Source organism: Amycolatopsis samaneae (genome assembly GCF_039541975.1).
In the GTDB taxonomy this organism is placed as follows: Bacteria; Actinomycetota; Actinomycetes; order Mycobacteriales; family Pseudonocardiaceae; genus Amycolatopsis; species Amycolatopsis samaneae.
The window spans coordinates 1-56,051 of record NZ_BAABHG010000030.1; the positions used below are offsets into that span (position 1 = coordinate 1).

Consider the following 56,051-nt stretch of genomic DNA (forward strand, 5'->3'; position numbering starts at 1 on the left):
CGGACTGCCCTGGCCGCGCCGAGGGGCCCGCGGGCCCGGTGGCCCCCGGCGCGCCCGCGGTGCCGGGTGGCCCGGCCGGGCCCCGGCGGTCGACGGCCGGGTCGTGCAGCCCGCGCTGGTAGCCGATGGTGCCGCCGAGCACGCCCCCGACGGCGCCGCCGCCGACCGCGATCACCGCGGCGGCGACCACGGACAGCGGAGCGCCCGCGAAACCGCGCGCCAACGTACCGCCGCTCGAACGGGTCCCCGGGAGTCGCGCGGGATACGGCGGGTCCAGGACGTCCGCGCCGCCGCCGTCGTCTCGTCCCTCTCGCGGCGGGAGCGAGGGGTGATACGTGGCGTCGAACTCGGTTTCCCCGACCTGCCCGAGCAGATCGATGACCTTGAGCTTGACCGTGGCGAGCTTCAGCGGTTCGCCCGCCTCGGCACCATCGGCGCGCAACGCCTTCTCGGTGGTCACGACCGCCACCGGTTTGTGGCGGTGGACGAGCTTCGCGTCCTTGCCCGCCTGCCAGACGTAGTCGCAGGGCGGTTCGGCCGGTTTGGCGAGCACCGCGTCGAGATGGGCGAAGACGGGCGCGCCCGGGGCCGCCTGCCGGGGCACGACCGGCTGGACGATCCGGGGTTCCGGTTTCGCGTCGTCGATGGTGAGCAGGGAGCGCCGCGCGTCGAGCGGAACCTCGTAGAGGGCGACGAGATACCCGTCCCGCACCGCGAGGTCGACGACGGGCGCTTCGACGAGGATGTCGGTGCCCGGCACCCGGAAGCGTTGCCGGAGTTCCTGACCGGGTGCGGGTCCTTTCCCTTTGTGCCCACCCGGTTCGAGCGGGAAGGTCACGCCGGCGAAGACACGGCCGAGCAGTGCGGCCGTGGCCGCCGCGACGAGATCCTTCTCCGTCGAGGGCGCGGCGCGGGCGGGCAGCCGGACGGCGAGCTGCCCGGCGGGAGTCAGCGAACACCGCGCGGAGGCGTCGACCGGGACCGCCCGCCCGTCGCACCACAACTCCCCGGTGAGACGGAGGTGCTGGGGCGCGGACAGTCCGGCGCGGATCCGGGACCAGCGCCAGGCGACCGGCGTCTCGCCGACGGTGGTGGTGCCCGCGGCATGGCCACGGTCGCACAGCAGGCCGAGGACCTGGTTCAGGCCCGTCTCGGTGACCGCCACCGCCAGGTTCGCCTCCGGTTTGGCCAGGAAACTCCCCGGCGGCGCCGCACCGGGAGGACGTCCGGAGCGGCCCAGTTCGAGCGAGAGCGTTTCCCCGTGCGGATCGACGGAGACGTTCGCGGCCCGGTACCCGAGCGCGGCGGTGTCCCGCTCGGTTCCGATCCGGAGCGGGACCGGCTCGGGCAGATAGCTCAGGGGCAGGCCAGCCAGCCGTTTCAGCAGTTTCTTGCCGAGCACCGGACGGAGGAGCACCCGTTCCAGCCGGGTGTCGATCCACGACAGCGAATCCTCGCCCCCCGCGTAGCTGAGCTTCAGGTCGGCCACCCGCAGCGCGGACAGCGACGGCGCGGACAGGATCACCACCGGCTGCCCGTCCCCGGTGACGGCCACCTCGGGGCGGCAGTCGGCGTGGACCGCGCCCTCCATCGTCAGGTTGATGCCTTTCGGGGAATACCGGGCGCCGCCCCGGAGCCGCGCGGACAGCCGCAGGCACTCCCCCGCGACCGCGAGTTCCGGACTGTCCCAGTGCGCTTTCACCTGAAACGGCGGAATTCTCTCCGCGAGGACCCGGCTCACCGGAGTGGCGATCGCGAGGTTGTCCCGCAGCGACTCGTCGACGGCGCGTTTCTGCACGTCACGAACGAGGTTGTGGCGAAACTGGATCACCATGTCGTGACTGTCCCGCACCGACTTCTCCGATCATCGTGGAGTCCCGCATCCGCCGTGCCCCAACGCTTTCGCCGGTGACCCCCTCGGCGGAGCACCGCCGACTATGCCCGTACCCGGAGCACCGGAAAACGTTCGGAAGCCGTTTTCACCCGGTCGGATCAATAATCCGAGCACATCTCGGAAACCGTGCTGATCATTAGCAGTTTATCGCCCGCAAACAGTGAGATATTCACCTTTCCGGAGATCACGTAATTCACCACGCGATCCACTATTTCGGCAAATCACGTCGACCGGCCGCGACGCCGTCCCGGCCGGGACACGCCCACCGGCGCGCACCGGATCGTGTCGGTGCCGGACGGTAGTCTGCCCGCCTGCCGATCCGGGCCGCCTCCCCACGAAAGGACTCGTCATGGACTGGACGCTCGAAGTGGTCATCCTGCCGGTCGGTGACATCGACCGCGCGGTCGCCTTCTACCGCGACCAGGTCGGTTTCGCGCTCGACCACGACGTGACCAACGAGCACATGCACATCGTGCAGCTGACGCCGAAGGGCTCGGGCTGTTCGATCGTGCTCGGCGATCTCCCGGCACACCGGGAAATGAAACCGGGATCGATGCGCGGCCTCCAGCTGTGCGTCGCCGACGCCGAAGCCGCGCGGAGCGAGCTGGTCGCCCGTGGTGTGGCGGCCGGGGAGATCACGCGGCTCGACGAGCGGGACGGCAGCACCTTCTTCAGCTTCAGCGATCCGGACGGCAACACCTGGACCGTGCAGGAGCTGAAGGTACGCGGGGAAAAGCCGCTCATCCCGCACGAGGCGCGGATCGGCTCCGGCACCTGAATGGACACGGCGACGTTCCGGCGGTGGCGCGAGGACGTCCGCGAGCCCGCGTTTCCCGGGCGGATCGCGGGCATATCTACCGTGTGTCACCGGTGCGCGGAGTGCGAAGATGATGCGCGATGACGGACACCGGGGGTTCGAAGAAGCGCGTCGCCGGACTGGCGGTGCTCGGCGGCCTGCCCGTCGTGGGGTTCGGGGTGTGGGCCAGCGCGGGGGCGGCGCATCCGGTGGTCGCCGGGATACTGGCGGTCGGCTATCTCGCGGTCCTCGCGATCGGCGGGTTCTTCCGTGATGTCGGGCGCGAACTGCGGCAGCGCTGGACGGTCCGGGTGGCCGACCGGACCGACCAGGCCGTCCGGATCCGTCTTTCGCGGTTCGCCCGGCGCTACCGGCGGGTGCTGGCGGCGTCGCTGCGGTACGTCGACCTGCGCGGCCTGGCGGTCGTCGGCTTCTACACCCCGGAACTGGACGAGGTCTACGTCGACGTCAGCCTGATGTACCAGGCGCCCGACCGGGTCGCCGCCGGGCTGCTGGCCGACCGCGCCGGGACGGGACGGCTCAAGCTGGGCACGCTCATCGGGCGGTCCCGGCCGGTGGTGCTCGCGGTGCTCGGCGCGCCCGGCAGCGGGAAGACCACTCTGCTCCGGCACACCGCCCGGCACCTGTGCGGTTCCCGGCGCGGCAGGCGGCCGGTGCCGGTTCTGCTCTTCCTCCGTGACCACGCCGCCACGATCATCGAGAACCCGCGGGTGGCGCTGTCCGAACTGGTCGGGCGGCAGGTGAAGCAGTACGGCATCGACGACGCGGGCTGGTTCGAGCGGCAGCTGTCCGAGGGCCGGTGCGTCGTGCTGCTGGACGGGTTCGACGAGGTCCCCGACCAGCGGGACCGCACCGCGGTGGCGAGGTGGGTCGAGCAGCAGTGCGCCCGCTACTCGCGCAACGACTTCGTACTCACCTCCCGGCCACAGGGCTACCGGTCCGCGCGGATCGAAGGCGCCGTCGTGCTCCAGGTCCGCCCGTTCACCGACGAGCAGGTCGACGCGTTCGTCCGGGCCTGGTACCAGGCCGTCGAGGGACGGGCCGCCTCGGGCGACGGGCGCGCGGCCGCGAAGGCCCGCTCGGCGGATCTGCTGGACCGGCTCAAACGGTCGCCCCAGCTGTACGAGCTCACGGCCAATCCGCTGCTGCTGACCATGATCGCCAATGTGCACCGGGAATCCGGCGCGCTGCCCGGCAGCCGGGCCGAGCTGTACGGCGAGATCTGCCGGGTCGTGCTGGGCAGGCGGCAGGAGGCCAAGGACCTGCCGGTGATCGGCGCGAAGGTCAAGGAGCCCCTGCTGCGGCGGCTCGCGTTCGACATGATGCGGGAGCGCACCCGGGACGCCTCCCGCGAGGAGGTGCTCGCGGCGCTCCGGCGCCGAGGAAGGCTGCGCGCCGAAGCGCCCGCCGCCGAGGACCTGCTCACCGATCTGACGTCCAACGGCCTGCTGATCGAGCGCGAGGCGGGCACCTACGCCTTCGCCCACCAGACCCTGCAGGAGTACCTGGCATCCGAGCACATCCGCGTCGAGCGGCTGGAACACGTGCTGGTGGACAACATCACCGAGCCGTGGTGGCGCGAGACGACGCTGTTGTACGCGGCGAGCACGCCCGCCGACGCCATCGTCGAAGCCTGCCTGGATTCGGACGACAGCACGGCCCTCCTCCTCGCGTTCGACTGCGCCGAACAGGACGACGGCCTCTCGGACGACACCCGCGCGCGGGTCAGCGAGCGGCTCAGCCGCGCCCTTTCGTCCACAACGGACTCCGAACTCAAAGTGCAGTTCCTCGGCGCGCTCGTCGTCCGGCAGTTCCGCGGCCGGATCAGGATCGGGGACACCGCGCAGGTGTGCCGGTCGCCGGTGTTCGCGGGCACGTTCGCGATGTACCGCGGCCGGCTCGGCAGCACCTCCGACACCACACCGGCTTCGGGGCTGGGCACGAAGGACGCGGCCGGGTTCGTCGACTGGGTCAACGAGGTGACCAGCGACGGTCCCTCCTACCGGCTTCCCTCGTTCGAGGAAGTGGAGACGCCGTCGGTGCGGACGATGATCCAGGAGGCCGGGATCGGCAGCCTCTGGCTGGCCGGCGAGGACGGCCAGCCAGAGCTGTGGACCTCGCGGCGCCGCGGCGATCCGTACGAGATCGACGCGGAAACCGTGCGGCGGCAGGTGGAAAGCGATCTTCGCCGCGAGGAACTGCCGAAGGTCCGGCTCGCGCTGCTCTGGCTGGCCTTCGCGATCAGCAGGGCGGACGGCGGGTACGCCCGGAACCTCGTCGCGACGATCTACGCCGGGCACGGCTTCGCCTCCCCCGCGACCCGGGTGGACGAGGTGCTCGGGCTCGGCCTCGACGTCCGGGATCGGCTGTACGAAGGGAAAAGCGGCCTCGGCGAGTACGACTGGATCACCGACGGCAGCCAGGCGGCGCGCCGGAACGGGGAGCCGATCGGCTACGACGAGGCCGTCAGCGTCATGAACACCGTGGAATCGCTGCTGCTCAGCGGAGGCGACACGGCACCGTCCTGGGAGGACCTGGCGCTGCGCCCGGATCCGCTGGACATCCTGGACCGGTTCCGCGAAACGGCCGGAACCGTGCTGGCGCAGGCCGTGGAGCAGGTGCGGCGCGAAGCACGGCAGACGGTCGAAGCCGCGCCCGCCTTCCCCGCCGCGTTCCTGGCCCAGGTCCCGGACCAGACGGAGTTCCAGTACCTGATCCCGCCCGCCGTCGTCCGCGAGAAGATCGAGGACACCTGTGCCGCGATCCTGGACGAGCGGCCCGGTCCCTGGCTGCGCGCGGCGGCCCACGCGGTCCGGGAGTTCGGCGGGACCCTGGCGGCGGGCACCCCCGGGATTTCCCGGGAGGAGTTCGTCGCCATCCGGATCGCCGTGCTGTGCCTGGCCGGGGAACCCTCGCTGGGCGACCACCACCGGGCGACGTGCTGGGAGATCGTGGCCGGGCTGGCCGCCTTCGAACAGAACCAGGAGAACGGGCTGCTCAGCGGGGCGCTCGTGCTCGCCGTCGGGTGAGGCTCAGCCGCCGGCGGATTCCAGGTCGATCGCCCTGCGCATGGTGGCGCGGGCGCGGCGGCGATCGCCCGCGATGTCGTAGGCGTAGGCGAGCCGGTACCAGGCACGCCAGTCCTCCTGGTTCGCCTCGACCTCGGCGCGCCGCTCGTCGAACCACGCGTCGGCGGCGTCCCGGTCGACGCGGCCGGACGGGCGGCGCGGAAGGTCCGAGACGTCCGGCAGGGCGCCCTCGGACTCCAGGCGGCGCGCGAGGCGCTGGATCCGCACGCCGGAGCGCCAGGTCACCACCGCGACCCAGATCCCGAGCAGCGGCAGCAACAGCACCCCGACGCCGAGCGCGATCCCGGCCGGCTCCCCGGTCTCGAACAACGCGAACGCGCGCCCGGCCAGCAGCACCAGGTACACCACCAGCGCGGCGGTCATCACCAGCGCGAAGTTGCGGGCTTTCACAGGTCGAGCACGTTCTCCAGGCCGACCGTCAGGCCGGGTTTGGCGAGCACCGAGCGCACGCCGAGCAGCACGCCCGGCATGAACGAGCTCCGGTCCATCGAGTCGTGCCGGATGGTCAGGGTCTCGCCCTGGCCGCCGAACAGGATCTCCTCGTGCGCGACCAGGCCCGGCAGCCGTACCGAGTGCACCCGGACGTCGAAGATCACCGCGCCGCGCGCACCGTCCACTTCGGACGTCGTGGCGTCCTCGCCCGGCGTGATCCCGGCCTGGACGCGGGCCTTGCCGATCAGCTGCGCGGTGTGCGCGGCGGTGCCCGAGGGCGCGTCCGCCTTGCGGTTGTGGTGCAGCTCGATGATCTCGGCGGAGTCGTAGAACTTCGCGGCCTGCTCGGCGAACCGCATCGCCAGCACCGCGCCGAGCGCGAAGTTCGGCGCGATCAGCACACCCAGCTCGGGCTTGTCCTTCAGCCAGCCGCGTACCTGTGCGAGCCGCCCGGAGGAGAACCCGGTGGTGCCGACGACGGCGTGGATGTCGTGCTCGACAAGGAAACGGAGGTTGTCCATGACCGCGTCGGGGTGGGTGAAGTCGACGACGACCTGCGCCCCGGTGAGCGCCGCCAGGTCCTCCCCGGCGTCGACCGCCGCGACGACCGCCATGTCCGGCGCGGCCTCGGCGGCGCGGACCGCCTCGGCACCCATCCGGCCACGGGCGCCGAGCACGCCCACGCGAATCGGAGTTCCGGTCATGATGCGATCACCTCGTGCAGATCGTCGGGCAGGTCGTCGGCGTGAGCGTACGGCCCCACGACCGCCGCCGCCGACACCCCGCCGGGGCGGCGGAGCAGAGTGCGAGCGAGCGCACACACGTCCTCGGTGGTGACGGCGTCGATGCGGGCGACCGTGTCGTCCACGCCGAGATACCGGCCGTAGTTCAGTTCGTTCTTGCCGATACGCGACATCCGCGAGCTGGTGTCCTCCAGGCCGAGGACGATCCCGCCGCGCAGCTGTCCCTTGGCGCGCTTGACCTCGGCGTCGGACAGGCCGTCGGACGCCACCCGATCGAGTACCTCGCGGATCACCCCGGCGACCTCGCCGAGCTTCTCCGGCTGGCAGCCGGCGTACACGGCCATGTGCCCGGTGTCGGCGTAGCTCGCGACCGACGAATACACCTGGTATGCCAGGCCACGCTTCTCGCGGACCTCCTGGAACAGCCGCGAACTCATGCCGCCGCCGAGCGCGGCGTTGAGCACCGACAGCGCGAAGCGGCGTTCGTCGTGCCTCGACAGCGAGTTCAGGCCGAGCATCACGTGCGCCTGCTCGGTGTCGTCGGTGTGCAGCGCGAGCTTGCGGGTGGTCCGGACGCGGGCCCGCCCGGAACGCGGCGCGACCGGCGTCCCGGCGCCGGCCAGCCGGTCTCGCAAAGCCTTGCGTACCAAGCGAAGCACCTGTGTGTGCTCGACGTTCCCGGCGACCGCGAGCACCATCCGCGGCAGCGTGTAGCGGCGCTTGTAGAACCCGCGCAGCGCCGACGCGGACATCTCGATGATGGACTTCTCGGTGCCGAGCACCGGGCGCCCCAGCGGGTGATCGCCGAGGATCGCGCCGACGAAGGTCTCGTGCAGCAGGTCCTCGGGGTCGTCGTCGCGCATGGAGATCTCCTCCAGCACGACGCTGCGCTCGGTCTCGACATCGGCCTCCGCGCACAGCGCCTCGAACACGACGTCAGTCACCAGATCCATGGCGACCGGCAGGTCGGCGTCGAGCACCTGCGCGTAGTAGCAGGTGTGCTCCTTCGCGGTGAAGGCGTTGAACTCGCCGCCGACGGCGTCGATCTCCTCCGCGATCGCGGTGGCGTCCCGGTTCGCGGTCCCCTTGAACAGCAGGTGTTCCAGGTAGTGCGCGGCGCCCGCGACCGCGACCGGCTCGTCGCGGGAGCCGATGCCGACCCACAGCCCGACGGTGGCCGAGCGCGACGCCGGGACGTGCTCGGTGATGACCCGCAGGCCACCGGGAAGCACACTCCGCTTGACCACCGCACCGTCCGAAGTGGACTCCAGGGTGCGGGTACTGCCGACGGGCTGCTCGTGCCCGGAAACCTGCCGTGCCATCGGATCCTTACTCACATACCAACAAGTCCGTGAATGCCACATTGAGGGACTCTGAGTCCCTCAATGTGGCATTCACGGACCACTATTGCCGACGAGCCGGGACTACTACGCGTCGGCCTTCTCGGCGTCGGCGGCGGGGGCGTCACCCTCGGCGGGTTTGGCGGCGTCCTCGTCCTTGACGACGATCAGGCTGATCTTGCCGCGGTTGTCGATGTCGGCGATCTCGACGCGGAGCTTGTCGCCCACGTTGACCACGTCCTCGACCTTGGCGATCCGCTTGCCGTTGCCCAGCTTCGAGATGTGCACCAGGCCGTCCTTGCCCGGCAGCAGCGAGACGAACGCGCCGAACGCGGCCGTCTTCACCACGGTGCCGAGGAAGCGCTCCCCGACCTTGGGCAGCTGCGGGTTGGCGATGGCGTTGATCTTGTCGATCGCCGCCTCCGCCGACGGGCCGTCGGCCGCGCCCACGTAGATCGTGCCGTCGTCCTCGATGGAGATGTCGGCGCCGGTCTCCTCGGTGATCGAGTTGATCATCTTGCCCTTCGGCCCGATGACCTCGCCGATCTTGTCGACCGGGATCTTCACGGAGGTGACGCGCGGGGCGTACGGGCTCATCTCGTCCGGGCCGTCGATCGCCTCGGCGATGACCTCCAGGATGGTGAGGCGAGCGTCCTTCGCCTGCTTCAGCGCGGCCGCGAGGACCTCCGACGGGATGCCGTCGAGCTTCGTGTCCAGCTGGAGCGCGGTGATGATGTCCTTGGTGCCGGCGACCTTGAAGTCCATGTCGCCCAGCGCGTCCTCGGCGCCGAGGATGTCGGTCAGCGCGACGTAGCGGGTCTCGCCGTCGACCTCGTCGGACACCAGGCCCATCGCGATGCCCGCGACCGGCGCCTTCAGCGGCACACCGGCGTTGTACAGGCCCATGGTGGACGCGCAGACCGAGCCCATCGAGGTCGAGCCGTTGGAGCCCAGCGCCTCGGAGACCTGGCGGATCGCGTACGGGAACTCGTCCCGCTTCGGCAGCACCGGGACCAGGGCGCGCTCGGCGAGCATGCCGTGGCCGATCTCGCGCCGCTTCGGCGAACCGACGCGGCCGGTCTCGCCGGTGGAGAAGGGCGGGAAGTTGTAGTGGTGCAGGTAGCGCTTCGTCGTCTCCGGGGAGAGCGAGTCGATCTGCTGCTCCATGCGCAGCATGTTCAGCGTGGTGACGCCCAGGATCTGGGTCTCGCCGCGCTCGAACAGCGCCGAGCCGTGCGCCCGCGGGATCACCGCGACCTCGGCGCCGAGGGAGCGGATGTCGGTGAGGCCACGGCCGTCCATGCGGATCTTCTCGGTGAGGACCCGCTGGCGCATGATCTTCTTGGTCAGCGCCTTGAACGCGCCGCCGATCTCCTTGTCGCGGCCCTCGAAGGCTTCGCCCTCGCCGAGGCCGACCTTCTCCAGCACCGCGGCCTTGACCTCGTCGGTCGCGTGGTCGCGGTCCTGCTTGCCGGCGATCTGCAGCGCCTTCGCGAGGTCGTCGGTGGCGATCGCCGCGACGGCCTCGTAGACGTCCTGCTGGTAGGCCGGGTAGACCGGGAACTCGCCGGTCGGCTTCGCGGCCTCGGCGGCCAGGCGCTGCTGCGCCTCGCACAGGGCCTTGATGAACGGCTTCGCGGCCTCGAGGCCCTCGGCGACCGAGGCCTCGTCGGGCGCCTTGCCGCCGGCGGCGATCAGGTCGAGCGTGTGCTCGGTGCCCTCGGCCTCGACCATCATGATCGCTACGTCGTTCTTGGCACCGTCACCGACGATGCGGCCCGCGACGACCATGTTGAAGGTGGCCTTCTCCAGCTGCGACCAGGTCGGGAACGCGACCCACTGGTCCTCGATCAGCGCGACGCGGACGCCGCCGACCGGGCCGGAGAACGGGAGCCCGGCGATCTGGGTGGAGGCCGACGCGGCGTTGATCGCCAGCACGTCGTACGGGTCGTCCGGGTTGAGGCTCTGGACGGTGATGACGACCTGGATCTCGTTGCGCAGGCCGTCGGTGAACGACGGGCGCAGCGGGCGGTCGATCAGGCGGGCGGTGAGGATCGCGTCGGTCGACGGGCGGCCCTCGCGGCGGAAGAACGCGCCGGGGATGCGGCCCGCGGCGTACATGCGCTCTTCGACGTCCACGGTCAGCGGGAAGAAGTCGAAGTGCTCCTTCGGGTGCTTCGACGCGGTGGTCGCCGACAGCAGCATGGTCTCTTCGTCGAGGTAGGCGACGACGGCGCCGGCGGCCTGCTTGGCGAGGCGGCCGGTCTCGAAACGCACGGTGCGGGTGCCGAACCGGCCGTTGTCCAGAACGGCTTCGGTTTCGTGCACGGTGACTCCGGTGGAGTCGGTCATAGGGTGTATCTCCTCTTTAGTTCCTCTGCAACGGCGCGAGTCTCCCATCCTGGGACCCGTTTCGCCTGAGGACGCTCGAGGAATGAGGCCGGTCTTCGATCGAAGCCCCCGGGCCGTGTGCCCGGGAACCACTACCGAGGACCGGCGGACGGATCCTCGTGCGCGCTCGCGCCGGTTCTCTTCTTACTTATGCGACCGGGGGGAGCGGCCGTGGCCACTCCCCCCGGTTTCACGCTATCGGCGCAGGCCGAGACGCTGGATCAGCGCACGGTAACGCTCGACGTCCACCTTGTTGACGTAGTTCAGCAGCCGGCGACGGCGGCCGACGAGCAGCAGGAGGCCACGACGCGAGTGGTGGTCGTGCTTGTGCTCCTTGAGGTGCTCGGTGAGGCCGATGATGCGCTTGGTCAGCAGCGCGACCTGGGCCTCGGGGGATCCGGTGTCCGAGTCGTGCACGCCGTACTCGGCCAGGATCGACTTCTTCTCTTCGGTGGACAGTGCCACTGGTGGTGCTCCTTGTTCGTATCAGTGCCGTGCGGCCCGGACGTACTCAACGCCGGGTGAGACGGTCACGGCCGCCACGGACTGCAGCCGGACCCAGTGGTCGAGGCTACCAGCAGCGGTTTCGCGGCCTTCAGGCGCGCTCCAGCGGGAACCGGTCCGCCACTCGATAGCGTGACCCGTCCGGGGCCCGCTCGCCGCACATCAGTACCACCTCGGTGGCCTTCCAGACGCGGCTCGAGAAGCGGGCCAGCCGTTGTTCCCACGGCCGGGCGAGTTCCGGTTCCTCCCGGGGGAAGCGGGCCAGCGTCAGGTGGGCCCGGTACGGCCGCGCCTCGGCGTCCGCCCCGGCCGCCAGCGCGAGCGCCGTCAGCCCCTCTCCGGCGACAGTCAACCACAGCACCCCGGGGAACGTCCCCGCATTTTCCAGCCGGAGGTCGATCGCGGGCCGTCCGGCGAGTCGTTCCCGGAGTCGTCCGGCACGCTCGGTGAGGTCGGCGTGCCCGTAGAAGCCCAGCGTGACGTGCCAGTCCCGCGGCGGGGACCAGCGCAGCCGGTCGCCGGCGGGCTCCCCCAGTTCCGCGGCGAGCGTGGCGGTGACGTCGGCGGGCGGGACCAGCGCGCTGAAGACGTGCACCGGTCAGGTGACCGCCCCGGCGCGGCGGAGCAGGTCGGCCAGCGCGGGGAAGTCGTCGCCGAGGCGTTTGGCGGCCTCGCCGAGGTCCTCGTCCTCGGCGATGTCACGCAGGGCGGCGAGCACGGCGCGGTCGTCGGCGGTGCCGACCGGCAGGTTGTCGCGACCGACCGTCGGGCGCGCGTCGCGGACGTCCTCCAGCGCGGCGAGGATCGCCTCGCGGTTGCCCGCGGCGACGTCGGGCACGAGGGTCTTGCGCTCCAGCATGATCATGCGCGCGAGCACGACCGGGTTCCCGATCTTGGCGCGGCGGCCGCTCATCACCTGGCTGAGCATCGGGGCGCTGATGCCGAGCACCTCGGCGAGGAACGCCTGGGAGACGTCGAAGGCGACCACCAGGCGGCGCACCCGATCGCCGAGTGGTTCCCCGTACCACTCGCGCTGCAGCGCGATGTTCCGCTGGACGATCTTGTGGTCCTCCACCAGTTCCGCTCCCTGTACCCGCGTTATCGCCGCTGTCGCACCGCCGTCAGCATCTTGCCACCCCGGGGCCGCCGGCGAGGCCGAAACAGACGTTTCGGCTCCTCCGTCCGGCCCAACCGGGGGACGGTTCAGCCCTCGGGCCGCAGGGCCGCTCTGGTGCGGGCCACGTCGTCGTCGATGCGCTCGACCAGATCCTCGGAGCGGGTGAAGCGGACCTGGTCCCGCAGCCGGGTGACGAAGTCGAGTGCCACGTGCTGGCCGTAGAAGTCCTCGTCGAGGTCAAGCACGAACGCCTCGACCGTGCGCTCGCGGCCGGAGAACGTCGGGTTGGTGCCGACCGACACCGCCGCCGCGAGCCTGCGGTCCGGTTCGGACGACCGGGTGAACCAGGCACTGTAGACACCGTCGGCGGGAACGGCCGCGAAGCGCGGGGTGGACAGGTTCGCGGTCGGGTAACCGAGATCGTGGCCGCGCCCGTCGCCGCGGACCACTATCCCTTCGAGACGGTGCGGCCTGCCCAGTGCCTCGGCGGCGGCGACCACGTCCCCGGCGTCGATGCAGGACCGGACGTAGGTCGAGGAGAAGGTGATCTGGCTCGCCGCTTTGTCCTTCTCGGACAGTGAGCGGCCCTGCAGCTCGGCGCCGTAGGCCACGAAACCGAACCGCTTGCCGAGCGCGCGCAGCAGCGTGATGTCCCCGGCGGCCTTGGCGCCGAAGGTGAAGTTCTCCCCCACGAACACCTCGGCCACGTGCAGCCGGTCGACCAGGATCTCGTGCACGAACTCGTGCGGCGGGAGGCGGGACAGTTCGAGGGTGAACGGCAGCACCGCGAACACGTCGACGCCGAGCCCCTCGATGAGTTCCGCCTTGCGGCGCAGGGAAGTCAGCTGGGCGGGGTGGCTCCCGGGGCGCAGCACCTCGGAGGGATGCGGGTCGAAGGTCAGTACCACGCTCGGCACGCCCTGCTCGGCGGCGGCGCGGACGGTCCGCTTGATCAGCTCCTGGTGCCCCCGGTGCACCCCGTCGAAGATGCCGATGGTGATCACGCACCGGCCCCAGCTGCCGGGAAGATCCCCCAGACCACGCCAACGCTGCATTGTCGTCAACTCTCCCCGAGGCCGTCGTTCCTGCCGCGTCCCACCCTATGCGGGCAGCAGCACGACCACCGACCGGGCCACGCCGTGCTCGTCGGCGGCGAGCGCGAGCACCCGGCCGTCCGGGGCGAACAGTCCGTAGGTGCCCTCGATGCCCGCGGCGGGGATGCGCTGCCCGTGCCGGACCGCACGGGCGGTGGCGGCGTCGAGGTCGCGGCGCGGGAAGGCCGCGGCCACCGCGGCGTCGAGGTCGAGGGAGAGCTCGGGCTTGTCCTCCAGCTGGTCGAGCGTGCGCGCCCGCGCGAGGGTGAACGGGCCGACCGTGGTGCGCCGCAGTGCCTGGAGGTGACCGCCGGTGCCGAGGTCCGCGCCCAGGTCGCGGGCGAGCGCGCGGACGTAGGTGCCGGACGAGCACTCGACGACCGCGTCGAGCTCGATCCGGTCCTCCTCGCGGCGGGTGGCCAGCAGGTCGAAGCGGTAGACGGTGACCGGCCGCGGCGGCAGCACGACCTCCTCGCCCGCGCGGACCCTGGCGTAGGCGCGTTTGCCGTCGATCTTGACCGCGGAGACCGCGCTCGGGACCTGCTGGATCTCGCCGGTGAGCTTCGCGATCCCGGCGGCGATGTCCGCGTCGGTGATCTTCGCGAGCGTGGCGGGATCGGCGTCGGCGAGGGCCTCGCCCTCGGCGTCGTCGGTGGTGGTGGACCGGCCCAGCGCGAGCGTCGCGAGGTAGGTCTTGCGGTCGAGGGCGAGGTGGCCCAGCAGTTTGGTCGCCCGTTCGATGCCGAGCACGAGCACGCCGGTGGCCATCGGGTCGAGCGTGCCGGCGTGGCCGACCTTGCGGGTGCCCATGATGCGGCGGGCGCGCGCGACGACGTCGTGCGAGGTCATCCCGGCAGGCTTGTCGACGATGAGCAGACCGGGCGGCGGGGCGGGACGGCGGGGTTCTTTCGGGCGTGACACGCGCCGAACCCTACCGAGCGTGATCCGGGCGCCCGGAGGCGCCGGTGATCAACTTGCCGCCGCCACAGGGCTTTCGGCGAGCCGGGTGTCCCAGCGGCGCCTGCGGATGCGCACCGGGAGTGTCTCGCCGCGGGCTTCGGCGGCGAACAGGTGCGCGCGGGTGCGGCGCCACCACACCAGCATCCGGCTCGCGCCGAACACCAGGAACGCCACGATCGCCAGCAGCGCGAGGCGGAAGTTCCCGCCGGTCCACTGGAGCAGCACGCCGACGGCGAGTGCCGCGAAGGTCGCGGCGATGAAGCCGCCGACGTTGACGACGCCGGTCGCGGTGCCGACGCGTTCGAGCGGGTTGTAGTCGCGGGCGAGGGCGAAGCCGATCATCGAGGCCGGGCCGCCGAGCGCGAGGAAGGCGAACGCGGGCACCAGCACGGCCACCGGGATCGGGCCGCTCCAGCCGAGCAGGACGGCCCACACCAGCAGGGCACCGCCGAGATAGCCGCCCGCGAGCGGCATCCGCAGCGACGGGTGCCGTCCGATGACGCCGCCGAGCAGGGGCCCGCCGAGCATCGAGCCGAAGACGAACACCGTCAGCAGCGCGCTCGCCGACGCCTTCGTCATGCCCTGTCCCTGCACCAGGAACGGCATGCCCCACAACAACGTCAGCACGTTCGGGGCGAACATCGTGGTGAAGTGCACCCAGAAACCCAGCCGGGTCCCCGGCACCCGCCAGGCCACGAGCACCTGACGGCCCAGTGCCTTCGGCCGCACGGGTTCGCGGACGGGTTCGGGCGCGCCGTGCGGGACGTCGCGCACACGCAGCAGGACCACCGCGACGTAGCCGAGCGTGACGAGCCCGACGGTGAGGAAGGTCGGCACCCAGCCCGCTCCGTCGAGCAGCAGGGTGAGCGGGACGGTCGCGGCCAGGTTCCCGAGGTAACCGATCGCGCCGGTGAGCGAGGTCACCACGACGTACTGGCGGCCGGGGAAGTGCGCCGCGATCAGCCGGACCACGCTGACGAAGGTGAGCGCGTCGCCGAGGCCGAGGACGCCGCGGGCGAGGAGGCCGAGGCCGTAGGAGTGGGCCAGGCCGAGCAGGACCTGGCCGAGGCCGAGGAAGAGCAGGGCGGCGACGAGGATCCGGCGCGGGCCGTAGCGGTCGACGAGCACGCCGGTGGGGATCTGCATGCTCGCGTAGACGCCGACCTGGAGGACGGTGAACGTGCCCAGCGCGGCCGCGCCGACGCCGAAGCGTTCGGCGGCCTGCAGCCCGGCCACGCCGAAGGAGGTGCGGTGGAACACCGCGAGAAGGTAGACGGTGACGGCGGCCGCCCAGATGAACCAGGCCCGGCTCGTGGTGGTCGTTCGGCCGGTGGCGGGCGACACGGGTCCCTCCCCAGAGGTTCGGTACGGACAGGGGCGTCCACGCTGCCGCCACATAAGTTGTAACGCCTAAGCAATGCCGAAACCAAGCCGTTACCGGGTGTCCTTGCCCACAGCCCGGGTGCTGGGTGGCGACGAGTGCTCCGCCTGATCACGCGAGTGCGCCCTTCGATCACGCGAGTGCTCCGTCCGATCACGTGAGTTCGTCCTTCGCGCACACCGGCGCGGCCGTCTCAGCCGGGGCGGACGGCGCCGGTGACGGCCCAGTTCCCGCGACGCCAGCGGTAGAGCAGGGACGCGAGCCGCAGCAGCATGAACGCCGAGAGGCCGGACCAGATCCCGATCAGCCCCCAGCCGAACGCGAGGGACGCCCACACCAGCGGAAGGAACCCGATCGCGGCGCTGAGCAGGGTCGCGGTACGCAGGTAGGCGGCGTCCCCGGCGCCGAGCAGGACCCCGTCAAGCGCGAACACCACCCCGGCGATCGGTTGCAGCGCCACGAAGAACCACCACGCGTGCGGGATCTCGCCCAGCACGCCGGGGTCGGTGGTGAAGGCGTGCGGCAGCGGGCCCGCCAGCCCGGCGAACACGACGCCGAGCAGGCAGCCGAACACCAGCCCGTATCCGGTGATCTGCCCGGCGACGCCCTTGGCCCGCCGGGCCGCGCCCGCGCCGAGCGCGGCACCGACCAGCGACTGCGCGGCGATGGCGAGCGAGTCGAGCACGAGCGAGAGGAAGGTCCACAGCTGGAGGACGACCTGGTGCGCGCCGACGGCCTCCGCCGAGGTCCGCGCCGCGACGGCGGCCGCGGAGACGAAGCACGCCTGGAACGCGAGGCTGCGCAGCACCAGGTCCCGGCCGAGGCCGAGCTGGGCCTTCATCACCCCGAAGTCCGGGCGCAGCGAGACGCGCTCCCGCACCAGCGCGGCGACGAACATCCCGGCGGAGATCACCTGCGCGACGACGTTCGCGATCGCGGAGCCCTCCAGGCCCCAGTCCGCGACGTACACCAGCACCGGGCACAGGACCGCGGAGATCCCGTTGCCCGCCAGTACGTAGCGCAGCGGCCGGGTGGCCTCCTGCACGCCACGCATCCAGCCGTTGCCCGCCATGGTGATGAGGATCAGCGGCGCGCCGAACAACGCGATACGCAGCCAGGACACCGCGGCCGCGGCGATCTCGTCGCTGCCGGTGAGCACCCGCGCGATCGGCCCGGCCAGCAGCTGGCCCACGACCAGCAGGACCAGCCCGACCAGCACCGCGAGCCAGGTGGCCTGCACGCCCTCGCGGACCGCTTCCGCGCGCCTGCCCGCGCCGTGCAGCCGCGCGGTGCGGGAGGTGGTGCCGTAGGACAGGAAGGTCAGCTGCGTGGACACCTGCGCGAGGACGACCCCGGCGACGGCCAGCCCGGCCAGTGGCAGCGCGCCGAGGTGGCCGACGACCGCGGTGTCGACCAGGACGTAGAGCGGCTCGGCGGCGAGCACGCCCAGCGCAGGCACGGCGAGGCCCAGCACCCGCTTCGCGGGGATCCGCTCGGCGGACTTGGTGTCCAGTTCGGAATCGTTCGGCACGGTCCGGAGCGTAACCGCCGCCCCCGACAGTTCCGCCCGGCGGGAAGTGGCGCTTTCGCCGCGCCGGGTCCGGCGCGGTTCCGGGGACGCCCGAGTTCCGGGGACGCCCGCGGTTCCGAGGGACGCCCCCGGTGCGCCGGACGCACCCAGGGACGCCCTTGTCGCACTCGACGCACCCAGGGCGTCCCTCGGTGGCGGCGCCCCCGCTTTCCGTCACCCCCGCCCCGTAGGCTGTTTGGTAGGGGCGCTCAGGGTGTCCTGAATCTTCCGTTCATTCCTTCAGTGGTCCGTGAATGCCACATTGAGGGACTCAGAGTCCCTCAATGTGGCATTCACGGACCGTCCGTCCACAGTGGAAGCAAGCGGGTCGGGTCAGGGCAGCAGCGGGGCCTGGGAGAGCGCTGTCCGGAGGCCCTCGACGACCTCTTCCGCCGTGCCCTCCACGGTGCAGCCCGCGGCCATGCGGTGCCCGCCGCCGCCGAACTCGGCGGCCGCCGCGGCGACGTCCATGCCGCCCGTCGAGCGCAGCGAGACCTGCCAGCGCGAGCCGTGTTCCAGCGGCGCGGCCTCCTTGAGCACCGCGGCGACCCCGGCCTCGCTGGTGGCGCGGACGACGTCGATCACGGACTCGACCTCCTCGGGCCGCACGGTTTCCGCGTCCGCGAGGCGGACCACCGCGTGCACGAGCCCGAGTCCCCGCGCGGCCTGCGGTTCGAGCCGCGCGCCGGCGAGCACCGAGGAGAGCATCGGGAGCCAGGCGAACGGGTGATCGTCGACGATGCGCCGCGCCACCTGCTCCGGGTTCACCCCGGCTTCGAGCAGCCGCGCGGCCATGCGGTGGGTCTCCGGGCGCGCGCGGCGGAATCCGCTCGTGTCGGTGACCAGCCCGGCGTAGAGGGCGCGGGCGGTCGGCTCGTCGGGTTCGGCCCCCATCTCCTCCAGGATCCGGAAGACGAGCACGGCGGTGGCTTCGGCGGTGTCGTCGACGACGTGCCGGGTGCCGTAGTAGGCGTTGGTCGCGTGGTGGTCGATCACCAGCACGTCGCCGCCGATCTGGCGGGTGGTCGCCACGCGCGCGGCGAGCGAGCCGAGCCGGCCCGGCGTCGGGGTGTCCAACGCCACCAGGAGGCGCTCGGACACGGGCAGCTCGCCGGGCGGGGTGAGCAGGCCGTCCTCGTCCAGCCACCGCAGGGTTTCCGGTGGTTCCGCGGGCTCGGCGAACGAGACCCGCACGCTCGCGCCGCGCCGGCGCAGCACGCGGCCGAGGGCCAGCGCGCTGCCGAGCGCGTCGGCGTCGGGACGGACGTGTCCGAGCAGGGTCACGTCGGTGGCGGTGGCCAGCAGCGCGGCCGCTTCCTTGATGTCGTGCGCCAAAGTAGCTGTCACAGTGCGTCACGCTACGCTCTGCGGGATGTCCGAGTACGCGATTCTGGTCCACCCGTCGGCCAACCGGGTCTACGCCGCCTCCTCCCCCGCGCTGTTGCGCGCCGAGCTGGCGGTCTTCGGCGACGCCATGGACGCCGAGCTGTCCGGGATCGAGGAGGTCGAGCTCGGCGGCGTCGGCTATGTGCGCTTCGCCACCTCCGCCGCGCTGGGCGAGCGGGATCTCGCGCTGGTGTCGAACCTGTCCTCGCTCTACGCGCTGTTCGAGCTCGGGGACGGCGTCCTGCGCCCGGTCACCGTGCGCCCGCTCGCGAAGACGGACTCGGACCTGCTGACCATCCAGAAGTACGCGGGCAAGACGAACGAGCAGTTCACCAAGCTGCTGCTCAACGCCACCCTGCTGGCGACCTCGGCACCGACGGCCTGGCTCGGCGGGCCGGTGCGCCTGCTCGATCCGCTGTGCGGGCGCGGGACGACGCTCAACCAGGCGATGATGTACGGCTTCGACGCGACCGGGCTGGACGTCGACGGCAAGGACTTCGAGGCCTACGAACAGTTCGTCAAGACCTGGCTGCGCACCAAGCGGGTCAAGCACAGTGCCGACACCGGCCCGCTGCGGCGCAACAAGACGCGGCTGGGCCGCAGGCTCGACATCGAGTACGCCTTCAGCAAGGAGCAGTACAAGGCGGGCGAGATCCGGCGGGTCACCTACTACAACGCCGACACGCTCACCACCGACGAGCTGCTGAAGCCGGACTCGGTGGACGTGATCGTCACCGACGCGCCCTACGGCGTCCAGCACGGCAGCCACCGCACCCAGGACGCCTCGCTCGCGCGCAGCCCGCGTGATCTGCTCGCCGCCGCGGTTCCGGTGTGGACCCGCGTGCTGCGCCCCGGCGGCGCGATCGGGATCTCCTGGAACACCACGGTCCTGCCCCGGGAAGAACTCGTCGCGGTGCTTTCCCGCGCCGGGCTGGACGTGCGCGAGGGCGGGCCGTACGAGGAGTTCTCGCACCGGGTGGACCAGGCGATCGTGCGCGACCTCGTGGTCGCGGCCAAGCCCCGGTAACCGTTCTCCGGCGGGAAAACGACGGCACCCTCGCGCGCCACCGAGGTGTCGCGAATTCGCCAGACCGCACCGCGCGCCCGGTGCTGGACTGGCCGCCATGTCCGTAAGCACCACGCCTTCCGCCGTCCCTACCCGCCCGCCGTGGACCGCCTGGCTCGCCGTGGTTTCGGTGACGTTGGGGATCTTTTCGATCGTCACCACCGAGATCATGCCGATCGGCCTGCTCACCCCGATCGGATCCACCTTCGGGATCTCCGACGGCACCGCGGGCCTGATGATGACCACACCCGGCGTGCTCGCCGCGATCGCCGCCCCGGTCGTCACCGGCGCGGCCGGGCGGCTGGACCGGCGGCTGCTGCTGGGCGCGCTCATGCTCGTGCTCGCCTGCGCCGACGTCCTCGCCGCCGTCGCGCCGAGTTATCCGGTGCTGATGGTTTCCCGGGTGCTGGTCGGGGTCGTCATCGGCGCGTTCTGGTCGATCGCCGCGGGACTCGCCGCACGGCTCGTGCCGCCGCACCGGGTGGCGCGGGCGACCGCGGTGATCTTCTCGGCCGTTCCGCTCGGCTCGGTGCTCGGTGTCCCCGCGGGCACCTACGTCGGCGCGCAGCTGGGCTGGCGGGCGACGTTCGCCGTGCTGGGCGTGCTGACCGCCGGTGTGCTCGCCGCGCTCATCGCGTTCGTCCCGCCCCTGCCCGTTGCCGGGGCGACGCGGCTCGGCGCGCTGGGCGGCTTGCTGCGCACCCGCGCGGTCCGCCGGGCGCTGCTGGTGACGTTCCTGATCGTGCTGGCCCACTTCGGCACCTACACCTACGTGACGCCGTTGCTCGAACAGGTCACGCACGCCGGTCCGGCGCTGATCACCGTCCTGTTGTTCGGTTACGGGGTCGCCGGGATCACCGGCAACTTCGTCGCGGGCGCGTGGGCGGCCCGCCGTCCCCGGGCCACGTTCGCGGCCGGCGCGCTGCTGCTCGCCGTCGCGACGACCGCGCTCCCGTTCGCCGGCGGGACGACCTCCGGCGCCGCGGTGCTGCTCGTGGTCTGGGGACTCGCGTACGGCGTCGTGCCGGTGTGTTCCCAGACCTGGTTCGCGCTCGCCGCGCCCCGGGCGCCCGAGGCGGCTTCGGTGCTGTTCACCTCGTCGTTCCAGGCGACCTTCTCCCTCGGCGCGTTCGCCGGGGGCGTGCTCGTCGACATGAGTTCGGTGCGCGCCACGATGGTCGCGGGCGGGGTCGCGGCGTTCGCGACGGCCGCTCTCGTGCTGACGTCGAGTAAGCGCTGACGTACTTCCACCATCTGGAACCCCGGGCGGGTGCGTTGACCACGGTCCACGCACCTTCCTAGAGTCGACGGTGTCGGTGGAAAAGTGTTGCCCCGCCGCGCTTTTCGTGTCGCTCTCCCTTTCCAGACAGGTGCCGTCATGCCCTTTTCCGGTCCCTCGCCCGAATCCGTGTGGGTACGGCAGACCGACCCCCGGGTCAAACCGCTGCTCGCCGATCTGGCCCGCGAGTATTCGAGCCGGTACCACCGCGTGCTCGCGGACGTCCACCACCAGCTGCGGGAATATCCCGTCGAACGGTTTTCCCCGCCGGACGGCGGTTTACTGCTGCTCGTGGTGGGCGGGCACGCGGTCGCGGGCGGCGCGTTCCAGCGCTACGACGAGGAAACCGCCGAACTGAAGCGCATCTGGACGCACCGGGCGCACCGGCGGTCCGGGCTGGCCCGGCGCGTCGTGGCGGAACTGGAGGCCGAGGCGGAACGCCGGGGATACCGGCGGATCCACCTGACCACCGGGCCCAACCAGCCGGAGGCCAGGGAGCTCTACCTCGCCGCCGGCTACACCCCGCTATTCGACGTCACCGACCCGCCGACGGCGAACCCCTTGCCGTTCAGCAGGATTCTGCCCTCGGCGGTCCCGGCGAGAGCGGCCGGGGCATGACCAGCGAGACCGCCGAACTCACCCGCCCCGCGCCGGAGGAGTCGCTGAAGATCGTGCCCGCGCGGCATCCGTGGACCTGGGCCGCGGCGCTCGTCGTGGCGGTGCTGGTGGCGATGGCCGGGCACGCGCTCGTCACGAACAAGGCGTGGGACTGGCCCACCTTCGCCTCCTACGTCTTCCAGAAGTCCGTGCTCTCGGCCGTGCTGCTCACCCTGGAGCTGACGTTCTTCGGGGTGCTCGCCGGGTTCCTGCTGGGCACCGTGCTGGCGCTCATGCGGATCTCGCGGAACCCGTTGCTGCGCGCGGTCAGCTGGACCTACACCTGGGTGTTTCGTTCGGTGCCGCTGATCCTGCAGCTGCTTTTCTGGTACAACCTGGCGATCCTGTACAACAAGCTGTCCTTCGGTGTCCCTTTCGGACCGTCGTTCGTCTCCTTCGACACGATGAGCCTCGTCCCACCGTTTTTCGCCGCCGGGCTCGGCCTCGCGCTGCACCAGGCCGCCTACGCCGGGGAAATCGTGCGCGCCGGGTTCCTCGCCGTCGACACCGGACAGCGGGAGGCCGCCGCGGCGCTGGGCATCCCGGCAGGGCGCCAGTTCCGCCGGATCGTGCTGCCGCAGGCGATGCGCTCGATCGTGCCGACCGCGGCGAACGAGATCCTCAGTATGGTCAAGGGCACGTCGATGGTGTACGTGATGGCACTGCCCGAGCTGTTCTACCAGGTCCAGGTGATCTACACGCGCAACGGCCGGGTCATCCCGCTGCTGCTCGTCGCGACCGCGTGGTATCTCGCGCTCACCACCGTCCTTTCGGTCGCGCAGTACTACGTCGAGCGCTACTACTCCCGGGGTACCCAGCGATGACGGAATACATGGTGGACGTGCGCGGGGTGCACAAAAGCTATGGCACGCACGAAGTCCTGACCGGCGTCGACCTGCGGGTCCGGCCCGGTGAGGTCACCGTCCTGCTCGGCCCGTCCGGCTCCGGGAAGTCGACGCTGCTGCGGCTGATCAACCACCTCGAACGCGCCGACCGCGGGTTCATCAGTGTGGGCGGCGAGCTGATGGGCTACCGCCGCGCCGGCGACCGGCTGTATGAGCTGCGGGAACGCGAGATCCTCCGGCAGCGCACCCGGATCGGGTTCGTGTTCCAGGACTTCAACCTGTTCGGGCACCTCACCGTGCTGGAAAACCTTGTCGAGGCGCCGGTTTCCGCACAACGGCGGCCCCGGGCCGAGGCCGAAGCACACGCGCGGGAACTGCTCGCCAGGGTCGGGCTCGCGGAAAAGGCGGACGAGTACCCCCGGCGGCTGTCCGGCGGTCAGCAGCAACGGGTCGCGATCGCCAGGGCGCTGGCGCTGCGACCGGACGTGCTGCTGTTCGACGAGCCGACGTCCGCGCTCGACCCCGAACTCGTCGGCGAGGTCCTGGAGGTGATCAGGGACCTCGCCCGCGCGGGCACCACGATGGTGGTCGTCACCCATGAACTCGGTTTCGCCCGCGAGGTCGCCGACACCGTCGTGTTCCTCGACGGCGGGCGGATCCTCGAACAGGGCCCGCCCGCCGCGGTGCTCGACCGGCCGAGCCATGACCGCACCCGCGCCTTCGTCGACAAAGTCCTTTGAGGACACTGAGCGAGGAGTCCCTGTGAGAACCACTTTCCTTCGTCCCGTCCTGCTCGTCACGTTGCTGGGTCTGACGGCCTGTGCCCCCGGCGAGGCCACCCCCGAGGCCGGGCCGGGCCCCGCCGCGAACGGGATCAACATCACCGCGCAGCAGAACCGCCTCCGCGCGCAGAAGGTCGCGGAGATCGCCGACCTCGTTCCCGCCGACATCCGCGCGCGGGGCACCTTCGTCGTCGGCACCACCGGCAACGGCACGCCCCCGCTGTCCTTCCGCGCCGACGACGACAGGACCATCATCGGTGTCGAGCCCGACCTCGCCCAGCTCGTCGCCGACGTGCTCGGGCTGAAGCTCGACCTCCAGGCGACCTCGTGGGAGAACCTGTTCCTCTCGGTGGAGAACGGCCAGTACGCAGCCGGGTTCTCGAACGTGACGGTGACCGAGGAACGCAAGGACAAGTACGACTTCGCGACGTACCGGCAGGACACGCTCGCCTTCGAAACCCGCGCGGACAAGGGCCTGACCGTGCGCGAGCCGAAGGACGTCGCCGGGCTGACCGTCGGGGTCGGCGCCGGGACGAACCAGGAGCAGATCCTGCTGCGCTGGGACGAGCAGAACAGGGCCGCGGGACTGAAACCGGTGAAGTTCCAGTACTACCAGGTCACCTCGGACTACTACCTGGCGCTGAAATCCGGCCGGATCGACGTCTACGTCGGGCCCAACCCGAGCGCCGTCTACCACGCCGCGGTGGACGGGCAGAGCAGGATCGTCGGCACCATCTCCGGCGGCGGGCAGATCCCCGCCGACATCGCGGCGATGACGAAGAAGGGCAACGGGCTCGTCACCGCGCTGCAGAAGGCGATCCAGCACGAAATCGGCAACGGCCAGTACGCCGAGGTCCTCAAACGCTGGAACCTTTCGAACGAGGCGGTGACGGCGTCGGAGGTGAACCCGAAAGGCCTGCCGCGCAAGTAGAGTCACCAGGGGCGGAGCTTTTCCGGGTTCCGCACGGCCCAGATGTGCCTGATCCGGTCCCCCACGACGTCGAGCGCGATCACCGAGGCGGTGACGCCGTCGCGCTGGACCACCAGACCGGGCTGGCCGTTGACGGCGCGCTCCACGATCGTCTGGGCGGGCAGCGCGCCGGCGATGGTGACCAGGTAGTGCGCGATCCGCTCGGCGCCCTCGATGGGGTGCAGCGCGGCGTTGGCCAGCCCGCCACCGTCGGCGATCGCGGTCGCGCCGGGGTCGAGCAGGCCGACGATCGCGTGGATGTCCTTGGCCTCCCATGCCTTCTTGAAGTCCCGGACGAGGTCGGCGCGCCGGGCCGCCGGAGTCGCCGGGGCGCGCGAAACCTCGACCCGGCGCCGGGCCGAGGAGGCCAGCTGGCGGCACGCCGCCGGGGTCCGGCCGACGATCTCGGCGACCTCGGCGAAGGGGTACCGGAAAACGTCGTGCAGGACGAACGCCACGCGCTCGGCCGGTGTCATCGATTCGAGCACGACCAGGAACGCCATGCTGACCGACTCGTCGAGGGTGACCCGGTCGGCCGGATCACCCGGCCGGGCGGCGGTCTGCTCGCGATGATCGGGCAACGGCTCCGGGATCCACTCGCCCACATAGCTTTCGCGCCGGACGCGGGCCGAGCCGAGTACGTCGAGACAGATCCGGCCGGCGACCCTGGTCAGCCAGGCGCCGGGCGAGTCGATGGCCTCCCGCTGCCGCGCGGACAGCGCGTACCAGCGGACGTAGGTCTCCTGCACCACGTCCTCGGCGTCGGCCAGTGAACCGAGGAGCCGGTACGCGAGGTTGATCAGCTGACGCCGTTCGCCCATGATCACGCTCAGGCCCGGCTCGGACCCGCTCCGTCCCTGCCCGGTGGGAATCTTCATCTCTCGTGCCACTCCCTCGCGCTTACACCGTCGACAGTACGACGAGACAGCCCCGCGAAATGTGACTCTCACATTTCGCGGGGCTGCCTCGTCGGATCCACCGGAAGCACACCCCGCCGTCCCGCCGGACCGACGTGACGGCCGAATCCCCAGGGAGAACAGCATGGACGCCCGACTCGACTTCCACGGCAACCCGGTCGCGGCCAAATTCGTGAAGTACCTCGCCTCGGCGGGCCGGACGCTCGTGGACTCGCCGCTGCCGAGGACGACACAGGAGCTGGTGGGACTGCGCGCGAGCCAGATCAACGGCTGCGGCGGCTGCGTCGACATACACACCAAGGAGGCGGCGCGTGCCGGGGAGACCACCACGCGCCTCAATCTGGTCGCGGCCTGGCGGGAGGCCACGGTGTTCACCGAGGCCGAGCGCGCCGCGCTGGAACTGGTGGAACAGGGCACCCGCATCGCCGACGCGGCCGGTGGCGTCAGCGACGACGCCTGGGCGAACGCCGCCAAGCACTACGACGAGGACCAGCTGGCCGCCCTGGTGTCGACGATCTGCCTCATCAACGCGTTCAACCGCGTCAACGTGATCACCCGGCAGCCCGCCGGGGGCTACCAGCCCGGCCAGTTCGGCTGATCGCGACCTTCTCGACAGCGATGGTGCCGGCTGGGCCCGGTCTTTCGTGCCCAGCCGGCACCGGGAAGGAATCCGATGGTGAAACTACGCGTAATGACCTTGAACGTCTGGAACCTCCGGGGTGCCGCCGCCGCGCGGACCGCGCTGATCAACGCCGGACTGCGGCGGCTCGAGCCGGATCTCCTCGCGCTGCAGGAGGTCCTGCCGGACCAGCTGCCCGGCCTGCTCGACGGGACCGGCCTGCGGGGAACCCACCAGTCGCGGACGGCCGCGACGGCCCCGCCCCACGCCGACCGGTACGGCGGGACCGCCATCGCGACGCGGTGGCCGCACCGCGTGGTCGAAACCCTCGACCTGCGCGGGGCCGGCGCACCCGATGTCCCGTGGCTCACGCTCGCGGCCCTGGTCCCGCTGCCCGGCCTCGGTGAGGTGCTCTTCATCGGCACCACGGCTTCGTTCCGGCTCGAAGCGGAAGCCCAGCGGGAACGTCAGGTGCTGGCACTGACCGATCTGGACGCCCGGCACCGCACTCCCCTGCCCACGATCATGGCCGGCGACTTCAACGCCGAGCCCGAGGCGGCCAGTATCCGGTACCTGACCGGCAGGCAGTCACTTTCCGGGCGCGGCACGCATTTCCACGACGTGTGGGAGATCGCCGGTGCCGGGCCGGGGTACACTTGGTCCGCCGAGAATCCCCAGGCGGCCGAGGACATCGAGCTCCTGGTTCGGCAACCCGGCCACCGGCGCCGGATCGACTACGTCTTCGTCGGCTCGCCGCACGCCCACCCGAACGCCTTCGCCCGGGTCCGTGCCGCCGAGCTCGCCTTCGACGAACCCGTCGACGGCGTGTGGGCGAGCGATCACTACGGCGTGGTCGCCGACCTGGAATTCGGGATCACGCGGCCAGCTCCCCCACCGTGATCTCGGCGCGCGCACGCTGGGTGTACAGCTCCCAGTAGCGCTCGGCCAGTTCGGCCGGTTCCACGCGTTCGGGCTCGAAACCGTGCCTGGCCTCCACGTGGCTGTCGAACAGCACCTGCGCGTCACTGCCCTGGACGAGCTTGCCGATGGTCAGGGCACCGGCGTACACCCCCTCCGGGGCGAGCACGGTGTGCAGGTTGTGGATGTAGTTGCGCAGGCCGGCCTGGCCCGATCCGGGCGCGGCGAGCGGCGGCGCGGGCGTCTTCGCGGACAGGCCGAGTCCGTAGAGCAGCGCGCCGTCGCCCTTCGCCCGCAGGCCCGGCAGGATCAGCCGGGTCAGCGAGACCGGCGCGAGGACGGTGCCCCGCAGTACCTCCCGGATCGCCTCGACGTCCAAGTCAAGGACGGGGCGGATCGCCTCGTAGGACAGGAAACCGTTGATCACCGCGACGTCGACGGCGCCGAACCGCGCGGTGATCGCGTCGACCACGCGCCCGTGCGTTTCGAGGTCCCCGAGGTCCGCGGTGAAGGCCGCCGCCTCGATGCCCTCCCCCGCCAGCTCCTCCGCGAACGCCCGCACCCGGTCGCCGGACCGCGCGACCAGCGCCACGCGGAACCCCTCGCGACCGAACCGGCGCGCCGTCGCGAACCCCGCGCCCGGCCCCGCTCCGAAAATCGCCATCGTCTTCATCCGTGTCTCCTCGCCGAAGATAACTTGAGGACTTCCTCAAGTTCGCACTGTAGCCAAAGATGAGGGTGCCTTCAACTTAGGTACACTGGGACCGTGAGCATCGAACAGCGCCCGTTGCGCCGGGACGCCCGGCGCAACCGCGAGGCGCTGGTCACGGCGGCCCGCGAGATCTTCGGCGCCAGGGGACTCGACGCTCCGCTGGAGGAGATCGCCCGGCGCGCCGGTGTCGCGATCGGCACGCTGTACAACCGCTTCCCCACCCGCGACGCCCTCATCGACGCCGCCTTCCTGCCCACGCTGCACGCGTCGCTCGCGCGCACCGAGGAGGCACTGGCCCTCGACGATCCCTGGGAGGGTTTCGTGCGGTTCCTGGAGGCGTCGATCACGCTCCAGGTCGCCGACCGCGGTTTCACCGAGGTGTGCGCGCGCACCTTCGACGCCGCTTCCGAGATCGAGAAGGCCAAGCGGGCGATCGGGGAACGGATGGAGCGGCTCATCGCCGGCGCCCAGGAATCCGGCGGGCTGCGGGCGGACTTCCGGCTCGCCGACCTTGGCATGGTGTTCGCGGCGACCACCGGGGCCCCGCACTGGCGCCGGAACCTTGGCCTGGTGCTCGACGGCCTCCGCGCCGACGCGGCCCATCCGCTCCCAGCGGACTGACCATCGAGTCCGTGAATGCCACATTGAGGGACTCAGAGTCCCTCAATGTGGCATTCACGGACCTTCGAAAGTCGCTACGAATTCCCGGTCAGTTCCGCCGCCCGCCGCAGATCGTCCCCCGCCTCGGCGAGTTCGTCCCCGGTGAGCGCCGTCGATCCCGCGCGGGCGAGAAGTTCCTTTGCCAGCAAGGGATCTCCGAGCCGGTGCGCGACATCGGCGCGCAGGATCAGCAGGCGGACGAGCTGAACCGGCGTCGGCCGCTCGGCGGTCAGTCCCAGCGCACGGTCGAGGATCTTCGCCGCACCTGGAAGGGCCTCTTTGGAATCGACGAACAGAGCCGCCAGGTGCAGCGCCTTCGCGAAGGTTTCCTTCGGCGGCGGCTGATGCTCGTGGCTGCCGCCGGTCGACTGTCCTATCCGGATACTGTTCCCGCCGGGATCGGTCATCAGGAATTGCCGCAGCCCGTAGGACATGTCCTTCAGCGGCCCGATCCGCGGAATGCCCCGCAGCGGGATCTTCCCGTAGAAAGCCTTGAGCCCGCTGCGAAAAGTCTCGTATAGCGTGTCCACGTCGTCGGTCAGCACATAGCAGCCCTGCAGTGATTCGGCGGGGTCGTAGTCCTTCATCCCGAAGAACTGCAGCTCGATGTCACCGCGTTCGACGATGAGATAGGGATAGGGCGACTTCTGCAGCATCGTCACCGCGAAACCGAGTGCGGTGTAGAAATCGGCGACCGGCTGGACCGCCCGGCAGGTCAGGGTGGGAATCGTTTTCTCGGCCATGTCACCCAAGCTAGCCACGCCCGCCGCCCATACGCCTATGGGAAATTTGCGCCGCGCCGCTTCAGGTCATGCGTTCGCCGACGAAACGCAGCACGTCGGGCATGATCTCTCGCCAGTAGCCGTCACCGTGCGTACCGGGCGAGATCTTCCCGCCCGCCGGCTGGACGGCCTTGATGAGCCTGCGCCCCGCGGTCACGAACGGATCCGAGCTCCCGCACCACACCCCGGTGCGGGCACCGGCCAGGTCGTCGGTGTGCAGCAGCGGCTCGTTGTCCTCCCACTGCCGCTGGTCGGCGAAGACCTTGCGCGAGCGGGCATCCGGCCAGCTGAGGAACAACGCGGCGCTGCACACCGCGACGGCGGCGAGGTCGTGGTGATCGCGCGCGTACCGCAGCGCGCCGAAGCCCCCCATCGAGATCCCCAGCGCCGCCGACACCGGACGCAGCCCGTGCCGGGCGATCCACTCCGGCAGTTCCTCGGACAGCATCCGCTGGGGATCGTCGCCGCCACCGAGGTTCACCCAGTAGTTGTCCCCGTCCACCGCCGCGACCGCGAACGGCCGGGCGCCCTCCTTGACGAGGCGGTTCAGCGCCTCGGGCAGGCCCAGTTCCAGGAAGGTGCGCGCGCTCGCGCCCCGGCCGTGCAAGGCCAGGCACACCGGCAGCCCGGTGGCCGGGACGCCCTCCGGGGTCACGAGCACGAGATCGACGTCCTTGCCGCGGGCCTTCGAGCGCACGCGTTCGACGGTCACCGGGCTGGTCAGTGGTGCCGGGCCCGCCGGCGCCGAAGACGCGGGCGGGCCCACCACCGGTGTCGAACCCGAGGAACACCCCGCGGCGAGCAATGTCGCGGCACCGCCGAGCAGCAGACCGCGGCGGGAGAGCCCGGAAATACGGTCAGGCCCGGTGTTCTCCCTCGGCGAACTCGTCATCGTCGACCTCTTCCCGAGGCGCCTTGTACGGGTCGACGTCCCCGGCGTGCCGCGCCCCCGTCGCCCGCCGAGCCACCTCCGCGTCCGCTTCGCGGGCCTTCTCCAACAGGTCCTCGATGCGCTTCGCGTCCTCGGGAATGCTATCGGCCACGAAGGTGAGCGTGGGCGTGTATCGGACACCCGTGCCCTGGCCCACCTTCGAGCGCAGCACGCCCCGGGCGGACTCCAGCGCCGCCGCGGCACCGGCGAGATCCGGCTTCGCGTCGATGGTTTCGCCCAGCACCGTGTAGTACACGGTGGCGTCGTGCAGGTCGGCGGTGATCTTCGTGTCGGTGATGGTCACCGAGTTCAGCCGCGGGTCCTTGACGTCGTGTTCGATCGCGGACGCCACGATCTGCGAGATCCGCTTGGCGAGCTTGCGCGCCCGAGCCGGATCGGCCATGTCTTTCTCCTTGCAGAACTTCTGTGCTAGTCGTCCGGTCCGAGCAGCCTGCGGTGCGCGGAGAGCAGTTCGAACTCCGGCCTGCCCGCCAGGTAGCGCTCGCACGAGTCGAGCACGTCACGCACGTGCTCACCCTCGGCGGCGACCACGGCCACTCCGATCAGGGCCCTCCGGTGCAGGTCGAGGTGACCGGCCTCGGCCACCGAAACCGAGAAGCGCCTGCGCACCTCGGCGACCACCGGCCGGACCACGGATCGCTTCTGCTTCAGCGAATGGACATCGCCGAGCAGGATGTCGAGCTCAAGAGCTCCGACGAACATAGGCATAGGGGTGATGTCGTAGGAATTGTTCTGTTGTACAGCCCCGAGGTGTGCGAGGAAGTCCTCGCACACCTCGGGGCTCACGCACTACTACGCACGCGGCTTTTCGCGCTGCTCGTAGGTCTCGATCTGGTCGTCGACCTTGATGTCGCTGTACGAGCCCAGCGTCAGACCACACTCGTACCCGTCGCGGACCTCGACCACGTCGTCCTTGAACCGCCGCAGCGAGCTGATCGGCAGGTTCTCCGCCACGACGGTGCCGTCGCGGAGCAGACGGGCCCTGGCGTTGCGCCGGATCTCGCCCGAGGTGACCAGGCAACCGGCGATCGTGCCGATCTTCGAGGACTTGAAGACCTCGCGGACCTCCGCCCGGCCGAGCTCGACCTCCTCGTACTCCGGCTTGAGCATGCCCTTGAGAGCCTGCTCGATCTCGTCGATCGCCTGGTAGATGACCGTGTAGTACCGGACGTCGACACCCTCGCGGGCAGCCCGCTCGGTCGCCTTGCCCTGCGCGCGGACGTTGAACCCGAGGACGATCGCGTCGGACGCGGTCGCCAGGTCGATGTCCGACTCGGTCACGCCACCGACACCGCGGTGCACCACGTTCAGCTCAACGTCGTCGCCGACGTCCAGCTGGAGCAGCGAGGCTTCCAGCGCCTCGACGGTACCCGAGTTGTCACCCTTGATGATCAGGTTGAGGCTGTTCGTCTCCTTCAGGGCGGAGTCGAGGTCCTCGAGGCTGACCCGCTTGCGGCGCGACGCGTTGAGCGCGTTCCGCGTGCGGGCCGACCGCCGCTCGGCGATCTGCCGCGCGACCCGGTCCTCGTCGACCACCAGGAAGGTGTCGCCCGCGCCGGGCACCGAGGTGAACCCGATGACCTGGACCGGACGCGAGGGCAGCGCCTCGGTGACGTCCACGTTGTGCTCGTCGACCATCCGGCGCACGCGGCCGTAGGCGTCACCCGCCACGACCGAGTCACCGACGCGCAGCGTGCCGCGCTGGACCAGGACGGTGGCCACCGGACCGCGGCCGCGGTCGAGGTGCGCCTCGATCGCGACACCCTGGGCCTCCATGTCCGGGTTGGCCCGGAGGTCCAGAGCGGCGTCGGCGGTCAGCAGGATCGCTTCCAGCAGGCCGTCGATGTTGATGTTCTGCCGCGCGGAGATCTCGACGAACATCGTGTCGCCGCCGTACTCCTCGGCGATCAGGCCGTACTCGGTGAGCTGCTGCCGGATCTTGTCCGGGTTCGCGCCCTCCTTGTCGATCTTGTTGATCGCCACCACGATCGGGGCCTTCGCGGCCTGCGCGTGGTTGATCGCCTCGACCGTCTGCGGCATGACACCGTCGTCGGCCGCCACCACGATCACCGCGATGTCGGTCGAGTTCGCACCACGGGCACGCATGGCGGTGAACGCCTCGTGACCCGGGGTGTCGATGAAGGTGATCAAGCGCGGGTTGCCCTCGAGCTCGGTCTCGATCTGGTAGGCGCCGATGTGCTGGGTGATGCCACCGGCTTCACTCTCGCGCACCTTCGTCTTCCGGATCGTGTCCAGCAGGCGGGTCTTACCGTGGTCGACGTGACCCATGATGGTCACGACCGGCGGCCGGACTCGCAGATCCTCTTCGCCACCCGCGTCGTCGCCGTAGGTGATGTCGAAGGTCTCCAGCAGCTCGCGGTCCTCCTCCTCGGGGGACACGACCTGGACGACGTAGTTCATCTCGCCGCCGAGCAGCTCGAGGATGTCGTCGGACACCGACTGCGTCGCGGTGACCATCTCGCCGAGGTGGAACAGCACCTGGACCAGGGAGGCCGGGTTCGCGTCGATCTTCTCCGCGAAATCGGTCAGCGAGGCACCACGCGGCAGCCGGATCGTCTCGCCCTGGCCCTTGGGCAGGCGGACGCCGCCGACGCTGGGCGCCTGCATGTTGTCCATGTACTCCTGGCGCTTCTGCCGCTTCGACTTGCGGCCCTTGCGCGAGGGACCACCCGGACGCCCGAAGGCACCCGCGGTACCGCCACGGCCACCGGGGCCACCACGGCCACCGCCGCCACGGAAACCGCCGCCACCGGCCGGGGCACCGCCACCGGGGCCACCGCCACCGGGACGGAAACCACCGCCGCCACCGCCGCCACCGGGACCGCCGCGGTAACCACCGCCGCCGCCACCGCCACCGGGACGGAAACCACCGCCGCCGCCACCGGGACGACCGCCGCCACCGGGACCGCCACGGGCGCCGCCGCCCGGGCCACCACGGCCGCCACCGGGACCACCGGCCGGACGGGCCGGGCGGCCCGGCATCATGCCGGGGTTCGGGCGCGGGGGCATGTTGCCGGGGCTCGGCCGGTTGCCGCCGGCGCCACCACCGGGACGCGGTGCCGGCCGGTCGCCGCCACCACCGGAACCGCCGCCGGGACGCGGCGCGCGGTCACCGGAGGGACCCGGCCGGGGGCCGGACGGGCGCGGTGCGGGCGAGCCGGAACCGACGCCGAACGGGTTGTTGCCGACCCGCGGCGCGCGCGGACCCGGCTTGGGGCCACCGGGCTTGGGGCCCTGCGGCTTGGGCGGGACGACCGTGCCGGACGACTGCGGAGCCGACGGCGCGGGAGTGTCCTGCTTGGGCGCGGCAGGCGCCGCGGGCGCTGCGGCCTGCCCACCGGCAGCGGCCGGGGCCTGCTGCTGCGGCTGCTGTTGCGGAGCCGGGCGCGGGCCGGGCCGCGGGCCCGGACGGGCACCGCCCGGCTTCGGCGCGGGGGCCTGCTGCTGCTGTTTGGCCGCCGGTGCCTGCGGAGCGGGCGCGGCGGGCTTCGGCGGCGCGGGGGTCGCGCCGTTGGCCGAGGGCGGCGTGGGACGCGCCGGCGGGCCGGGGGTCGGCACGGGCTTCTTGCCCGCGCTCTTCGGGGAATACGCGTCCCGCAACCGGCGGGCGACCGGCGCCTCGACCGTGGAGGACGCGGACTTCACGAACTCGCCCTGCTCCTTCAGCTTGGCGAGAACTTCTTTGCTGGTGATACCGAGCTCCTTGGCGAGCTCATGGACACGGGCCTTGCCTGGCACAGCTCTCCTCATCTAGGGGAGGCCAGGCGGTGACCCGCTGACCTCGTCCTTATCGTCGCGCGTTCATGGCTTCAGCTTCACGGCTGACTCATGACGGGTCGACCTGCTTCCTTCATTCCGTGCGGCCCCGGGGATGTCCCGGTGCCGTTTCGCTCGGTGCGCCACCCGCGACGTGATCGCGGACCGCTTGGGCGTCGAGCGCCCCAGGATCGCGTAACGCCCTGGGGAAAGCTCGCCGCCGCTCGGCCTTGGTCAGGCACTCCGGCCCGGGATGCAGCCACGCTCCCCGGCCCGGCAGGCGCCGACGTTCGTCGACGGCCAACCGCCCGTCCACCACAACCACTCGGAACAGCTCACCGATCAAGGCCCGCTGCCGACAGCCCACACAGGTCCGCACCGGAGAATCCCGGTGCGTCTGGTGCTCGGCTGCCCGCCGCGGACTTCGAACCACTCCTGAGTCTAGCGCTTCGACCTTCACTCAGCCGAACCGGTTGTCGCGGCGGGCCGCGAGTGGTCGGCGTGGTCTTGGTCACCCGGCTCGTCCGGGGCCGCGTCGCTGCGGATGTCGATCCGCCATCCGGTCAGCCGAGCGGCCAGCCGGGCGTTCTGCCCCTCCTTGCCGATGGCCAGCGACAGCTGGAAGTCGGGGACCACGACGCGGGCGGCCTTCGCCCGCTCGTCCACGACCTTCACCGAGACAACCTTCGCCGGGGACAGCGCATTCCCGACGAAGGTGGCCGGATCGTCCGAGTAGTCGATGATGTCGATCTTCTCGCCGGCCAGCTCGCTCATCACGTTGCGCACCCGCGCGCCCACCGGGCCGATACAGGCGCCCTTGGCGTTGACGCCCGACACGGTGGACTTGACCGCGATCTTCGTCCGGTGCCCCGGTTCCCGCGCCACCGCGGCGATCTCGACGGTGCCGTCGGCGATCTCCGGGACCTCCAGCGCGAACAGCTTGCGCACCAGGTTCGGGTGCGAGCGGGACAGGGTGATCTGCGGGCCGCGGTTGCCGCGCGAAACCACCAGCACGTACGCCTTGATGCGGCTGCCGTGTTCGTAGGGCTCCCCCGGTACCTGCTCCCCTGAGGGCAGCACGCCCTCGGTGTCGCCCACTTGGACCACGACCATGCCACGCGCGTTGGCGCGGGCGTCGCGCTGCACGACACCGGCGATGATCTCGCCCTCCTTGGCGGAGAACTCGCCGAAGGTCTTCTCGTGCTCGGCGTCGCGCAGGCGCTGCAGGATGACCTGGCGCGCGGTGGTCGCGGCGATCCGGCCGAAGCCCTCGGGCGTGTCGTCCCACTCCTCGTCGACCTGGCCGTCGGGGGTGAGGGTGTGCGCGAGGACGCGGACCAGACCGGTCTTGCGGTCGATGTCGATCCTGGCGTGCGGCTGGTGGCCCTCGGTGTGCTTGTACGCGGTCAGCAGCGCGGTCTCGATGGCCTCGATGACCGTTTCGAACGGGATGTCCTTGTCCCGTTCGATGGCGCGCAGCGCGGCGATGTCGACGTTCACTTGTGCCCCTCCTCAGGTGCGGTCGGGGCGGGTTCGCCGCCGGTGGCACGGACCATGCCGGACGCGTCCTCCTCCAACAGTTTCAGCTCTTCGGCCGGTGGTTGCTTGAATTCGATCTCGACCACGGCCTTGGCCACCGAGGCGTACCCGACGTCGGTGAGCTCGCCGCCGACCAGCAGCCGCGCGGCCCGCTCGCCGGCGTGGCCGACCCGGCCGACGAACGCCTCGCCCTCGTGCGGGGTGACGCGCACCAGGCGGAACCGGGCGCGGCGCCAGTGCCGGGGCAGGGTGAGCGGCCGGTCCAGACCGGGCGAAGTGACCTCGAGGGTGTAGGCACTGGCCAGCACGTGATCGTTCTCGTCGAGCACCGCCGACACGGCACGGCTGACCTCGGCGACCTCGTCCAGCCCGACACCGTCGTCGGAGTCGACGACGACCTTGACCAGCCGGCGGCGGCCGGCCTGTTGCACCTCGAGCGCGTCGAGGTCGAAACCCGCGGCGCTGACGGCTTCGGCCACTATCGGCTCCAGCCGGCTGGCGAGTTCGTTGGGCACGTGGAGCACTCCTGTTCGGCCGGGTGACGGGTGGGCTGGTCGCGACTGTGGTCGGTGAGGGACAAGCTTATCTGGTGCCGCCCTCCGCACGCGCGAGCGGCGGTGTCGTGGGCGGGCCTGGCAGGATGGGCCCACGTGACCGCAAGATCGATCGAGTTCAGCCGCCGTGCCGTCCTGCGAGCGGGGGCGGTGGCCGCGCTGGCCGCGCCGCTGGCCGCCTGTTCCGGAGGCAACGACGAGAGCCCCGATCCGCTGGCCCCGCTGCTGGCCGCCGCCGAGGCGGACGCCGCCGCCGCGCGGGCGCTCGGCGCGGACGCGGTCGCCGGTCAGGTCGCCGAAGCCCGCGCGGCGCACGCCGCGGCGCTCAAGTCCGAAGTGGACCGCCTGAACCGGCCGCCGGCCACGCCGTCCCCCGCGCCCGCCCCGCCGAGCGGCGTCGACGGGTTCCGGGAGCGGCTGGTGACCGCGCGCAAGCAGGCCGAAGACCTCGTCGGCACCCTGCCGCGCTACCGGGCAGGCCTGGCCGCCTCGATCGCGGCGGGCTGCGCGGCGCTCCAGCGCGCCGCCCCCGCGCTGGGGCCGGGCGAGGACGCCCCTGCTCCGGCCGCGCCCGCCGCGCCGCCCACGCAGGAGGTGGTCGGCCCGCTCCAGCGCGCGCTGGCCGCCGAGCACGCGGCGGTCTGGGTGTACGGCCTGGTCAGCGCCTACCTCCCGGCCGAGTTCGGCGTGGCGGAGAAGAGCGGGATGGCCGAGCACGCCAAGCGGCGCGACCTGTGCCAGCAGGTGATCGCCTCCACGGGGACGGCGCCGGTGGCCCCGGAACCCGCGTACGTGCCACCGAAACCGGTCACCGACAGCGGCTCGGCCGCCGCGGTCATCGCGACGGCGGAGTCGGACGCGACGGCGGCGTGGCTCGACGTCCTCACCCACACCGACGACACGGCCCTGCGCCGCACGGCACTCGCCGCGATGGTCGCGGCGTCGCGCCGGTGCACCCCGTGGCGGGCCGAGTCGGGCGAAAAACCCACCGCCGTCGCCCTGCCGGGCCAGGCCCAGTCCCGCTAGAACACGTACCCGGGGAGTCGGCTCGCGTACCCAGGAGGTCGGCTCGCGTACCTGGCGGGTCGGATGGTGAGCCGACCCTCCGGGTACGCGAGCCGACGTTTCCGGTACGGGGCTACTTGCGGATTTCGGCGGCCAGGCGGACGGCGTCGGTCGCGATGCGCTTGAGCAGCGGGGCGTCCTTGTGCTGGGCGAAGAAGTCGGCGAGCACGATGGTCACCTCGGTGCCCTCGGCCTTCGAGGCGAACGCGGCCTTCTCCGCGCTCACCCGGGGCGCGCCCGGCGCCTTGTAGGTGCCGTCCTTCACCAGATCGGTGACGTTGCCGGTGCCGTCCTTCTCGGTCAGCGCCTTGAGCCGGGCGGCCGAGGCGGCGTCCGGCATGGTCACCAGCGCCACCGAAACCAGCGCCTTCGCGCCACCGGTCTCGGTCGTGAACAGGGCACGCGACAGGGACACGCACGGCGTCTCCTGGAACAGCTTCTGCGTCTGGTTGTAGGACTTCGCCACGCAGTCGGTCGACTTGATCGGCCCTTCGGCGATGGCGAAGGCGAACTCACCGGCGTTCGCGGGTGGCTGCGCGACCGGCTCCGGCTTGTCCTCGTGCCGGATCAGGAACCAGAGCAGGCCGGACACGACGGCGATCGCGACCAGTCCGGCGCCCTTGAGCAGCAAGGCGCGCGTGTCCCGCGCCGGCGCGGGCGGCGGCCCCGGAGGACGGGCGCCGACCGCGCCCAGCGGGGCGGTGTCCGAGGGTCCGGGGGTAAACGGGGCTCCAACCACGGGCACATACGGTAGTTCACCGCCCCGGCGAGGTTCACTCGAAGGCGCTAAGTACGCGTTCGACGTCGTCAGCGGTGTTGTAAAGGTGGAACCCGACCCGGACCCGGCCGTCCCGCACGCCGGACACCACGCCCGCGGCGGCCATCCGCGCGGGATCGGCCGCCAGCGACACGATCGCGGAGTCCCGCGCGGGCAGGCCCAGCGCGCCGAGCAGCGCCTTCGCCAGGCCGACGTTGTGCGCGCGGACCTCGGCGAGGTCGAGCGAACCCAGGTAGTCCAGCGCCACCGCGGCGCCGACATGGGCGAGCCACACCGGCGACAGGTCGAACCCGCGCGCGTCCCCGGCCAGGCGCAGCGGCAGGCCGTAGATGCTGTTCCAGCGGTCGTCGCCGCCCGCGAACCAGTTCGCGGCGGCCGGGCGGGTGCGTCCGTGGGCGCGCGGGTGCACCGCCATCCAGGCCGCGCCGCGCGGGGAGAGCAGCCATTTGTACCCGGCGGCGAGCACCCAGTCGGCCCACGCGGTCTCCAGCGGGAGCCAGCCCGCGGCCTGGGTGACGTCGAGCAGCACGGCGGCACCGGACGCCTCGGCCGCGGCACGCAGGCCGGTGAGGTCGGCGACGCTCCCGTCGATCGACTGGACGAGGCTGACCGCGACCAGATCGTGGCCCTCGACACGGTCGGCCAGCCGCTCCGGCGGGACCTCGGTCACCGTGACGCCGCGGTCGGCGTGCGCGGCGAACGGGAAGGTGACGCTGGTGAAGTCGCCCTCGGCGACGAGCACCCGCGCGCCGTCGGCCAGCCCGGCGGCCACGTTCCCGACCAGCTGGGACGCCGACGCGCCGATCGTGACCCGGTCCGCCGGGACACCGGCCAGCCGCGCGAAACCGGCGCGGGAGCGGTCGACGATCGCGTCGAAGTCGTTCGGCCGGGTCTCGCCGCGGCGCCACTTCTCGACGACCTCGGCGACGGCGTCGGCGACCGCGGCGGACGGGACACCGATGCTGGGCGTGTTGAGATATCCGGGCGGGACGGCGAATTCGGCTCCGAAGGCGTGCATGCCCCGACCCTATGCAGCCGTCCCGGCCGGATTCATCTCGTTTACCCGACCAGCGCCGCGACCTCGGCGAAGGTCAGCGGGTTCGCCGGGAGCTCGCCGCCGTCCCGCACCGCGCGCACGGTTTCCAGCGCCGACACCAGCGCCACGCGGTACGGCAGCGAGCCGACACTCACCCGCGCGACCCCGAGCTCCGCCAGCCCGGCGAGGGTGACCGCGCCGGGGACGAACAGCACGTTCACCGGGACCCTCGCCGCGGCGACCACCCGCTCGACCTCGGCCGGGACCGCGAGCCCCGGGACGAACACGCCGTCCGCGCCGGCGTCCGCGTAGGCCCGTACCCGTTCGGCCGCCGTCGCCGCCGAGTGATCGCCGCCCAAGTGGGTGTCGGTGCGCGCGTTGAGGAACAGCCCCGGCACGCGGTCCTTCACCGCGCTGATCAGCGCGGTCTGGGTGCCGACCTCGGCCATCCGCCCGTCCGCGACCCGCCAGTCCTCCAGGTTCACCCCGGCGACGCCGAGCCCGGCGAGTTCCTCGGCCAGCTCGGCCACCGCGCCGGGATCGGTGGCGAACCCCTCCCCGATGTCGACCGTGAGCAGGACGTCCAGCCGGGCCAGACCGCGCGCGAGGGCGACGGTCGCGGCCCGCCCCGAGGGCACGCTGTCCGGCTCGCCCGCCGCCGCGGCCGCGCCGAGGCTGGTCGTCGCGATCGCCGGAAACCCTTGCTGGGCAAGGAGAGCGCCGAAGGCGAAGTCCCAGGTGTTCGGCAGCAGCAGCGGGGAGCCGGGGACATGCAGGTCACGGAACGCGGTGAAGGAGCTCATGCGGTCAAATCTAGGCCCGCGACCGTTCGGCGGCGGCCGAAGCTTCGGGCGAGGCGAGGAACGGCGTCAGGATGCCGGGTACCGCGGTCTCGGCGAACTCCAGCGCCTCGTCCGGGGCCGCGTCGTAGACCGAGTACGCCCCGGCTCCCGCCGCCGTCGTCGCGGTCAGTGTCGCGAGTCCCTTGCGCCGCTGGAAGATCGACTGCTTCACGACGAGGCCGATCACGCCGTCCCGCTCCAGCGCGACGGTGCTGCGCCGGACTGCGCCGCTGCGCGCCACGAGGTAGCGGCCGGTGATGCCGTGCCCGAGGTTGCGGTAGGCCTCGAACGCGAGCGCCACGGCCACCGGGAACGCGACCACGGCGAGCGCCGCGCCGATGATCAGCAGGACGTCGGTGAGCAGCAGGCCGAGCACCACGAGCACGAGTACCGGCAGCGCGGCCCCGACCAGCGCCCACCGCAGCCGCCGTCCCCGCGCCGCGATCGGATGCGACCGCAGCCGCACGGCTTCGGTGGGCGACACCGGTTCCCGCAGCACCAGCGCCGCGACGCGCTGGGCCTGTCCGAGCGGCGCCGCGGGCTGCAGCGTGTGGTAGTCGGTCTTGCCGTCGTCGTTCTTCTGCCGCATGCCCGTCGCGACGGCGTCCACCCGCGCGGCGCCGGCGAGCCGGTTGCCGAGCGGCTCGACGAGGTCGATCCCGCGCAACCGCCGCTCCTCCACGGTGATCGAGCGCGTGGTCAGCAGCCCGCGGCGCACCCGGAGCGTGCCGCCGGGCTCGCGTTCCAGCCGGTAGTTCCACCACATCTCGACGAACAGCACGAGCGCGCCCACGACACCGATCACGAGCGCGGCCGCGAGCAGGACGAGGATCGTGACCACGAGCGGGAACTCACGGAACCGCTCGTAGGCCCAGTGGATGACGCCCTTCTGCGCGCCGAACCAGTCGGCGACCTTGAACAGCGCGCCGAACGCGGCGAGCCCCAGTGTCGGCGCGAGGAAGGACAGCGGCGCGTACCGCAGCCACTGCCAGTTCAGCGTGGCCAGCACGTGGTCGTCCGTGACCGCCTCGGCGGCGGCCTCCTTTTCCTTGCGGTGCAACAGTTCCGTGCGCAGCCGCTCGGCGTCGGCCCGGGCGAGCGGATCGAGCTTGATCCGGGAGCGGCCGGACTCCTCGTGCTGCCCGGTGCCGATGGTGAGCACCGCGACGCCGAGCAGCCGGTGCAGCGGGTTCGCGGTGAGGTCGACGCTGCGGATCCGTTCGCGCGGCAGGGATTTCCGCGAGTGGAACACCAGGTTGAACGCCACTTCGAGGCGTTCGGGCGTGCAGCGGTACCGGGTCCCGCGCCAGCGCAGGTAGTCGCCGGCCACGACCACGCCGATGAGCAGGAGCGCCGCGGGCAGCACGAACGCCAGCGCCACCCACCATCCGGTGCCGCCGCCGATGACACCGATGGTGGTCGGGATCCCCGCGCCGAACGCGACCCCGGCCATGGTCAGCGCGCTGACGCCGAGGGTGCGCCGGTCGAGCCGGTGCCAACCGGCGGACTCAGGGCCGTCGAACCGCGTGGTCACGTGGCATCACCCGGCGTCGCCTGGGTGAGCTCGGTGAGCTGCTCGGCCACCCGCGCGGCGAGTTCCGCGTCGAGCCCGTGGATCTTGATCGCGCCACGCGCCGAGGCGGTGGTGACGGTGAGCGTGGCGAGGCCGAACATCTGCTCCAGCGGCCCGCGCAGGGTGTCGACGGTCTGGATGCGCGACAGCGGCGCGACCCGCCACTCCTGCCAGAAGAACCCGGACCGGCTGTAGACGGCCGTTTCGGTGTTCTCCCACCGGTGCACGCGGTACCACCACAGCGGCAACGCGATCACCCAGGCGGCCCCGAGCACCGCCAGCACGACACCCGGGATCAGCAGCGCCGTCCTGGCGGGCGGGATCAGCAGTCCCAGCACCACCAGCGCCACCACCGGCACCCCGAACACCAGCGCGCTCTGCGCGCGCCACCAGGCGATCGCCCGCCGGTCCAGTGCGTGCCGCGGCGGCCGCAGCGCGACCGTGTTCGTCTCCACTCGTTCCCCCCGAAATCCGGTTACAATGCGATCGCATCGTAAAGGACGACGAGAGAGCTTCGCAATGCGGGTGCATGGCGAAGCCGGACAAGACGGGACACACGTGCCGAAGCAGGTGGACCACGAGGAACGGCGGATCCAGATCGCCGAAGCCCTGCAACGGCTGACGGCCCGGCGCGGGCTCGAAGGGGTCAGCCTGCGCCAGGTGGCCGCCGAGGCCGGGATGTCGATGGGCCTGGTGCAGCACTACTTCAAGAACAAGGACGAGATGCTGCTCTACGCCCTCGAACACCGGGCCAAGCAGCGCGAGGCCCGGATCGCCGCGAAGGTCACCGCGACCGGCGACCCGAGCCCGCGGACGATCCTGCGCACCTGCCTGCTCGAACTGCTGCCGCACGACAAGACGACCGAAGGCGATTACCTGATCGGGATCGCCTACTTCGTGCGCGCGCTGGCCGACCCGGCCATGGCGGCGGTGTTCCGCGAGGGGGTGCCCGACGTGTTCCGCTTCTTCGCCGACATGATCCGCCAGGCGCAGGCCGCCGGCGACGTCGCGGCGACGGTCGATCCCGACCAGGAGGCCGCGGTGCTGTGGGCGCTGGCGGACTCGCAGGGATCCAACATCCTGCTGGGTCACCGGACGGCGGCCGATGTGGTATCCACAGTGGACTACTACCTCGACCGGCTCTTCACCCCGGGGAACTGACCTCAGCCGCCGCCGTGGTTCGAGGCGTTGGACACCGCCGCCGCGCGGGCGGCACGCAGTTCCCGGAACACCTTTCGGAGCGCGGGAACGGCGGCACCGGCGCGCTCCTCCAGTTCGGCGATCCGGTCCCGGTGGCGCCGCCGGTCGCGACGGGAGACCACCGTACGCAGCTCCGCCGCGGCGACGAGCGCGGCCAGCGCCGCGTCCGCCGAGTCCACTTCGGACACCGCCGTCGCACCGCGCACCGCGTCGTCGACCGCGGCACGGAGCCGGTCCGCCGCGCCCCGGTCCAGCACCACCGGCCGTCGTACCGCGAACAGCCCGAGCGGGCGGGACGTCTTCAGCTCGATCACCCCCGCCGCGTCCAGCTGCGTTTCGACCGACCCCACCGTGTCCCGGGCACCCCGCCGGACCCACGACCGCCACGAGCGCCGCCGGTCCCCTGCCACCTCGGCGAGCACGTCGTCCAGGACGAGATCACCGGTCCCGCGTTCGTCGACGGCGACGGCCTTCCCGTCCTCCTCCGCGATCCGCCCCCGGCGCACCAGATCCGTGAGCGCGGCGGCGCGGACCAGCAGGCTCACCCGCTGCCGGTCGCGCAGCCGCCCGCCCCCGGGGTCGCAGGCCAGCACATACGCCTTGGCCGGTAACGACAATTCGCTCATGCGATCGCCTCGCTCCGCGAGACAGTATTGAATCCCTTTTGGCGCATGATATCCATGATTCGCTCGCAAGCTTCGCTCATCTCATTCCTCCGATTCACTGCCGCTTGATCGCGGGCCAGATCTCCCGCCACGGCACCTTCCGGTCCGCGTAGCGCCACACGAGCCCGTCGACGACAGTGCTCACCTCACCGAAGTACGGCCGCAGCAGGCCGGGATCGAAGCCCACGAAGAGCACCTCGGTCGCCGACTCCGGCGGCCGGTCGAAGTACCAGTACCCGCGGTGTCCACTGTAGACTCCCGGGACGCCGTGCCGCGCGCCGTAGTACTCCACGGCCGCCGCCATCGGGTAGATCTCGGCGAACACCGCGGTGTGCTCCCGCTCCCCGGTCGGCAGCCCGGCGTACAGCTTCCCGACCTGTTCGCCGATCTCGGCCTGCGGCAGCTCGCCGGGCGCAAACACACTGCCCAGCGGCAGGAATCCGAGATTGGTGCGCGTCATGTCCGCCGGGAAGACCGGCAGCGCGGACACGGTGACCGCCGCCGAAAGCACGAACGCGGGCCAGGCCACCGCGCGCCACCAGCGCACCAGGTTCCGCCGGGTCAGCTCGGTCGCCGCCGCCGCGAACGGCAGTGCGAGCACGCTCGTCACGTAGTAGGAACGTCCTTGTGCCAGCGCGAAAGCGGCGATCACCGCGAGGAGCGCGACGCCGAGGAACCGGTACGGCCGCAGCTCCGGCGAGCGCAGCAGCCGCCAGAACCCGTAGAGCAGCGCCACCATCCCGACCCCGATGCCCGCGCCGGTCAGCGCGTCGCGGAAGAAGACGCCGTAGCCGGGGAACTCGGCGGCCACCACGTCGCTCATCCGCGCGTACGGCCAGCCGTGTGCCGCCTGCCAGGCCAGCGTCGGGATCGTGGCGACCACCGCGATCGCGCCGCCGAGCCAGAGTTTCGGCCTGCCGAGCAGGTCCCGCGGCCCGAACACCAGCGCGCCGAGCAGTACCGCCACCCACAATGCCGGGATGAGGAACTTCGTCGCCAGTGACACCGCGGTCACCACCCCCGCCCAGACGAGCAGGCCGTCGCGGCGGTTACGGACCCAGCGGACCAGCAGCCACACCACGACCGTCCACAGGAACGGGTCGAACGTGTAGGTCGCGATCCAGTGGCTGAGGATCACGATCCCGGACGTCGCGTACGCGCCGGCGGCCATCGCCTGCGCGGCGCGCCCGCCGCCGAGCTCCCGCGCGACGAGCGCGGTGACGACGACGCCCGCCGCGGCGGCCAGCGTCACCGGCAGCCGGAGCGCGATCAGCGAACCGGGGAACAGCGTGTCCATGCCCCCGGCCAGCAACGGGATGAGCGGTGGCTGGTCGAAATACCCCCAGGCGGCGTGATCTCGACCGGCCACCAGGAAGTACAGCTCGTCGAACCCGCGGGCGTACCGGGCACTCGTCGCCAGCAGTACGCCCCCGGTCAGCACCGCGATCACCAGCACCGGCACCCGGGCGAAGCCGGGTGCCGGTGCTGCCTCGAGTCGCGTTCGGACGGTCTGCATCTCCTTGCCCCTCTCCCTCGCCGGTGTCCCCAGTCCACCGCGCGGGGCGGGGCGCGAAGAAGCGGGTAAGGAGGGTGATCACGGCTACGAAGGTTGCCGGTCGCGCCGCGAGCCGCAACTTTCGTCGGCATCGCGATCCTCCGCCGGTGCGAACCGGACGCGCCGGCAGACCCGAGCCGTTACCGTGACGGCGTGGCGGAAAGAGCGGAGTACCGGCAGTGGTGGCCGAGCCGGCACGACGGCTTCTGGCTCGTCTTCGCCGCGCTCGTCTTCTGCGGGCTCGACGTCGTGCTGTACGTCTTCGGCCCGCCCACCACCGGCTGGCTCGGCCCGGCGGCGGGCCTGATCCTCCAGCTGATCGCGGACCTGTCGCTGGTCCTGTTGTTCCGGTTCCCGGCACAGGTCGCGGGATTCGTGGTCGTGGTGGCGTTCCTGATGCTCGCCTCCGACCTCCTCTCCCCCGGTCTGCTCGTCCCGGTGGAACCGCTGACGTCGAGGACCGTGCCGACGATCACCGCGGTGGTGCTGAGCCAGCTCGCCAGGCTGCTGGACCGGCGCACCGTGCTGATCGTGGCCGGGATTCTGGCGGTGATCGCGACCCAGCCCTGGCAGCCGAGCTGGAGCGTTACGCCGTTCGGCCTGCTCAGCACCGCGCTGCCCGCCGTGGTTTCGCTGTACTTCGAGGCGCGGCGGCAGTTGCTGCGCTCGCTGCGCGACCGCGCCGAGCGGGCCGAGCGCGAGCAGCACCTGCTCGCCGAACAGGCCCGTGCCGAGGAGCGGCGCAGGCTCGCGAGCGAGATGCACGACGTCGTCACCCACCGGCTGAGCCTGATGGTGCTGCACGCCGGCGCGCTGGGCGTGACCTCACGCGAGGAGGCGGTGCGCTCCGCCGCGGAGGACATCCGCCGGGAGGGCGCCCGCGCGCTGGACGAGCTCCGCGACCTCGTCGGCGTGCTGCGCAACGGCGCGAACCTCGACGCGCGCACGCTCAGCCCCGCGCCGACCGGCGACCCGGTGGCGCTGGTCGAGGAGTCCCGCTCGGTGGGCGTGCCGACGGAGCTTTCGGTGACCGGCGACCCGTCGCGGATTTCCCCCACCGTCGCGCGCACCGCGTACCGGGTGGTGCAGGAGGCGCTGACCAACGTCCGCAAGCACGCGCCCGGCTCGTCGGCGACGGTGGACCTGCGTTATCACCCCGGCGGGCTGGAGGTGTCGGTCCACAACACCGCGGCGACGTCCCCGCCCGATCCGGCGCTCGCGGGCAGCGGCTCGGGCGCGGGGCTCGCCGGACTGCGCCAGCGCGTCGAGCTCGTCGGCGGGCGGCTCGACGCGGGACCGGTACCCGGCGGCGGATTCCGCGTCGGTGCGATACTGCCCGCCTACGTCCCGACGACGGAAGGCGCGCACAGTGATCCCGGTGGTCGTGGCCGATGACGAGCCGATGGTCTGCGCCCACCTGCGCGCCATCCTCGGCTCCGCGGGCGACATCGACGTCGTGGCGCAGGCACAGGACGGCGCGGAGGCGGTCGAGGCGGTGGTCCGGCACCGGCCGCGCGTGGTGCTGATGGACCTGCGCATGCCCGGCGTGGACGGGCTGACCGCCATCGAGCGCATCTCGGCGCTGCCGGACGCGCCCGCGGTGGTGGCGCTGACGACGTTCGACGCCGACACGTACGTGATCCGCGCGCTGCGGGCCGGTGCCGCCGGGTTCCTGGTGAAGTCGACGCCGCCGGAGGACCTGATCGGGCTGGTCCGGGTGGCCGCGGATGGGCACACCGTGCTCTCGCCCGAGGCCGCGCGGCGGCTCGTCGCGTTGTCGTCCGACGGCCGCCAGCGCGGTGAGGACGCGCGGCGCCGGACCGCCGGGCTCACCGAACGCGAGACGGATGTGCTGGCCTGCCTCGGCGAAGGACTGTCCAATGCGGACATCGCGGCGCGGCTGCACCTCGCCGAGGCGACGGTGAAGAGCTACGTGTCGCGGATGCTGGTGAAGCTGGACTGCGCGAACCGGACCCAGGCCGGTCTGCTGGCCCACGAAGCGGGCCTCGTCGCGCGCTGAGCGGTCACGATCCCCCGGCGTCGCATGGCCGCGGGGAACGGGAACGCGGGTGGCTCAGGCGGAGACGGAAGTGTTCTCCCGGTCGTAGGCGTCCCGCGCGCGTTCGACCTCGGCCATGTGGCCGCGGGCCCAGCGGTCCAGCATGTCGAGCGGCTCGGCGAGGTCACGCCCCAGCGGCGTCAGCGCGTACTCGACGCGCGGCGGGATGACCGGATAGGCGGTGCGCGTCAGCAGCCCGTCGCGGACCAGGCTGCGCAGGGTCTGCGTGAGAACCTTCTGCGAGATGCCGTCGACGCGCTTGCCGACCTCGGTGAACCGCAGCGGACCCTCGGCCAGCGCGCCGACGATGAGCACCGTCCACTGGTCGCCGATGCGGTCGAGCAGCTGACGGGTCGGGCAGTCCCGGTTGAACGGGTTCGGGCTCGGGTCCACGGCACACCCTCCTCGCTTTCCGGAAGAGAGTAACACTCCGGAACGCGGGTCAGCGCGAGGTCGCGGGCGCCATCAGCGCGCCGAACAGCACCCGCAGATGCCCCCGCGCCCGGTCCCAGCGCGCGTCCAGCTCGGCCTGGTCCCGCGTCGCCCAGCTCGCGATGAGGATGCCGCGCACGACGTCCATCGCGGTGTACACCGCGTGCAGGAACTCCGGGTGCCCCGAGTGCTCCGGCAGCAGCGCCTTCCCGAACTCGATCAGGCTGCTCGTGGCGATCGGCTCCACCAGCGCCATCTGCCGCCGCAGCTCGGGGTCGGTCCGCGAGGCGACCCACAGCTCGACGGTCGCGGAGAACACCGGGCCCTGGTGCATCTCCCACAGCAGCTGCAAGGCGTCGCCCACCGGGTCGGACGACGCCTTGAGCCGGTCGAGTTCGGCCATCGCGACCTGGGTGCGTTTCGCGGCCAGGTGCCGGATCGCGGAGGTCACCAGGTCGGCCTTCGTCGGGAAGTGGTGCACCTGGGCGCCGCGCGTGACGCCGGCCCGGTCCGCGACCCTCGTCGTGGTGGTGCCGGAGTAGCCGTACTCGACGAGACAGTCGACGGTCGCGTCGAGCAGGCGCGTGCGCATCGCGGCGCTGCGTTCCTCCTGGGTCCGTCCGGTCGATCCCCGTCGTGGCGCTGACATGCGCCTCACTCTATGGGGCGGACCGCACCCCGGCCGCGCTGGTGGCCGCGACGAGCCCGTCGACGCAGCGCCGGATGAACCGCGAGAGCGTCCGGCGGTACAACCCCCCGGTGCCGGGGATCTTCGCCGTGAACGACGAATGCCAGTGGATCTCGGTGCCGTCGGCCACCGGCGTCAGGTCGACGTCGGCGCGATAGTCCCGCAGCGGCAGGCCCGAACGCAGCGCGTAGGAGAACCGGCGTCCCGGCACGAGTTCGACGACCTCCTCGCAGCTGTTGATCCGGCCGGTGCGGAACAGGCGCAGCGCCCCCAGTCCCTCCCGCTGGTCCTTACCTCTACGCATCAGGCGGAACGAGCCGAGCGGCGACCACTCGGGCCAGCTCGCCCCGTCCTGAAGCAACGCGTAGACCTCGTCGGCCGAAGCCGTCGTGTGTCCCCTCACCGATATCCGCTGAATCCCCATTGGACCCTCCCTTTACGTACCAGATGGTACACGTACCATGTGGAACATGACAAAGGGGAGTGCCGATCCCCGGGCGAAGCTCCTGGAGACGGCGATCGAGCACATCGCGCGGCACGGGGGCGCGGAGCAGAGCCTGCGGTCCCTCGCCACCGCGCTCGGCACCAGCCACCGGATGCTGATCTACCACTTCGATTCCAAGGAGGGCCTGCTCACGGCGGTCGCCCGCGAGGTCGAACGCCGTCAGCGCGAGGTGCTCGCCGACCTCACCAAAGACCTCCCCGCCGATCTCCCGGTCACCGAACTCGGCCGCCGGTTCTGGCACCGGCTCACCGATGACACGTTGCGGCGCAACGAAAAGCTGTTCTTCCAGCTCTACGGCCACGCGCTCGGCGGCACACCGGGAACCACCGCGCTGCTCGACGGCGTCATCGACGACTGGCTGCCACCGCTGACCGCGCTGCTGGCCGGCGCCGGTGTCCCGGAAGGACAGTGCGCGGCGCACGCCCGCCTCTGCCTGGCGGTGGCCCGCGGTCTCCTGCTCGACCTCGTCACGACCGGGGACCGCCGCGCCGTCGACGAGGCGATGGACCTGTTCGTCGCGACGCACTTCGGGGCGTTCGACCGGGTGTGAGGTGCCGTCCGAAATACGGTCGTCCCCCGTCGGCGCGGCAGCCGATACTGGACGGATGGGCCGACGTACCGGGTTCCGCATCCTGACCATCGCGCTGGTCGCGCTCGCCACGGGCACCGCGCTGAGCGCGACGGCCTCGGCGGCGCCGTTCACGCTGGGCGAGGGCGTCAGCCAGCCCGTGTACTCCTACGAGCACGCGATCCGCGAGACGGCCTGGGTCGAGACCGGTCAGGATCTCGACCGCGACGGCCGGGTGGACCGCGTCGCCGCGGACGTCATCCGCCCGGCCGAGCCCGCCGCGCGCGGGCAGCGGGTGCCGGTGATCATGGACGTCAGCCCGTACTACGCGTGTTGCGGCCGGGGCAACGAACAGCAGAAGAAGACCTACGCCCCGGACGGGACGCCCGCACAGTTCCCGCTCTACTACGACAACTACTTCGTGCCGCGCGGGTACGCCGTGGTGCTCGTCGACGTCGGCGGGACGAACCGCTCCTCCGGCTGCTTCGACGACGTCGCCTCGGGCAACGCGGTGGTGAACTGGCTGAACGGCCGCGCGAAGGCCTTCCGCACGCCATGGGGAGCTGAACGCGCCGACGCGCGATGGGCGAACGGGAGCGTCGGTGCCATCGGGAAGTCGCAGGATGGCGCGACCGCGATCGGCATGGCGGCGTCCGGCGTCGACGGGCTGAAGACGATCGTGCCGATCGCCGGGGTCAGCTCCTACTACGAGGTGCACAACGCCGACGGCGCGCCGTTCGGGTTCCCCGGCGGCTCGCAGTTCACCTACAACGAGCGCGCGGCGAAGCTGTGTCAGCCGTTCGAGGAGGAGAACGCCCGCCGCGCGGGCGGAAACGGCGACTACAACGAGTACTGGCGGGGCCAGGACTACGTCGCGAGGACGGACCGGGTCCGCGCGAGTGTCTTCGCGGTGCAGGGATTCCAGGACGTCAACGTCCTGCCGAAGCAGTTCGGCCGGTGGTGGGAGTCGCTGAACCGCCACGACGTGCCGCGCAGGGCGTGGCTGCACCAGGCCGCGCACGTCGACCCGTTCGACCTCCAGCGGGCGTTGTGGGTCTCGACCCTGCACCGCTGGTTCGACCGCTGGCTGCTCGGTGTCCACAACGGAATCGAGCACGAGCCCGCGATCCACGTCGAGCACGCGCCGGACCGGTGGTCCGACGAGCGCCGGTGGCCACCGGCCGGTACGCACAACCGGACACTGTGGACGGATCGGGGCCCGGTGCCCGGTCTCGGCGCGCTGACCGCGCGGCCGGGTTCCGGCACCGCGACGTTCACCGACGATCCGGCACTCGGCGCGAGCACCTGGGTCACGCACCCGGACCAGGCCTCCCCCGCGCGGGCGCTGTTCGGCACCGGCCCGTTCGAGGCGCCCGCCCGGTTCGCGGGCGAGGCCGCGGTGACCGTGCGGGCGAGCGTGGACAGGACCTCCGCCCGGCTCGGCGCGACGCTCGTCGACTACGGCCCGGCGACCGTGCGGGACACCGCGTTTCCCAGCATGGGCGTCGAAAACCTGAGCACCCGGTCGTGCTGGGGCGCGAGCAGTGCCGCCGACAGCGCCTGTTACCTGGACACCGGGGCGAAACTGGCCACAGTGGACAGCCGGGTGATCGCGACTGGCTGGGCCGACCTCGGCCACTTCCGCTCGCTGTGGCACGGCGTCCCGCTCACCCCCGGCACCGCGTACACCATGACGTTCTCGCTCGGCAGCCTCGACTACGTCGTCCCGGCGGGACACCGGCTCGCGCTCGTCGTCGGCGGGACGGACGCCGACCGGTTCGATCCGGCGCTGCCCCAGCCGAAACCGGCCGTGACGCTCGATCTGGCCGGTACCTCCGTCTCCCTGCCCCAGGCGCGCTGACCTGCTCGGTTACTCTGGCCGGGTGGAGATGCTGCACCTGCGCTACTTCGTGGCCGTGGCCGAGGAGCTGAACTTCTCCGCGGCGGCGCGCAGGCTGCACATGGCCGCGTCCCCGCTGAGCCAGCGCGTCAAGGACCTCGAACACGAGCTGGGCCAGCAGCTGTTCGACCGCAGTACCCACCACGTCACCCTCACCCCGGCCGGGAGCGCGCTGCTCCCGATCGCGCGCGACATCCTGGAGCAGGTCGGCTCGATCCCGTGGCGGCTGCGAGAGGCGACCAAGCCGCGGCGCGGCACCCTGTTCCTCGGCATGCCCGCCGGGGTGCACCCGGACCTGCGTGCGCGCGTCAACGAACTGGCGCGGCGCTGCGCGGACCGGTACGAGCTGAAGCGGTGGCCGGGCACCTCGGCCGACCTGGTCGCCGCGGTGCACGACGGCAAGCTGGCGTTGTCGCTGGTCCGGCTGCCGATCGCGGATCCCGCGCTGGACGTGCTCACGGTGATGTCCGAGCGGCTGGGCGCGGTCGTGCCCGCCGACCGGTTCGCCGGCCGGGATTCGGTCGCGCTGGCCGAACTGTCCGAATTCGCCTACGTCGCCTCCCCCGGGGAAACGACGCCCGCGTATTTCGAGCAGCTCGACCACCAGCTGACCACACTCGGTATCCGGAAACGCATCCGGCTGACGAACATGGGCTACGGCGGCGTCACCGAAATCATTTCCAGCGAAAAGGCGTTCTCGGTCTCCATGCTCGACGAGCGCAGCCCGATGCACGGCTACCGGCTGGACAACGTGGCCGTCCTCCCGTTCACCGACTTCCACCCCCAGCTGGACACGGGGCTGATCTGGCGTGCCGACCGCGCCGACGGCGGCGACCTCGACGAGCTGGTCGAAACCGCCCGCGACGTCTTCCCGGAACCCCTCGCCCACTGAGCGCGCATGGCCGGTCCGTGAATGCCACATCGAGGGACTCTGAGTCCCTCAATGTGGCATTCACGGACTTGCCATCACAAGCGCCGAACAATGGTATGACCACTGTGGTCATACCATTGTTCGCGACATGATCATTCCCTTCTCCGAAATGCGCTACTAGCTTCGAAAGCAGAGAACGAAGCGAGCCGCAGGAGGAGAAATGACGGACGGCACAGCGCAGACGGGCCCGCTCGACGGGGTCCGCGTGATCGACCTCTCCACCGTGGTGATGGGCCCGTACGCGGCGCAGATCCTCGGCGACCTCGGCGCCGACGTGATCAAGATCGAGTCGCCGGCGGACACCGTCCGGCACGGCCGGTACCGCACCACGCCGGGCATGACGCCGCTCAACCTGAACGTCAACCGCAACAAGCGGAGCGTGGCGCTGAACCTCAAGGACGCGACGGAACGCGAACGGGCGCTCGCGCTGATCGACGGCGCCGACGTCCTGATCACCAACATGCGTCCCGGCGCGCTGGCCCGCCTCGGCCTGACCTACGCCGACGTCGCCGGCCGCAACCCCGGCCTGGTCTACGCCCACGCGCAGGGATTCCGCGGCGACTCCGGCCGCGCCGGGAACGCCGCCTACGACGAGACCGTGCAGGCCGCGTCCGGGCTGGTCGACGTCGCGAACCGCGCGCTGGGCAAGCCGGTCTACCTGCCCACGATCCTGGGCGACAAGGTCTCCTCGCTCACCATCGCCTACAGCGTCCTCGCGGCGCTGGTGCACCGGGACCGGACCGGCGAGGGCCAGTTCGTCGAGATCCCGATGACCGACACGCTGATCGCGTTCAACCTGGTCGAGCACCTTTCCGGGCATGTTTTCGAGCCGCCGGAGGGCGCCACCGGCTTCCCGCTCTCGATGTCGCCGGGGCACCACGCGGTGCGCACCAAGGACGGCCTCGCCTGCGTGATCCCGTACAACCCGCAGAACTTCCGGGACTTCTTCGCCGCTGCCGGGCGCCCCGACCTGGCCGACGACCCGCGCGTCAACGGGCCCGCCATCGACTCCGCCGACAACGAGGGCCTCGCCGCGCTGATCGACGAGTGCGCCCCGGCGCTGACCACCGAGCAGTGGGCCGAGGTGTGCGCCAAGCACAGCATCCCGATGGCCCCGGTCCTGGAGCTGGACCACGCGGCCGAGGACGAGTACGTCCGCGAAGGCCATCTGCTCGACACCGTCGAGCACCCGACCGAGGGCCCGATCCGGACCGTCGGCATCCCGGTGCGGTTCTCCGCCACCCCCGCGTCCGTGCGGCGGCTGGCGCCGACGCCGGGCCAGGACACCGAAGAAGTCCTCCGTGAGCTGACCGCTCGCTGACGTTCGCAGGAAGAAGAAAACCCATGAGCACCAACGAAGTGCGCTCCGAACGGATCGGCGCCACCCTGCTGGTCACGATCGACCGGCCCCGGGCGCGCAACGCGGTGGACGCCGCCGTCGCCGCCGGGCTGGCCGACGCGCTCGACCTGCTGGAGTCCGATCCCGGGCTGCGCGCGGGCGTCCTGACCGGCGCGGACGGCACGTTCAGCGCCGGAATGGACCTCAAGGCCGCGCTGCGCGGCGAGTCCCCGGAGATCCCGGGCCGCGGATTCGGCGGGCTGACCGAGGCCGCGCCGGCCAAGCCGCTGATCGCCGCGGTCGAGGGCCCGGCCATGGGCGGTGGGTTCGAACTGGCGCTGGGCTGCGACCTGATCGTCGCCGCCGAGGACGCGACCTTCGGCCTTCCCGAGGTCAAACGCGGGCTGATCGCGGCAGGCGGCGGCGTCATCCGGCTGCCGAAGCGGATCCCGCACCACCTGGCGATGGAGTTCCTGCTGACCGGTGAGCCGGTGAGCGGGATCCGCGCCGGGGAACTGGGCCTGGTCAACCGGGTGGTCCCGGCGGGCGACGCCGCGGCCGTCGCACTGAAGCTCGCCGAGCAGCTGGCGGGCAACGCGCCACTGGCGCTGGCCGCGGTGAAGAAGATCGTGCGCGCCGCCGACGGCGTGCCGGACGCCGACGCGTTCGCCGCGCAGCGCGAGGAAATGGGTCGCCTGATGGCTTCGGCCGACGTCCGCGAGGGCATGCGGGCGTTCGCCGAGCGCCGCGATCCCGTGTGGACAGGACGGTAGAAACCATGAAGCAGCAGGAAGTTCTTCAACACGTGACCACCCCGCTGGTGAATCCGGCGTTCGCTCCGGTGATCCCGCGGTTCACCGACCGCGAGTACCTCAACATCGTCTACCGCACCGACGCCGAGGCGCTGCGCGCCGTCGTCCCGGAGCCTCTGGAGATCGAAGAGCCGCTGGTCCGGTTCGAGGTCATGAAGATGGGCGACGTCTCCGGATACGGCCCCTACACCGAGTCGGGCCAGGCCATCCCGGTCACCTTCGACGGCGAACGCGGCGAGTACCTGCACGCGATGTACCTGGACAACTTCCCCGCCACCGCGTCCGGCCGCGAGATCAGCGCCTACCCGAAGACCGCCGGGGCGCCGAACCTCTATGTCGACAACGGCGCGCTGGTCGGCACGCTGGACTACGGCTCGCTGCGGGTCGCGACCGCGACCATGGGCTACAAGCACTACGAGCTGGACGAGCACGAGGCCGAGGCACAGATCACCGTGCCGACGTTCATGCTGAAGAAGATCCCGGGCTACGACGGCTCGCCCCGCGTCGCCGAACTGGTCCGCACCGAGATCACCGACGTCGTGGTCAAGGGCGCCTGGACCGGCCCCGCCCGGTTGCAGCTGTTCGAGCACGTGCTCGCCCCGCTGGCCGATCTGCCGGTCCGCGAGATCGTCTCCGCGAGCCACCTGCTCACCGACCTGACGCTCGCCCCGGTCAAGCCGGTCCACGACTACCTGAAGGGAGCCCGGTCATGAACGGGGAATTCCGTACCGCCGCGGTGATCGGCGCCGGGACCATCGGCCTGTCCTGGACGGTGTTGTTCGCCGGGCACGGGCTGACCGTGCGGGTGAGCGACCCCCGGCCGGACCTCGCCGAGGCCGTCCGGTCCACTGTGGACGCTTTCGCCCCGCATCTCGCCCGGCAGGGCGTGGACGTCGCGGGCATCGCCGACCGGATCGTCCTCGCGGACGACGTCGCCGAAGCCGTCCGGGACGCGGACGTCGTGCAGGAGAACGGTCCGGAGGACGTCGAGTTCAAGAAGAACCTGTTCGCCACGCTGGTGGCCGAGGCCCCCGCGCACGCGCTGCTGCTGAGCTCGTCCTCGGCGATCCCGGCGACCGCGTTCACCGGCGATCTGGCCGACGCCTCCCGTGTCCTCATCGGACACCCGTTCAACCCGCCACACCTGATCCCGCTGGTCGAGGTCGTCCCGGGCGCACGCACCAGTGAGGAGGCGGTCACCGCCGCGGTGACCTTCTACCGCTTCGTCGGCCGGACGCCGGTGGTGGAGCGCAAGGAGATCCCCGGCTTCGTCGGCAACCGGCTGCAGAACGCGCTCAGCCGCGAGGCGATCTACCTCGTCGAGCAGGGCGTGGTCACCCCCGAGGACCTGGACGAGGTGGTGACGAACTCGCTGGGCATCCGCTGGGCCACGGTCGGGCCGTTCCTCGGCTCGCACCTGGGTGGCGGGCCCGGCGGCTACCGGCACATGGCCGAGCACATCGGCAGGTCGATGAAGAAGATGTGGGCGGGCCTGGGCACACCCTCGCAAAGCCCCGAAGAACAGGAACGGCTCATCGAAGCCGTCGAAAGCGCTTACGGCTCCTCCACGTACTCGGAACTGGCCGAGGCGCGCGACCGCAGGCAGATCGCCGTGCTGTCCGCTTTGGACAGCACGAGGGAGGAGAACCGATGACACCCCTGGACGACCAGCTGACCGCCGACTTCTACAACTACGAAGCGCTGCTGTCCGACGACGAGCGCAAGGTACTGCTCAAGGTCCGCGACTTCCTGCGCACCGAGATCAAGCCGCTGGTCAACGACGCGTGGGCGAAGGGCGAGTTCCCGCGCGAGTTCATCGGGAAGTTCCGCTCGCTCGACCTGGCGGGACTGGCCTACGAAGGCTACAGCGAGTACAAGCCCGCCGCGAGCAACCTGCTGATCGGCATGACCGCGATGGAGATGTCGCGCGTGGACGCTTCGAGCGCGACGTTCTTCGGCGTCCACAACGGACTCGCGATGTACAGCGTCAAGTCCGGCGGCAGCCAGGAGCAGCAGGACCGCTGGCTGCCCGCGATGGCGGCGATGGACAAGATCGGCGCGTTCGCGATGACCGAGCCGATGGGCGGCTCCGACGTCGCCGGTGGGATGCGGACCACCGCCAGGCGGGACGGTGACACCTGGATCCTCAACGGCGCCAAGAAGTGGATCGGCAACGCGACCTTCGCGGACCTCGTCGTGGTGTGGGCACGCGACCTCGACGACAACAACGTCAAGGGATTCGTCGTCGAGAAGGGAACCCCCGGCTTCGCCCCGGTGAAAATCGAAAACAAGCTGGGTTACCGGATCGTGGAGAACGCCGAGATCACCCTCACCGACCTGCGGGTGCCGGAGGCGA

General features: G+C 71.5%; 56 protein-coding genes (1 of these 56 running past the window's edge). 23 read left to right on the forward strand and 33 right to left on the reverse strand.

What is annotated here, in order from left to right; all coding sequences use genetic code 11:
• On the reverse strand, positions 1-1,834 hold a 1,834-nt coding region (locus ABD987_RS43315; protein WP_345408637.1), incomplete at its 3' end, for a collagen-like triple helix repeat-containing protein.
• Positions 1,835-2,243: 409 nt separating this feature from the next.
• Between ABD987_RS43315 and ABD987_RS43320 the strand changes: the two genes are divergently transcribed.
• Positions 2,244-2,672 (forward strand): VOC family protein, encoded by a 429-nt coding sequence (locus ABD987_RS43320; RefSeq protein ID WP_345408639.1) that lies wholly within the window; start codon positions 2,244-2,246, stop codon positions 2,670-2,672.
• 119 nt (positions 2,673-2,791) lie between these two features.
• Complete coding sequence (locus ABD987_RS43325; RefSeq protein WP_345408641.1) at positions 2,792-5,740, forward strand: NACHT domain-containing protein; 2,949 nt, start codon at positions 2,792-2,794, stop codon at positions 5,738-5,740.
• A 3-nt stretch (positions 5,741-5,743) separates the two neighbouring features.
• Here the strand turns inward: ABD987_RS43325 and ABD987_RS43330 are convergent, their stop codons facing one another.
• The 12 genes from ABD987_RS43330 to ABD987_RS43385 form a co-directional block, all read right to left on the reverse strand.
• A complete protein-coding gene (locus ABD987_RS43330) occupies positions 5,744-6,190 on the reverse strand; it encodes a hypothetical protein (RefSeq protein WP_345408643.1) in 447 nt (148 codons plus the stop codon).
• Positions 6,187-6,936, reverse strand: a complete 750-nt coding sequence (dapB, locus tag ABD987_RS43335; RefSeq protein WP_345408645.1) for a 4-hydroxy-tetrahydrodipicolinate reductase — start codon at positions 6,934-6,936, stop codon at positions 6,187-6,189. Before dapB ends, ABD987_RS43330 begins: the two co-directional genes overlap by 4 nt.
• On the reverse strand, positions 6,933-8,297 hold the full coding sequence (locus ABD987_RS43340) for a M16 family metallopeptidase (RefSeq protein WP_345408647.1): 1,365 nt from the start codon (positions 8,295-8,297) through the stop codon (positions 6,933-6,935). Before ABD987_RS43340 ends, dapB begins: the two co-directional genes overlap by 4 nt.
• A gap of 105 nt (positions 8,298-8,402) precedes the next feature.
• A complete protein-coding gene (locus ABD987_RS43345; protein ID WP_345408649.1) occupies positions 8,403-10,667 on the reverse strand; it encodes a polyribonucleotide nucleotidyltransferase in 2,265 nt (754 codons plus the stop codon).
• Between the two features lie 234 nt (positions 10,668-10,901).
• Complete coding sequence (rpsO, locus tag ABD987_RS43350; RefSeq protein WP_345408651.1) at positions 10,902-11,171, reverse strand: 30S ribosomal protein S15; 270 nt, start codon at positions 11,169-11,171, stop codon at positions 10,902-10,904.
• A 130-nt stretch (positions 11,172-11,301) separates the two neighbouring features.
• Positions 11,302-11,805 carry an RNA 2',3'-cyclic phosphodiesterase gene (gene thpR / locus ABD987_RS43355; RefSeq protein WP_345408653.1) on the reverse strand — a complete coding sequence of 168 codons (504 nt, stop codon included), beginning with the start codon at positions 11,803-11,805 and terminating at the stop codon, positions 11,302-11,304.
• A 3-nt stretch (positions 11,806-11,808) separates the two neighbouring features.
• Positions 11,809-12,285, reverse strand: coding sequence for a helix-turn-helix transcriptional regulator (locus ABD987_RS43360; protein WP_345408655.1), 477 nt, complete (start codon positions 12,283-12,285; stop codon positions 11,809-11,811).
• Positions 12,286-12,413: 128 nt separating this feature from the next.
• Positions 12,414-13,382, reverse strand: coding sequence for a bifunctional riboflavin kinase/FAD synthetase (locus ABD987_RS43365; protein WP_345408657.1), 969 nt, complete (start codon positions 13,380-13,382; stop codon positions 12,414-12,416).
• Between the two features lie 45 nt (positions 13,383-13,427).
• Complete coding sequence (truB, locus tag ABD987_RS43370) at positions 13,428-14,342, reverse strand: tRNA pseudouridine(55) synthase TruB (RefSeq protein WP_345408659.1); 915 nt, start codon at positions 14,340-14,342, stop codon at positions 13,428-13,430.
• A 48-nt stretch (positions 14,343-14,390) separates the two neighbouring features.
• Positions 14,391-15,779 carry an MFS transporter gene (locus tag ABD987_RS43375; RefSeq protein WP_378214112.1) on the reverse strand — a complete coding sequence of 463 codons (1,389 nt, stop codon included), beginning with the start codon at positions 15,777-15,779 and terminating at the stop codon, positions 14,391-14,393.
• A 176-nt stretch (positions 15,780-15,955) separates the two neighbouring features.
• Entirely contained in the window at positions 15,956-17,293 is a 1,338-nt protein-coding gene (locus tag ABD987_RS43380; RefSeq protein WP_345408663.1) for an MATE family efflux transporter, read from the reverse strand.
• 372 nt (positions 17,294-17,665) lie between these two features.
• Positions 17,666-18,679 (reverse strand): DHH family phosphoesterase, encoded by a 1,014-nt coding sequence (locus ABD987_RS43385; protein ID WP_345408665.1) that lies wholly within the window; start codon positions 18,677-18,679, stop codon positions 17,666-17,668.
• Positions 18,680-18,704: 25 nt separating this feature from the next.
• Between ABD987_RS43385 and ABD987_RS43390 the strand changes: the two genes are divergently transcribed.
• The 6 genes from ABD987_RS43390 to ABD987_RS43415 all read left to right on the forward strand — a co-directional run bounded on the left by ABD987_RS43390 (position 18,705) and on the right by ABD987_RS43415 (position 24,278).
• Complete coding sequence (locus ABD987_RS43390) at positions 18,705-19,745, forward strand: TRM11 family SAM-dependent methyltransferase (RefSeq protein ID WP_345408667.1); 1,041 nt, start codon at positions 18,705-18,707, stop codon at positions 19,743-19,745.
• A 97-nt stretch (positions 19,746-19,842) separates the two neighbouring features.
• Positions 19,843-21,024, forward strand: coding sequence for an MFS transporter (locus tag ABD987_RS43395; RefSeq protein WP_345408669.1), 1,182 nt, complete (start codon positions 19,843-19,845; stop codon positions 21,022-21,024).
• A gap of 138 nt (positions 21,025-21,162) precedes the next feature.
• The gene (locus ABD987_RS43400) at positions 21,163-21,681 is read left to right on the forward strand and encodes a GNAT family N-acetyltransferase (protein ID WP_345408671.1); all 519 of its coding nucleotides are present in this window, start codon (positions 21,163-21,165) and stop codon (positions 21,679-21,681) included.
• Positions 21,678-22,544 carry an amino acid ABC transporter permease gene (locus ABD987_RS43405; RefSeq protein WP_345408673.1) on the forward strand — a complete coding sequence of 289 codons (867 nt, stop codon included), beginning with the start codon at positions 21,678-21,680 and terminating at the stop codon, positions 22,542-22,544. The genes ABD987_RS43400 and ABD987_RS43405 overlap by 4 nt, the downstream gene beginning before the upstream one ends.
• Positions 22,541-23,305, forward strand: a complete 765-nt coding sequence (locus ABD987_RS43410; RefSeq protein ID WP_345408675.1) for an amino acid ABC transporter ATP-binding protein — start codon at positions 22,541-22,543, stop codon at positions 23,303-23,305. The genes ABD987_RS43405 and ABD987_RS43410 overlap by 4 nt, the downstream gene beginning before the upstream one ends.
• A 22-nt stretch (positions 23,306-23,327) precedes the next feature.
• Complete coding sequence (locus ABD987_RS43415; RefSeq protein WP_345408677.1) at positions 23,328-24,278, forward strand: ABC transporter substrate-binding protein; 951 nt, start codon at positions 23,328-23,330, stop codon at positions 24,276-24,278.
• Between the two features lie 2 nt (positions 24,279-24,280).
• On the opposite strand, the gene sigJ is transcribed toward ABD987_RS43415, so the two are convergent.
• The gene (gene sigJ / locus ABD987_RS43420) at positions 24,281-25,195 is read right to left on the reverse strand and encodes an RNA polymerase sigma factor SigJ (protein ID WP_345408679.1); all 915 of its coding nucleotides are present in this window, start codon (positions 25,193-25,195) and stop codon (positions 24,281-24,283) included.
• A gap of 163 nt (positions 25,196-25,358) precedes the next feature.
• Between sigJ and ABD987_RS43425 the strand changes: the two genes are divergently transcribed.
• Together ABD987_RS43425 and ABD987_RS43430 are read left to right on the forward strand one after the other, a co-directional pair.
• Positions 25,359-25,832, forward strand: a complete 474-nt coding sequence (locus ABD987_RS43425) for a carboxymuconolactone decarboxylase family protein (protein WP_345408681.1) — start codon at positions 25,359-25,361, stop codon at positions 25,830-25,832.
• 93 nt (positions 25,833-25,925) lie between these two features.
• Positions 25,926-26,753, forward strand: coding sequence for an endonuclease/exonuclease/phosphatase family protein (locus ABD987_RS43430; RefSeq protein ID WP_345408683.1), 828 nt, complete (start codon positions 25,926-25,928; stop codon positions 26,751-26,753).
• On the opposite strand, the gene ABD987_RS43435 is transcribed toward ABD987_RS43430, so the two are convergent.
• Complete coding sequence (locus tag ABD987_RS43435) at positions 26,728-27,435, reverse strand: SDR family NAD(P)-dependent oxidoreductase (protein ID WP_345408685.1); 708 nt, start codon at positions 27,433-27,435, stop codon at positions 26,728-26,730. The genes ABD987_RS43430 and ABD987_RS43435 overlap by 26 nt on opposite strands.
• A 102-nt stretch (positions 27,436-27,537) precedes the next feature.
• Between ABD987_RS43435 and ABD987_RS43440 the strand changes: the two genes are divergently transcribed.
• The gene (locus ABD987_RS43440) at positions 27,538-28,104 is read left to right on the forward strand and encodes a TetR/AcrR family transcriptional regulator (RefSeq protein ID WP_345408687.1); all 567 of its coding nucleotides are present in this window, start codon (positions 27,538-27,540) and stop codon (positions 28,102-28,104) included.
• A 74-nt stretch (positions 28,105-28,178) separates the two neighbouring features.
• Here ABD987_RS43440 and ABD987_RS43445 read toward each other — a convergent pair whose 3' ends face one another.
• From ABD987_RS43445 to rimP, 8 genes are all read right to left on the reverse strand, one after another.
• The gene (locus ABD987_RS43445) at positions 28,179-28,886 is read right to left on the reverse strand and encodes a bleomycin resistance protein (RefSeq protein ID WP_345408689.1); all 708 of its coding nucleotides are present in this window, start codon (positions 28,884-28,886) and stop codon (positions 28,179-28,181) included.
• Between the two features lie 61 nt (positions 28,887-28,947).
• Entirely contained in the window at positions 28,948-29,817 is an 870-nt protein-coding gene (locus ABD987_RS43450; RefSeq protein WP_345408691.1) for an alpha/beta hydrolase, read from the reverse strand.
• Entirely contained in the window at positions 29,783-30,259 is a 477-nt protein-coding gene (gene rbfA, locus ABD987_RS43455) for a 30S ribosome-binding factor RbfA (RefSeq protein ID WP_345408693.1), read from the reverse strand. Before rbfA ends, ABD987_RS43450 begins: the two co-directional genes overlap by 35 nt.
• A 26-nt stretch (positions 30,260-30,285) precedes the next feature.
• On the reverse strand, positions 30,286-30,579 hold the full coding sequence (locus ABD987_RS43460) for a DUF503 domain-containing protein (RefSeq protein WP_345408755.1): 294 nt from the start codon (positions 30,577-30,579) through the stop codon (positions 30,286-30,288).
• A 90-nt stretch (positions 30,580-30,669) separates the two neighbouring features.
• The gene (gene infB / locus ABD987_RS43465) at positions 30,670-33,636 is read right to left on the reverse strand and encodes a translation initiation factor IF-2 (RefSeq protein ID WP_345408695.1); all 2,967 of its coding nucleotides are present in this window, start codon (positions 33,634-33,636) and stop codon (positions 30,670-30,672) included.
• Between the two features lie 112 nt (positions 33,637-33,748).
• Positions 33,749-34,114 carry a YlxR family protein gene (locus ABD987_RS43470; protein ID WP_425551103.1) on the reverse strand — a complete coding sequence of 122 codons (366 nt, stop codon included), beginning with the start codon at positions 34,112-34,114 and terminating at the stop codon, positions 33,749-33,751.
• Positions 34,111-35,154, reverse strand: a complete 1,044-nt coding sequence (gene nusA, locus ABD987_RS43475) for a transcription termination factor NusA (RefSeq protein ID WP_345408699.1) — start codon at positions 35,152-35,154, stop codon at positions 34,111-34,113. The genes ABD987_RS43470 and nusA overlap by 4 nt, the downstream gene beginning before the upstream one ends.
• A complete protein-coding gene (rimP, locus tag ABD987_RS43480; protein ID WP_345408701.1) occupies positions 35,151-35,708 on the reverse strand; it encodes a ribosome maturation factor RimP in 558 nt (185 codons plus the stop codon). The genes nusA and rimP overlap by 4 nt, the downstream gene beginning before the upstream one ends.
• Before the next feature lie 135 nt (positions 35,709-35,843).
• Here rimP and ABD987_RS43485 point away from each other — a divergent pair, with 135 nt between their 5' ends.
• Positions 35,844-36,773 (forward strand): ferritin-like domain-containing protein, encoded by a 930-nt coding sequence (locus tag ABD987_RS43485; RefSeq protein WP_345408703.1) that lies wholly within the window; start codon positions 35,844-35,846, stop codon positions 36,771-36,773.
• Between the two features lie 112 nt (positions 36,774-36,885).
• Here ABD987_RS43485 and ABD987_RS43490 read toward each other — a convergent pair whose 3' ends face one another.
• From ABD987_RS43490 to ABD987_RS43510, 5 genes are all read right to left on the reverse strand, one after another.
• Positions 36,886-37,551, reverse strand: a complete 666-nt coding sequence (locus ABD987_RS43490; RefSeq protein WP_345408705.1) for a hypothetical protein — start codon at positions 37,549-37,551, stop codon at positions 36,886-36,888.
• 34 nt (positions 37,552-37,585) lie between these two features.
• Positions 37,586-38,608, reverse strand: coding sequence for an aminotransferase class V-fold PLP-dependent enzyme (locus ABD987_RS43495; protein ID WP_345408707.1), 1,023 nt, complete (start codon positions 38,606-38,608; stop codon positions 37,586-37,588).
• Positions 38,609-38,649: 41 nt separating this feature from the next.
• A complete protein-coding gene (locus ABD987_RS43500) occupies positions 38,650-39,429 on the reverse strand; it encodes an isocitrate lyase/PEP mutase family protein (RefSeq protein ID WP_345408709.1) in 780 nt (259 codons plus the stop codon).
• 10 nt (positions 39,430-39,439) lie between these two features.
• Positions 39,440-40,921, reverse strand: a complete 1,482-nt coding sequence (locus ABD987_RS43505) for a PH domain-containing protein (protein WP_345408757.1) — start codon at positions 40,919-40,921, stop codon at positions 39,440-39,442.
• 77 nt (positions 40,922-40,998) lie between these two features.
• On the reverse strand, positions 40,999-41,496 hold the full coding sequence (locus ABD987_RS43510) for a PH domain-containing protein (protein WP_345408711.1): 498 nt from the start codon (positions 41,494-41,496) through the stop codon (positions 40,999-41,001).
• Between the two features lie 103 nt (positions 41,497-41,599).
• Between ABD987_RS43510 and ABD987_RS43515 the strand changes: the two genes are divergently transcribed.
• On the forward strand, positions 41,600-42,202 hold the full coding sequence (locus ABD987_RS43515; protein ID WP_345408713.1) for a TetR/AcrR family transcriptional regulator: 603 nt from the start codon (positions 41,600-41,602) through the stop codon (positions 42,200-42,202).
• A 2-nt stretch (positions 42,203-42,204) separates the two neighbouring features.
• Here the strand turns inward: ABD987_RS43515 and ABD987_RS43520 are convergent, their stop codons facing one another.
• Positions 42,205-42,867 (reverse strand): GOLPH3/VPS74 family protein, encoded by a 663-nt coding sequence (locus ABD987_RS43520; RefSeq protein WP_345408715.1) that lies wholly within the window; start codon positions 42,865-42,867, stop codon positions 42,205-42,207.
• A gap of 94 nt (positions 42,868-42,961) precedes the next feature.
• Entirely contained in the window at positions 42,962-44,422 is a 1,461-nt protein-coding gene (locus tag ABD987_RS43525) for a glycosyltransferase family 39 protein (protein ID WP_345408717.1), read from the reverse strand.
• 192 nt (positions 44,423-44,614) lie between these two features.
• Here ABD987_RS43525 and ABD987_RS43530 point away from each other — a divergent pair, with 192 nt between their 5' ends.
• Together ABD987_RS43530 and ABD987_RS43535 are read left to right on the forward strand one after the other, a co-directional pair.
• Entirely contained in the window at positions 44,615-45,856 is a 1,242-nt protein-coding gene (locus ABD987_RS43530) for a sensor histidine kinase (protein WP_345408719.1), read from the forward strand.
• On the forward strand, positions 45,831-46,481 hold the full coding sequence (locus ABD987_RS43535; protein ID WP_345408721.1) for a response regulator: 651 nt from the start codon (positions 45,831-45,833) through the stop codon (positions 46,479-46,481). The genes ABD987_RS43530 and ABD987_RS43535 overlap by 26 nt, the downstream gene beginning before the upstream one ends.
• Before the next feature lie 54 nt (positions 46,482-46,535).
• Here the strand turns inward: ABD987_RS43535 and ABD987_RS43540 are convergent, their stop codons facing one another.
• The 3 genes from ABD987_RS43540 to ABD987_RS43550 all read right to left on the reverse strand — a co-directional run bounded on the left by ABD987_RS43540 (position 46,536) and on the right by ABD987_RS43550 (position 48,043).
• Positions 46,536-46,913: a winged helix-turn-helix transcriptional regulator gene (locus tag ABD987_RS43540; RefSeq protein ID WP_345408723.1), complete on the reverse strand. Its 378-nt coding sequence runs from the start codon at positions 46,911-46,913 to the stop codon at positions 46,536-46,538.
• A gap of 49 nt (positions 46,914-46,962) precedes the next feature.
• Positions 46,963-47,544 carry a TetR/AcrR family transcriptional regulator gene (locus ABD987_RS43545; protein ID WP_345408759.1) on the reverse strand — a complete coding sequence of 194 codons (582 nt, stop codon included), beginning with the start codon at positions 47,542-47,544 and terminating at the stop codon, positions 46,963-46,965.
• Between the two features lie 67 nt (positions 47,545-47,611).
• Positions 47,612-48,043, reverse strand: coding sequence for an SRPBCC family protein (locus ABD987_RS43550; RefSeq protein ID WP_345408725.1), 432 nt, complete (start codon positions 48,041-48,043; stop codon positions 47,612-47,614).
• Positions 48,044-48,110: 67 nt separating this feature from the next.
• Here ABD987_RS43550 and ABD987_RS43555 point away from each other — a divergent pair, with 67 nt between their 5' ends.
• From ABD987_RS43555 to ABD987_RS43590, 8 genes are all read left to right on the forward strand, one after another.
• A complete protein-coding gene (locus tag ABD987_RS43555; RefSeq protein WP_345408727.1) occupies positions 48,111-48,695 on the forward strand; it encodes a TetR/AcrR family transcriptional regulator in 585 nt (194 codons plus the stop codon).
• 55 nt (positions 48,696-48,750) lie between these two features.
• Positions 48,751-50,574, forward strand: a complete 1,824-nt coding sequence (locus tag ABD987_RS43560; protein WP_345408729.1) for a CocE/NonD family hydrolase — start codon at positions 48,751-48,753, stop codon at positions 50,572-50,574.
• Between the two features lie 22 nt (positions 50,575-50,596).
• Positions 50,597-51,505, forward strand: coding sequence for a LysR family transcriptional regulator (locus ABD987_RS43565; protein WP_345408731.1), 909 nt, complete (start codon positions 50,597-50,599; stop codon positions 51,503-51,505).
• 199 nt (positions 51,506-51,704) lie between these two features.
• Positions 51,705-52,865: a CaiB/BaiF CoA transferase family protein gene (locus tag ABD987_RS43570; RefSeq protein WP_345408733.1), complete on the forward strand. Its 1,161-nt coding sequence runs from the start codon at positions 51,705-51,707 to the stop codon at positions 52,863-52,865.
• 23 nt (positions 52,866-52,888) lie between these two features.
• Positions 52,889-53,656: a crotonase/enoyl-CoA hydratase family protein gene (locus ABD987_RS43575; protein WP_345408735.1), complete on the forward strand. Its 768-nt coding sequence runs from the start codon at positions 52,889-52,891 to the stop codon at positions 53,654-53,656.
• A gap of 5 nt (positions 53,657-53,661) precedes the next feature.
• The gene (locus ABD987_RS43580) at positions 53,662-54,408 is read left to right on the forward strand and encodes an acetoacetate decarboxylase (RefSeq protein ID WP_345408737.1); all 747 of its coding nucleotides are present in this window, start codon (positions 53,662-53,664) and stop codon (positions 54,406-54,408) included.
• Positions 54,405-55,349 (forward strand): 3-hydroxyacyl-CoA dehydrogenase NAD-binding domain-containing protein, encoded by a 945-nt coding sequence (locus ABD987_RS43585; protein ID WP_345408739.1) that lies wholly within the window; start codon positions 54,405-54,407, stop codon positions 55,347-55,349. The genes ABD987_RS43580 and ABD987_RS43585 overlap by 4 nt, the downstream gene beginning before the upstream one ends.
• A protein-coding gene (locus ABD987_RS43590) for an acyl-CoA dehydrogenase family protein (RefSeq protein WP_345408741.1) crosses the window boundary here: on the forward strand, positions 55,346-56,051 show its 5' portion. It continues 485 nt past the right edge of the window; only the first 706 of its 1,191 coding nucleotides appear in the window; its start codon is at positions 55,346-55,348; its stop codon lies beyond the right edge, outside the window. The genes ABD987_RS43585 and ABD987_RS43590 overlap by 4 nt, the downstream gene beginning before the upstream one ends.

What these genes read in the sequence shown, in the direction of transcription:
- ABD987_RS43375 (WP_378214112.1), bottom strand. Translation starts at nt 15,779, where the DNA reads ATGTGGCGGCAGCGTGGACGCCCCTGTCCGTACCGAACCTCTGGGGAG.
- ABD987_RS43395 (WP_345408669.1), top strand. Translation starts at nt 19,843, where the DNA reads ATGTCCGTAAGCACCACGCCTTCCGCCGTCCCTACCCGCCCGCCGTGG.
- dapB (WP_345408645.1), bottom strand. Translation starts at nt 6,936, where the DNA reads ATGACCGGAACTCCGATTCGCGTGGGCGTGCTCGGCGCCCGTGGCCGG.
- ABD987_RS43580 (WP_345408737.1), top strand. Translation starts at nt 53,662, where the DNA reads ATGAAGCAGCAGGAAGTTCTTCAACACGTGACCACCCCGCTGGTGAAT.
- ABD987_RS43450 (WP_345408691.1), bottom strand. Translation starts at nt 29,817, where the DNA reads ATGACGAGTTCGCCGAGGGAGAACACCGGGCCTGACCGTATTTCCGGG.
- ABD987_RS43500 (WP_345408709.1), bottom strand. Translation starts at nt 39,429, where the DNA reads ATGAGCTCCTTCACCGCGTTCCGTGACCTGCATGTCCCCGGCTCCCCG.
- ABD987_RS43555 (WP_345408727.1), top strand. Translation starts at nt 48,111, where the DNA reads ATGACAAAGGGGAGTGCCGATCCCCGGGCGAAGCTCCTGGAGACGGCG.
- ABD987_RS43325 (WP_345408641.1), top strand. Translation starts at nt 2,792, where the DNA reads ATGACGGACACCGGGGGTTCGAAGAAGCGCGTCGCCGGACTGGCGGTG.
- ABD987_RS43410 (WP_345408675.1), top strand. Translation starts at nt 22,541, where the DNA reads ATGACGGAATACATGGTGGACGTGCGCGGGGTGCACAAAAGCTATGGC.
- ABD987_RS43585 (WP_345408739.1), top strand. Translation starts at nt 54,405, where the DNA reads ATGAACGGGGAATTCCGTACCGCCGCGGTGATCGGCGCCGGGACCATC.
- ABD987_RS43460 (WP_345408755.1), bottom strand. Translation starts at nt 30,579, where the DNA reads ATGTTCGTCGGAGCTCTTGAGCTCGACATCCTGCTCGGCGATGTCCAT.
- ABD987_RS43575 (WP_345408735.1), top strand. Translation starts at nt 52,889, where the DNA reads ATGAGCACCAACGAAGTGCGCTCCGAACGGATCGGCGCCACCCTGCTG.
- ABD987_RS43435 (WP_345408685.1), bottom strand. Translation starts at nt 27,435, where the DNA reads ATGGCGATTTTCGGAGCGGGGCCGGGCGCGGGGTTCGCGACGGCGCGC.
- ABD987_RS43505 (WP_345408757.1), bottom strand. Translation starts at nt 40,921, where the DNA reads ATGGCCGGGGTCGCGTTCGGCGCGGGGATCCCGACCACCATCGGTGTC.
- ABD987_RS43445 (WP_345408689.1), bottom strand. Translation starts at nt 28,886, where the DNA reads ATGGCCGAGAAAACGATTCCCACCCTGACCTGCCGGGCGGTCCAGCCG.
- ABD987_RS43400 (WP_345408671.1), top strand. Translation starts at nt 21,163, where the DNA reads ATGCCCTTTTCCGGTCCCTCGCCCGAATCCGTGTGGGTACGGCAGACC.
- ABD987_RS43495 (WP_345408707.1), bottom strand. Translation starts at nt 38,608, where the DNA reads ATGCACGCCTTCGGAGCCGAATTCGCCGTCCCGCCCGGATATCTCAAC.
- ABD987_RS43430 (WP_345408683.1), top strand. Translation starts at nt 25,926, where the DNA reads ATGACCTTGAACGTCTGGAACCTCCGGGGTGCCGCCGCCGCGCGGACC.
- ABD987_RS43520 (WP_345408715.1), bottom strand. Translation starts at nt 42,867, where the DNA reads ATGAGCGAATTGTCGTTACCGGCCAAGGCGTATGTGCTGGCCTGCGAC.
- rbfA (WP_345408693.1), bottom strand. Translation starts at nt 30,259, where the DNA reads ATGGCCGATCCGGCTCGGGCGCGCAAGCTCGCCAAGCGGATCTCGCAG.
- ABD987_RS43425 (WP_345408681.1), top strand. Translation starts at nt 25,359, where the DNA reads ATGGACGCCCGACTCGACTTCCACGGCAACCCGGTCGCGGCCAAATTC.
- ABD987_RS43390 (WP_345408667.1), top strand. Translation starts at nt 18,705, where the DNA reads ATGTCCGAGTACGCGATTCTGGTCCACCCGTCGGCCAACCGGGTCTAC.
- ABD987_RS43545 (WP_345408759.1), bottom strand. Translation starts at nt 47,544, where the DNA reads ATGCGCACGCGCCTGCTCGACGCGACCGTCGACTGTCTCGTCGAGTAC.
- ABD987_RS43345 (WP_345408649.1), bottom strand. Translation starts at nt 10,667, where the DNA reads ATGACCGACTCCACCGGAGTCACCGTGCACGAAACCGAAGCCGTTCTG.
- ABD987_RS43570 (WP_345408733.1), top strand. Translation starts at nt 51,705, where the DNA reads ATGACGGACGGCACAGCGCAGACGGGCCCGCTCGACGGGGTCCGCGTG.
- ABD987_RS43340 (WP_345408647.1), bottom strand. Translation starts at nt 8,297, where the DNA reads ATGGCACGGCAGGTTTCCGGGCACGAGCAGCCCGTCGGCAGTACCCGC.
- ABD987_RS43365 (WP_345408657.1), bottom strand. Translation starts at nt 13,382, where the DNA reads ATGCAGCGTTGGCGTGGTCTGGGGGATCTTCCCGGCAGCTGGGGCCGG.
- ABD987_RS43320 (WP_345408639.1), top strand. Translation starts at nt 2,244, where the DNA reads ATGGACTGGACGCTCGAAGTGGTCATCCTGCCGGTCGGTGACATCGAC.
- ABD987_RS43525 (WP_345408717.1), bottom strand. Translation starts at nt 44,422, where the DNA reads ATGCAGACCGTCCGAACGCGACTCGAGGCAGCACCGGCACCCGGCTTC.
- sigJ (WP_345408679.1), bottom strand. Translation starts at nt 25,195, where the DNA reads ATGAAGATTCCCACCGGGCAGGGACGGAGCGGGTCCGAGCCGGGCCTG.
- ABD987_RS43560 (WP_345408729.1), top strand. Translation starts at nt 48,751, where the DNA reads ATGGGCCGACGTACCGGGTTCCGCATCCTGACCATCGCGCTGGTCGCG.
- ABD987_RS43405 (WP_345408673.1), top strand. Translation starts at nt 21,678, where the DNA reads ATGACCAGCGAGACCGCCGAACTCACCCGCCCCGCGCCGGAGGAGTCG.